The 53,802-nt window shown below is 57.6% G+C and carries 63 protein-coding genes (1 of these 63 only partly in view); 26 read left to right on the top strand and 37 right to left on the bottom strand.

The features are described 5' to 3' along the window. Positions 1–197 (top strand): hypothetical protein (locus AC2FH8_RS16805; protein ID WP_271951280.1); only part of this gene is annotated, 197 nt, incomplete at its 5' end. Here AC2FH8_RS16805 and AC2FH8_RS16810 read toward each other — a convergent pair. Both AC2FH8_RS16810 and AC2FH8_RS16815 read right to left on the bottom strand, forming a co-directional pair. Beyond that, positions 194–784 carry a hypothetical protein gene (locus AC2FH8_RS16810; protein ID WP_496690305.1) on the bottom strand — a complete coding sequence of 197 codons (591 nt, stop codon included), beginning with the start codon at positions 782–784 and terminating at the stop codon, positions 194–196. The genes AC2FH8_RS16805 and AC2FH8_RS16810 overlap by 4 nt on opposite strands. A 95-nt stretch (positions 785–879) precedes the next feature. Continuing rightward, on the bottom strand, positions 880–3,228 hold the full coding sequence (locus AC2FH8_RS16815) for a DNA topoisomerase IV subunit A (RefSeq protein WP_496690306.1): 2,349 nt from the start codon (positions 3,226–3,228) through the stop codon (positions 880–882). 201 nt (positions 3,229–3,429) lie between these two features. Here AC2FH8_RS16815 and AC2FH8_RS16820 point away from each other — a divergent pair, with 201 nt between their 5' ends. From AC2FH8_RS16820 to AC2FH8_RS16845, 6 genes are all read left to right on the top strand, one after another. Beyond that, entirely contained in the window at positions 3,430–4,032 is a 603-nt protein-coding gene (locus tag AC2FH8_RS16820) for an SH3 domain-containing protein (RefSeq protein ID WP_246097307.1), read from the top strand. A gap of 68 nt (positions 4,033–4,100) precedes the next feature. Beyond that, positions 4,101–4,928, top strand: a complete 828-nt coding sequence (locus AC2FH8_RS16825; protein ID WP_271951289.1) for an SDR family NAD(P)-dependent oxidoreductase — start codon at positions 4,101–4,103, stop codon at positions 4,926–4,928. 80 nt (positions 4,929–5,008) lie between these two features. Next, on the top strand, positions 5,009–5,212 hold the full coding sequence (locus AC2FH8_RS16830; protein ID WP_142639289.1) for a twin transmembrane helix small protein: 204 nt from the start codon (positions 5,009–5,011) through the stop codon (positions 5,210–5,212). After that, entirely contained in the window at positions 5,213–5,785 is a 573-nt protein-coding gene (locus tag AC2FH8_RS16835; RefSeq protein ID WP_496690307.1) for a cob(I)yrinic acid a,c-diamide adenosyltransferase, read from the top strand. Positions 5,786–6,049: 264 nt separating this feature from the next. Then, on the top strand, positions 6,050–6,808 hold the full coding sequence (locus tag AC2FH8_RS16840; protein WP_496690308.1) for an electron transfer flavoprotein subunit beta/FixA family protein: 759 nt from the start codon (positions 6,050–6,052) through the stop codon (positions 6,806–6,808). Next, positions 6,808–7,737 carry an electron transfer flavoprotein subunit alpha/FixB family protein gene (locus AC2FH8_RS16845; protein ID WP_142639283.1) on the top strand — a complete coding sequence of 310 codons (930 nt, stop codon included), beginning with the start codon at positions 6,808–6,810 and terminating at the stop codon, positions 7,735–7,737. The genes AC2FH8_RS16840 and AC2FH8_RS16845 overlap by 1 nt, the downstream gene beginning before the upstream one ends. Positions 7,738–7,798: 61 nt before the next feature. Here the strand turns inward: AC2FH8_RS16845 and AC2FH8_RS16850 are convergent, their stop codons facing one another. Continuing rightward, positions 7,799–8,620, bottom strand: a complete 822-nt coding sequence (locus tag AC2FH8_RS16850; protein ID WP_246097305.1) for a DUF6473 family protein — start codon at positions 8,618–8,620, stop codon at positions 7,799–7,801. 162 nt (positions 8,621–8,782) lie between these two features. Between AC2FH8_RS16850 and AC2FH8_RS16855 the strand changes: the two genes are divergently transcribed. Continuing rightward, on the top strand, positions 8,783–9,658 hold the full coding sequence (locus tag AC2FH8_RS16855; RefSeq protein WP_142639281.1) for a 3-hydroxybutyryl-CoA dehydrogenase: 876 nt from the start codon (positions 8,783–8,785) through the stop codon (positions 9,656–9,658). Positions 9,659–9,723: 65 nt separating this feature from the next. Here the strand turns inward: AC2FH8_RS16855 and AC2FH8_RS16860 are convergent, their stop codons facing one another. The 7 genes from AC2FH8_RS16860 to AC2FH8_RS16890 are packed head-to-tail and all read right to left on the bottom strand — an operon-like array spanning position 9,724 to position 15,147. Then, positions 9,724–10,623 (bottom strand): lysophospholipid acyltransferase family protein, encoded by a 900-nt coding sequence (locus tag AC2FH8_RS16860; protein WP_271951305.1) that lies wholly within the window; start codon positions 10,621–10,623, stop codon positions 9,724–9,726. Positions 10,624–10,662: 39 nt separating this feature from the next. Further along, complete coding sequence (locus AC2FH8_RS16865; protein WP_142639277.1) at positions 10,663–10,932, bottom strand: HPr family phosphocarrier protein; 270 nt, start codon at positions 10,930–10,932, stop codon at positions 10,663–10,665. Then, entirely contained in the window at positions 10,929–11,342 is a 414-nt protein-coding gene (locus AC2FH8_RS16870; RefSeq protein ID WP_142639275.1) for a PTS sugar transporter subunit IIA, read from the bottom strand. The genes AC2FH8_RS16865 and AC2FH8_RS16870 overlap by 4 nt, the downstream gene beginning before the upstream one ends. Beyond that, positions 11,339–12,232 carry an RNase adapter RapZ gene (gene rapZ / locus AC2FH8_RS16875; RefSeq protein WP_271951311.1) on the bottom strand — a complete coding sequence of 298 codons (894 nt, stop codon included), beginning with the start codon at positions 12,230–12,232 and terminating at the stop codon, positions 11,339–11,341. The genes AC2FH8_RS16870 and rapZ overlap by 4 nt, the downstream gene beginning before the upstream one ends. Beyond that, positions 12,217–12,687 (bottom strand): HPr kinase/phosphorylase, encoded by a 471-nt coding sequence (locus AC2FH8_RS16880; protein WP_496690309.1) that lies wholly within the window; start codon positions 12,685–12,687, stop codon positions 12,217–12,219. Before AC2FH8_RS16880 ends, rapZ begins: the two co-directional genes overlap by 16 nt. A 4-nt stretch (positions 12,688–12,691) precedes the next feature. Beyond that, positions 12,692–14,410, bottom strand: coding sequence for a sensor histidine kinase (locus AC2FH8_RS16885; RefSeq protein WP_496690310.1), 1,719 nt, complete (start codon positions 14,408–14,410; stop codon positions 12,692–12,694). 32 nt (positions 14,411–14,442) lie between these two features. Further along, on the bottom strand, positions 14,443–15,147 hold the full coding sequence (locus AC2FH8_RS16890; protein ID WP_142639269.1) for a response regulator transcription factor: 705 nt from the start codon (positions 15,145–15,147) through the stop codon (positions 14,443–14,445). Positions 15,148–15,494: 347 nt separating this feature from the next. On the opposite strand from AC2FH8_RS16890, the gene AC2FH8_RS16895 reads away from it, so the two are divergent. The 3 genes from AC2FH8_RS16895 to AC2FH8_RS16905 all read left to right on the top strand — a co-directional run bounded on the left by AC2FH8_RS16895 (position 15,495) and on the right by AC2FH8_RS16905 (position 18,325). Then, entirely contained in the window at positions 15,495–17,093 is a 1,599-nt protein-coding gene (locus AC2FH8_RS16895) for a phosphoenolpyruvate carboxykinase (RefSeq protein WP_496690311.1), read from the top strand. 275 nt (positions 17,094–17,368) lie between these two features. Beyond that, positions 17,369–17,746: a hypothetical protein gene (locus AC2FH8_RS16900; protein WP_246097302.1), complete on the top strand. Its 378-nt coding sequence runs from the start codon at positions 17,369–17,371 to the stop codon at positions 17,744–17,746. A gap of 36 nt (positions 17,747–17,782) precedes the next feature. Beyond that, complete coding sequence (locus tag AC2FH8_RS16905; protein ID WP_496690312.1) at positions 17,783–18,325, top strand: hypothetical protein; 543 nt, start codon at positions 17,783–17,785, stop codon at positions 18,323–18,325. Here AC2FH8_RS16905 and AC2FH8_RS16910 read toward each other — a convergent pair. After that, positions 18,322–19,086: a sulfite exporter TauE/SafE family protein gene (locus AC2FH8_RS16910; RefSeq protein ID WP_281995881.1), complete on the bottom strand. Its 765-nt coding sequence runs from the start codon at positions 19,084–19,086 to the stop codon at positions 18,322–18,324. The two genes, AC2FH8_RS16905 and AC2FH8_RS16910, sit on opposite strands and share 4 nt — an antisense overlap. Positions 19,087–19,230: 144 nt before the next feature. Here AC2FH8_RS16910 and AC2FH8_RS16915 point away from each other — a divergent pair, with 144 nt between their 5' ends. Continuing rightward, positions 19,231–20,922 (top strand): acyl-CoA dehydrogenase family protein, encoded by a 1,692-nt coding sequence (locus tag AC2FH8_RS16915; protein WP_281995880.1) that lies wholly within the window; start codon positions 19,231–19,233, stop codon positions 20,920–20,922. Positions 20,923–21,138: 216 nt separating this feature from the next. Next, positions 21,139–21,696 carry a hypothetical protein gene (locus tag AC2FH8_RS16920; RefSeq protein ID WP_496690313.1) on the top strand — a complete coding sequence of 186 codons (558 nt, stop codon included), beginning with the start codon at positions 21,139–21,141 and terminating at the stop codon, positions 21,694–21,696. A gap of 2 nt (positions 21,697–21,698) precedes the next feature. Here the strand turns inward: AC2FH8_RS16920 and AC2FH8_RS16925 are convergent, their stop codons facing one another. Then, positions 21,699–22,928 (bottom strand): SGNH/GDSL hydrolase family protein, encoded by a 1,230-nt coding sequence (locus AC2FH8_RS16925; RefSeq protein ID WP_496690314.1) that lies wholly within the window; start codon positions 22,926–22,928, stop codon positions 21,699–21,701. A 232-nt stretch (positions 22,929–23,160) separates the two neighbouring features. Here AC2FH8_RS16925 and AC2FH8_RS16930 point away from each other — a divergent pair, with 232 nt between their 5' ends. Next, positions 23,161–23,553, top strand: a complete 393-nt coding sequence (locus tag AC2FH8_RS16930) for an META domain-containing protein (protein ID WP_496690315.1) — start codon at positions 23,161–23,163, stop codon at positions 23,551–23,553. Here AC2FH8_RS16930 and recO read toward each other — a convergent pair. From recO to folK, 13 genes are all read right to left on the bottom strand, one after another. Then, on the bottom strand, positions 23,537–24,262 hold the full coding sequence (recO, locus tag AC2FH8_RS16935) for a DNA repair protein RecO (RefSeq protein WP_496690316.1): 726 nt from the start codon (positions 24,260–24,262) through the stop codon (positions 23,537–23,539). The genes AC2FH8_RS16930 and recO overlap by 17 nt on opposite strands. 96 nt (positions 24,263–24,358) lie before the next feature. Then, positions 24,359–24,682 carry a SemiSWEET transporter gene (locus tag AC2FH8_RS16940; RefSeq protein ID WP_271951337.1) on the bottom strand — a complete coding sequence of 108 codons (324 nt, stop codon included), beginning with the start codon at positions 24,680–24,682 and terminating at the stop codon, positions 24,359–24,361. A gap of 147 nt (positions 24,683–24,829) precedes the next feature. Continuing rightward, positions 24,830–25,159, bottom strand: coding sequence for a DUF1491 family protein (locus AC2FH8_RS16945; RefSeq protein WP_496690317.1), 330 nt, complete (start codon positions 25,157–25,159; stop codon positions 24,830–24,832). Then, entirely contained in the window at positions 25,156–26,064 is a 909-nt protein-coding gene (gene era / locus AC2FH8_RS16950) for a GTPase Era (RefSeq protein ID WP_496690318.1), read from the bottom strand. The genes AC2FH8_RS16945 and era overlap by 4 nt, the downstream gene beginning before the upstream one ends. Positions 26,065–26,266: 202 nt before the next feature. Next, positions 26,267–26,947: a ribonuclease III gene (gene rnc, locus AC2FH8_RS16955; protein WP_271951343.1), complete on the bottom strand. Its 681-nt coding sequence runs from the start codon at positions 26,945–26,947 to the stop codon at positions 26,267–26,269. Then, positions 26,944–27,783 carry a signal peptidase I gene (gene lepB, locus AC2FH8_RS16960; RefSeq protein WP_496690319.1) on the bottom strand — a complete coding sequence of 280 codons (840 nt, stop codon included), beginning with the start codon at positions 27,781–27,783 and terminating at the stop codon, positions 26,944–26,946. Before lepB ends, rnc begins: the two co-directional genes overlap by 4 nt. A 57-nt stretch (positions 27,784–27,840) precedes the next feature. Next, a complete protein-coding gene (gene acpS / locus AC2FH8_RS16965) occupies positions 27,841–28,260 on the bottom strand; it encodes a holo-ACP synthase (protein ID WP_496690320.1) in 420 nt (139 codons plus the stop codon). Then, the gene (locus tag AC2FH8_RS16970; protein WP_282027895.1) at positions 28,257–28,880 is read right to left on the bottom strand and encodes a LysE family translocator; all 624 of its coding nucleotides are present in this window, start codon (positions 28,878–28,880) and stop codon (positions 28,257–28,259) included. The genes acpS and AC2FH8_RS16970 overlap by 4 nt, the downstream gene beginning before the upstream one ends. Next, on the bottom strand, positions 28,877–29,623 hold the full coding sequence (locus AC2FH8_RS16975; RefSeq protein ID WP_496690321.1) for a pyridoxine 5'-phosphate synthase: 747 nt from the start codon (positions 29,621–29,623) through the stop codon (positions 28,877–28,879). The genes AC2FH8_RS16970 and AC2FH8_RS16975 overlap by 4 nt, the downstream gene beginning before the upstream one ends. Beyond that, positions 29,616–30,314, bottom strand: coding sequence for a DUF2062 domain-containing protein (locus AC2FH8_RS16980; RefSeq protein WP_142639238.1), 699 nt, complete (start codon positions 30,312–30,314; stop codon positions 29,616–29,618). The genes AC2FH8_RS16975 and AC2FH8_RS16980 overlap by 8 nt, the downstream gene beginning before the upstream one ends. Positions 30,315–30,330: 16 nt before the next feature. After that, positions 30,331–32,463, bottom strand: a complete 2,133-nt coding sequence (locus AC2FH8_RS16985; protein ID WP_142639236.1) for a RelA/SpoT family protein — start codon at positions 32,461–32,463, stop codon at positions 30,331–30,333. A 26-nt stretch (positions 32,464–32,489) separates the two neighbouring features. Beyond that, entirely contained in the window at positions 32,490–32,843 is a 354-nt protein-coding gene (rpoZ, locus tag AC2FH8_RS16990) for a DNA-directed RNA polymerase subunit omega (protein WP_142639234.1), read from the bottom strand. Positions 32,844–32,937: 94 nt separating this feature from the next. Then, on the bottom strand, positions 32,938–33,507 hold the full coding sequence (folK, locus tag AC2FH8_RS16995) for a 2-amino-4-hydroxy-6-hydroxymethyldihydropteridine diphosphokinase (protein WP_142639232.1): 570 nt from the start codon (positions 33,505–33,507) through the stop codon (positions 32,938–32,940). Positions 33,508–33,647: 140 nt separating this feature from the next. Between folK and AC2FH8_RS17000 the strand changes: the two genes are divergently transcribed. From AC2FH8_RS17000 to AC2FH8_RS17025, 6 genes are all read left to right on the top strand, one after another. Then, positions 33,648–34,217, top strand: coding sequence for a LabA-like NYN domain-containing protein (locus tag AC2FH8_RS17000; RefSeq protein WP_142639223.1), 570 nt, complete (start codon positions 33,648–33,650; stop codon positions 34,215–34,217). 190 nt (positions 34,218–34,407) lie between these two features. After that, complete coding sequence (gene ispH / locus AC2FH8_RS17005; protein ID WP_496690322.1) at positions 34,408–35,358, top strand: 4-hydroxy-3-methylbut-2-enyl diphosphate reductase; 951 nt, start codon at positions 34,408–34,410, stop codon at positions 35,356–35,358. Continuing rightward, complete coding sequence (locus AC2FH8_RS17010; protein ID WP_496678771.1) at positions 35,355–35,807, top strand: DUF3429 domain-containing protein; 453 nt, start codon at positions 35,355–35,357, stop codon at positions 35,805–35,807. Before ispH ends, AC2FH8_RS17010 begins: the two co-directional genes overlap by 4 nt. Next, a complete protein-coding gene (locus AC2FH8_RS17015; RefSeq protein ID WP_496690323.1) occupies positions 35,804–36,388 on the top strand; it encodes a class I SAM-dependent DNA methyltransferase in 585 nt (194 codons plus the stop codon). The genes AC2FH8_RS17010 and AC2FH8_RS17015 overlap by 4 nt, the downstream gene beginning before the upstream one ends. Beyond that, positions 36,381–36,848, top strand: a complete 468-nt coding sequence (gene rnhA, locus AC2FH8_RS17020; protein ID WP_142639217.1) for a ribonuclease HI — start codon at positions 36,381–36,383, stop codon at positions 36,846–36,848. The genes AC2FH8_RS17015 and rnhA overlap by 8 nt, the downstream gene beginning before the upstream one ends. Beyond that, positions 36,845–37,474, top strand: coding sequence for a trimeric intracellular cation channel family protein (locus tag AC2FH8_RS17025; protein WP_496690324.1), 630 nt, complete (start codon positions 36,845–36,847; stop codon positions 37,472–37,474). Before rnhA ends, AC2FH8_RS17025 begins: the two co-directional genes overlap by 4 nt. A gap of 7 nt (positions 37,475–37,481) precedes the next feature. On the opposite strand, the gene AC2FH8_RS17030 is transcribed toward AC2FH8_RS17025, so the two are convergent. The 5 genes from AC2FH8_RS17030 to def (AC2FH8_RS17050) are packed head-to-tail and all read right to left on the bottom strand — an operon-like array spanning position 37,482 to position 39,889. Continuing rightward, a complete protein-coding gene (locus tag AC2FH8_RS17030; RefSeq protein ID WP_271951375.1) occupies positions 37,482–37,718 on the bottom strand; it encodes a GlsB/YeaQ/YmgE family stress response membrane protein in 237 nt (78 codons plus the stop codon). Between the two features lies 1 nt (position 37,719). Then, positions 37,720–37,956 carry a hypothetical protein gene (locus AC2FH8_RS17035; RefSeq protein ID WP_496690325.1) on the bottom strand — a complete coding sequence of 79 codons (237 nt, stop codon included), beginning with the start codon at positions 37,954–37,956 and terminating at the stop codon, positions 37,720–37,722. A 6-nt stretch (positions 37,957–37,962) separates the two neighbouring features. After that, positions 37,963–38,877, bottom strand: coding sequence for a methionyl-tRNA formyltransferase (gene fmt, locus AC2FH8_RS17040; RefSeq protein ID WP_496690326.1), 915 nt, complete (start codon positions 38,875–38,877; stop codon positions 37,963–37,965). 2 nt (positions 38,878–38,879) lie between these two features. Continuing rightward, positions 38,880–39,374 (bottom strand): peptide deformylase, encoded by a 495-nt coding sequence (def, locus tag AC2FH8_RS17045; RefSeq protein ID WP_282027898.1) that lies wholly within the window; start codon positions 39,372–39,374, stop codon positions 38,880–38,882. Further along, positions 39,371–39,889: a peptide deformylase gene (gene def, locus AC2FH8_RS17050; RefSeq protein WP_271951383.1), complete on the bottom strand. Its 519-nt coding sequence runs from the start codon at positions 39,887–39,889 to the stop codon at positions 39,371–39,373. The genes def (AC2FH8_RS17045) and def (AC2FH8_RS17050) overlap by 4 nt, the downstream gene beginning before the upstream one ends. 94 nt (positions 39,890–39,983) lie before the next feature. Here def (AC2FH8_RS17050) and AC2FH8_RS17055 point away from each other — a divergent pair, with 94 nt between their 5' ends. Then, complete coding sequence (locus tag AC2FH8_RS17055) at positions 39,984–41,156, top strand: MalY/PatB family protein (RefSeq protein WP_281995874.1); 1,173 nt, start codon at positions 39,984–39,986, stop codon at positions 41,154–41,156. Positions 41,157–41,191: 35 nt separating this feature from the next. Here the strand turns inward: AC2FH8_RS17055 and AC2FH8_RS17060 are convergent, their stop codons facing one another. After that, positions 41,192–41,545, bottom strand: a complete 354-nt coding sequence (locus AC2FH8_RS17060; protein WP_142639206.1) for a hypothetical protein — start codon at positions 41,543–41,545, stop codon at positions 41,192–41,194. A 212-nt stretch (positions 41,546–41,757) separates the two neighbouring features. Between AC2FH8_RS17060 and AC2FH8_RS17065 the strand changes: the two genes are divergently transcribed. Further along, on the top strand, positions 41,758–42,747 hold the full coding sequence (locus AC2FH8_RS17065) for a glutathione S-transferase family protein (RefSeq protein WP_281995873.1): 990 nt from the start codon (positions 41,758–41,760) through the stop codon (positions 42,745–42,747). Here AC2FH8_RS17065 and AC2FH8_RS17070 read toward each other — a convergent pair. Next, complete coding sequence (locus tag AC2FH8_RS17070; RefSeq protein ID WP_281995887.1) at positions 42,729–43,091, bottom strand: response regulator transcription factor; 363 nt, start codon at positions 43,089–43,091, stop codon at positions 42,729–42,731. The two genes, AC2FH8_RS17065 and AC2FH8_RS17070, sit on opposite strands and share 19 nt — an antisense overlap. Positions 43,092–43,274: 183 nt before the next feature. On the opposite strand from AC2FH8_RS17070, the gene AC2FH8_RS17075 reads away from it, so the two are divergent. From AC2FH8_RS17075 to AC2FH8_RS17085, 3 genes are read left to right on the top strand one after another with little or no spacing between them, the layout of a single operon-like run. Beyond that, complete coding sequence (locus tag AC2FH8_RS17075; RefSeq protein ID WP_496690327.1) at positions 43,275–44,240, top strand: threonine-phosphate decarboxylase; 966 nt, start codon at positions 43,275–43,277, stop codon at positions 44,238–44,240. Next, the gene (gene cbiB, locus AC2FH8_RS17080) at positions 44,237–45,157 is read left to right on the top strand and encodes an adenosylcobinamide-phosphate synthase CbiB (protein WP_496690328.1); all 921 of its coding nucleotides are present in this window, start codon (positions 44,237–44,239) and stop codon (positions 45,155–45,157) included. Before AC2FH8_RS17075 ends, cbiB begins: the two co-directional genes overlap by 4 nt. 11 nt (positions 45,158–45,168) lie before the next feature. After that, on the top strand, positions 45,169–46,332 hold the full coding sequence (locus tag AC2FH8_RS17085) for a lytic murein transglycosylase (protein ID WP_496690329.1): 1,164 nt from the start codon (positions 45,169–45,171) through the stop codon (positions 46,330–46,332). Positions 46,333–46,352: 20 nt separating this feature from the next. Here the strand turns inward: AC2FH8_RS17085 and AC2FH8_RS17090 are convergent, their stop codons facing one another. The 5 genes from AC2FH8_RS17090 to AC2FH8_RS17110 all read right to left on the bottom strand — a co-directional run bounded on the left by AC2FH8_RS17090 (position 46,353) and on the right by AC2FH8_RS17110 (position 52,956). After that, positions 46,353–47,150, bottom strand: a complete 798-nt coding sequence (locus AC2FH8_RS17090) for a class II glutamine amidotransferase (protein ID WP_142639195.1) — start codon at positions 47,148–47,150, stop codon at positions 46,353–46,355. 162 nt (positions 47,151–47,312) lie between these two features. Next, a complete protein-coding gene (locus AC2FH8_RS17095) occupies positions 47,313–47,663 on the bottom strand; it encodes a hypothetical protein (RefSeq protein ID WP_281973514.1) in 351 nt (116 codons plus the stop codon). A 54-nt stretch (positions 47,664–47,717) separates the two neighbouring features. Next, a complete protein-coding gene (locus tag AC2FH8_RS17100) occupies positions 47,718–51,173 on the bottom strand; it encodes a chromosome segregation SMC family protein (protein ID WP_496690330.1) in 3,456 nt (1,151 codons plus the stop codon). A 140-nt stretch (positions 51,174–51,313) separates the two neighbouring features. After that, the gene (locus AC2FH8_RS17105; RefSeq protein ID WP_281995869.1) at positions 51,314–51,721 is read right to left on the bottom strand and encodes a hypothetical protein; all 408 of its coding nucleotides are present in this window, start codon (positions 51,719–51,721) and stop codon (positions 51,314–51,316) included. A 44-nt stretch (positions 51,722–51,765) separates the two neighbouring features. After that, the gene (locus AC2FH8_RS17110; protein ID WP_496690331.1) at positions 51,766–52,956 is read right to left on the bottom strand and encodes an aminotransferase-like domain-containing protein; all 1,191 of its coding nucleotides are present in this window, start codon (positions 52,954–52,956) and stop codon (positions 51,766–51,768) included. 150 nt (positions 52,957–53,106) lie between these two features. Between AC2FH8_RS17110 and AC2FH8_RS17115 the strand changes: the two genes are divergently transcribed. Next, a protein-coding gene (locus AC2FH8_RS17115) for an FCD domain-containing protein (RefSeq protein ID WP_142639185.1) crosses the window boundary here: on the top strand, positions 53,107–53,802 show its 5' portion. 75 nt of this gene lie beyond the right edge of the window; 696 of the gene's 771 nt are visible here — the first part of the coding sequence; it begins with the start codon at positions 53,107–53,109; its stop codon lies off the right edge, out of view.

Raw genomic sequence — 53,802 nt, forward strand, 5'->3', positions numbered from 1 at the left:
GTCTTGCCGTGGTCAACGTGGCCAATCGTGCCGATGTTGACGTGCGGCTTATTACGCTCAAACTTTTCCTTTGCCATTCCTCAGGCGCCCTTTTGTGCTTTGGGGGACCCTTGGTCCCGTGGTTACATCTGCGCGCGCGAGATATTGGGTTCAAAGGAGAAAATCAAGCACATCCTGCGGGAAATGCCGTTCTTTAAGCCGGATTTTGCGTTGCTTCACCTGAATCGAGTGGCTGGATCAGTTCGGGACGCCGGTCGAACCAACCGTTTTCCAAATGTTCCTCGGCCAACCATTCTTCGACTCGGTCCGCAACTTTCAGAGCCAGCCCGCTCATTTGCTCTTGTTTCGTCCGTTCATGGCCCGAACCTTTCAGGGCACTGCCGCCGGTTGTGTCTTCCAGCACCTGGAATTGCTTACCTTTGGCAAGAAACTCTTTCTTGTTCACGTCATAAACGTTGACCAGAACAATCGCAGTGCTCTTAGGGTTGTAGATCACCGGAATTCCGGGAGGGGCCAGCATGTAGCCCTCGAGGCTGATGCCGATGTCGTATTCCTGAGCGCCCGTATAGCGCCCAAGGCGGATGTCCACCGCGTTTTGAATGGCAGCAGTCCATTCGTCGGGCGTCGCATCCCGGCTTACCGGCCCCTGCACCGCCTTATCGGCAAAGGCATAGTTTACCCGCAACTTGAATTCGCCCAGCGTCTCAGGCTCTTCGTAAACCTGCGTTTGGGTGCAGGCGCCCATCAGGGCCAATCCGGTGATCAGTGTCAAAATGCGCAACATATCTCGTCTCGATAGGCCTGTTTTTCTTTGATCTAACGCACCGATACGGCTTGTGCCAAGCCGTATCGGCATAAATCCTCTGTGACCGGGCCTGATCAGGAGAATTTAAAATCACGCGGGAAGCCGTATGGCGGCTTTTTCCCGACGCTGGCACGCTTGGCCAGCCATTGCGAAAGATCTGCCTCGTGCCGGGTCTTGTCGCCACCCATGGACCATTTCAGGCCCTCTTCCCAGTTGAAGGTGGTGATATCTGACAGCCCGCCGTCCAATTCCAGCGTCCCCTGCCGCCCGCGCGCCATATTGTATTTCTGCAGGCGAACGCCCTTGCCGCGGGTCATTTCAGGCAGTTCCTCGGTCGGGAAGACCAGAAACTTGCCGTTCTGAGAAACCACTGCAACGTGGTCACCTTCGATCGGCTTACAGATAATCGCTGTTTCGTCGCCTTTGACGTTCAGCACCTGTTTGCCGTTTCGGGTCTGTGCCAGCACATCATCCTCGGGCACGGTGAAGCCGTTACCCGCATCCGAGGCCACCAGCAGCTTGCGCCCCGGCTTGTGGATCAGGATGTCGATTATCTGCGCCTCATTCGGCAGGTCGACCATCAGGCGCAGCGGCTCGCCCATACCCCGACCGCCGGGCAGATTCGCGGCACTGATCGTATAGAATCGACCGTTCGAGGCAAAGACCAGCAGCCGATCGGTGGTTTCCGCATGGAAGATAAACCGTGGCCCATCGCCATCCTTGAATTTCAACTCGCGGTTCAGGTCGATATGGCCGGTCATGGCGCGAATCCAGCCCATCTGAGAGCAGACAACCGTGATCGGTTCGCGGTCGATCATCGCCTCAAGCGGGACCTCTTCGACCTGACCGGCTTCGGCAAACTGGGTGCGCCGCGCGCCGCCCTCATAGTCCTTGCCGAAGGTTTTCTTGGTCTCTTTCAACTGCTCGGCGATACTGGCCCATTGCAGGCTTTCATCGGCTAGCAGATCTTCGAGATTGGCACGTTCCAACATCAGCTCATCGCGTTCGCGAACCAGCTCCATCTCTTCCAGACGACGCAAGCTGCGCAGACGCATGTTGAGAATTGCGTCGACCTGGACCTCGGACAGCTCGCCCTCGCCCGGTTTGGGCGAGACATAGTCGGCCTCATTGGTGGCGCGGACATGGTCGATGCCCCAGTCTTCGCGCATCAGCGCAGCCTTGGGGTCATCGTCATAGCGGATAATGTCGATCACGCGGTCAAGATTCAGGAAGGCAACGATAAAGCCCTCCAACACCTCCAGCCGATGGTCGATCTTGGCCATCCGGTGGCGCGACCGGCGCAGCAGAACCTCTTGCCGGTGATCCAGGAAAGCGCGAAGCACTTCTTTCATCGAGCAGACTTTGGGTGTCACCCCGTCGATCAGCACGTTCATGTTCAGGCTGAATCGCACCTCAAGGTCTGAGTTACGATAAAGCATTCCCATCAGCACCTCGGGGTCTACGTTCTTGGAACGCGGCTCAAGGATCAGGCGAATGTCATCTGCGGATTCGTCACGAACGTCGCCAAGGATCGGGATTTTCTTGGTCTGAATCAGCTCGGCGATCTTTTCGATCAGCTTCGATTTCTGAACCTGATAGGGAATCTCGGTGACGACGATCTGCCACTGACCGCGGCCCAGATCCTCGACCTCGAACTTACAGCGCAGGCGGAATGACCCGCGCCCGGTGCGATAGGCCTGCGCGATATTCGCAGGCGGTTCAACGATTACGCCGCCGGTTGGGAAATCCGGTCCGGGCACGTAGTTCAGAAGCGTATCGTCGCGCGCATCCGGCGTCTTGATCAGATGCAAACAGGCGTCACACAGTTCCGAGATGTTATGTGGCGGGATATTCGTCGCCATGCCCACCGCAATACCGCTGGAGCCATTGGCCAGCAGATTCGGAAATAGCGCGGGCAGAACCACCGGTTCGGTCAGCGTGCCGTCATAGTTGTCACGGAAATCGACAGCATCCTCGTTCAGACCCTCAAGCAGAGCCTCGGCCACGATGGTCATCCGAGCTTCGGTATAACGAGAGGCCGCCGGGTTATCGCCGTCGATATTGCCGAAATTCCCCTGCCCGTCGACCAGCGGATAGCGCACATTAAAATCCTGCGCCAAACGCGCCATCGCGTCATAAATCGCGGCATCGCCGTGCGGGTGATAGTTACCCATCACATCGCCCGAGATTTTCGCCGACTTACGGAACCCGCCCGTTGCACTGAGTCGCAGTTCGCGCATCGCATAGAGGATTCGCCGATGCACCGGCTTCAGACCATCCCGTGCATCGGGCAAGGCCCGGTGCATGATGGTGGACAGCGCATAGGTCAGATAACGTTCACCAATCGCGCGGCGCAGCGGTTCGGCTACTTCGCCCCCGTTTCCGGGGGCCACCATATTGGGGTCGTCGATCGTATCATTCATAGATGATGTGATACGACGCAAGGGCGCGCGGGTAAAGCAAGCAAGACATATTTTACTGGGGACAAGTGGCGCTTTTTGCAACAGGGGGAGGCAACCCCCCGATTTCCCCCGTTTTTCGACTTGGGTCGCGAATTATGCTAGGATGTCTGACATTAGTCTGCTGCCTTTTTTTGTTTTGATTGATCGACCGGGGGATGCGCCATGACGCGCCTGATTGTAATGAGTTTCGCTGCACTTGGCTGGTGCTTTTACGTCATGAGTGGCGGGCCTAATTTCGAGCCGCGCGGTGTGCGGTCAGAACAGCCTGTGCGAGTCGCCTCGAAAGCGGCCCCCAAAACCGTAGCACCGTCTCCGGCAAAAGAGCTTGTGACAAATGTCGCTATGCGCTCGCCGGTCGTGCGCGAGCGCCCGATTGATCCCCAGCCAGCAGTCGCAGCGATTGTCGCAGAACCCGCCAGTCTGGACACTTTCAACGCGCTTTCGGTGTTTGACGATCAGACTGCCAGCATCACGCTTGCGTCCCTGGAAGACGGTGTAACTGGCCTAAAGCAAATCACCAAGGACGTGCAGCCTGAACCCGCCGCCCAGCCTGAACCCAGGAAAGATATCCGGGAAATCTCCGGGACCCGCGTGAACATGCGTGACGGCCCTGGAACGATCTACCCGATTGTTGGCAAAGCGCGCATCGGCCAGAAGGTCGAGGTGCTAAGTGACTCGGGCACCGGATGGTTGCGACTGCGCGTGTTGCCGCAGCAACAGGTGGGGTGGATTTCGACCTCTTTGGTCAGAAAAACACCAGACTGACGTGGAGCAATGATTGTTCCCATACTCTGTGCACCCTAGCTTGGGGCTGGTTCAGAATCGGGAAAATCATGCAGAAGACCATTCTAATTACTGGCTGCTCATCGGGCATCGGACTGGATGCGGCGCATGGGATGCGCGCGCGGGGTTGGCGCGTGTTTGCCTCGTGCAAACAACAGCGCGATTGCGACCGGTTGCGGGCGCAGGGGTTTGAAAGCCCGCGCATTGATTATACCGATACGGCCAGCATATCGTCGGGTTTGAACGAAGTGTTGGAGGCCACCGGAGGCACCCTGGACGCGCTGTTCAACAATGGCGCACATGGCCTGCCCGGCGCGGTCGAGGACCTGCCGACCGAAGGCCTGCGTCAGATTTTCGAGGCGAACTTCTTTGGCTGGCACGAACTGACCAGGCAGGTCATCCCGATTATGCGCAGTCAAGGACACGGGCGAATCGTTCAGAACTCTTCGGTGCTGGGTCTGGTGGCCTATCCGTGGCGCGGCGCCTATGTTGCCACGAAATATGCAATCGAAGGGCTGACGGATACACTGCGCCTGGAACTGGCTGATACGGGGATCAAGGTCATTTTGATCGAACCTGGCCCGATCACATCTAAAATCCGCGAAAACTCAATCCCATTCTTCGAGCGGTTCATCAACTGGCAAAACTCGGCCCTGCGCGAGCGGTATGAGTCCTCTTTGTTGAAAAGACTGTACGAATCGTCGGGGCCGGATCGGTTTGAACTGCCCGCATCAGCGGTTACGACCAAGCTGGCCCACGCCGTAGAATCCAAGCGCCCGCGCCCCCGATACTATGTGACAACACCTACATTTATCGCCGGTTGTTTGCGCCGCATTCTATCGACACGTGCGATTGACCGCATCCTTGCAGGGGTCTGAGGCGAAATAACCCGTTCGCTTTTGGCACGCACGGGGCTAGATGATAGCCCTAGGCAAACAGAAACACGGACGGTGTACTCATGGACCTAATGATGGTCATTTTGCTTTTGGCCATGGCGGCGGTTGTCGTCGTATTGGCGCTTGGCATCTCGAATTTTGGCAAAAGCGGCAGGGACGCGGCACTGAAAAGCAACAAGTATATGCGCCTGCGTATCCTGTTTCAGTTCATCGCCGTGATTCTGATCGTGCTTTACGTCTGGCTGCGCGGTCAGGGAGGTCAGTAAATGGTCGTATTGAACAAGATTTACACCCGCACCGGTGATGATGGCAAAACCGCACTCGGCAATGGCGAACGCGTCGCCAAATACTCGGGCCGCGTGACCGCTTATGGCACCGTGGACGAGTTGAACGCCTTTGTCGGCGTCGCCCGGACCGAGGCAGATGGGGATGTCGAAGCTGCACTCGCCCGCATTCAGAATGACCTGTTTGATCTGGGCGCAGATTTCTGTCGTTCCGACATGGAAAAGGATGCCGAAGCAGACTATCCGCCTCTGCGCATCGTGCCCTCGCAGATTGACCGGCTCGAGGTTGAAATCGACGCGATGAACGAAGCCTTGGAACCACTGCGCAGTTTCATCCTGCCCGGTGGCTCGCGTCTTGCGGCGCATCTGCATGTATGTCGAACCGTATCTCGCCGGGCCGAACGGCTTGCGGTTGAGTTGACCAACATGGAGCCGGTCAACGAAACCGCAGTCAAGTACCTGAACCGTCTGAGCGACTGGTTCTTCGTCGCAGCCCGTTGTGCCAATGAAAACGGAACTGAAGATGTTCTGTGGGTTCCGGGCGCGAACCGCTGAAAGCGGCGTTGCGTCCAGTGGACGCGGCGGCGACCGGAAGGGCGAAGCCCCGGCCCGACGGGCGGGCGCAAACCGATAGCTTCCTGCCTTTTGGGTGGATGTGTGGTGCTTGGTCACGTCAAAAATAGCAAAACGCGACGTCCGTTGCAGATGACGTGACGATTTTGCCCTGTTGCCGCCTGAATTGAATCGCTATTCAAGCCCTCATGAACATTGGTGGAGTCGCGACGCGGCTTGCCGTTTTTTGTGAGGAGCTAGCGCAAAATGAAGGTACTCGTGCCTGTCAAACGCGTGATTGACTATAACGTTAAAGTTCGCGTCAAAGCGGATGGCAGCGGTGTCGATCTCGCCAATGTCAAAATGTCGATGAACCCGTTCGACGAAATTTCTGTCGAAGAGGCAATCCGCCTGAAAGAAGCAGGCAAGGCAGACGAAGTCGTCGTTGTTTCTATCGGCGTAAAACAAGCCCAGGAAACACTGCGCACTGCGCTGGCCATGGGCGCGGACCGTGCCATCCTGGTCGTTGCTGCAGATGATGTCCATCAGGACATAGAACCTCTGGCCGTTGCCAAGATCCTGGCCAAAGTGGTCGAGGAAGAGCAGCCTGGTATCGTTTTGTGCGGCAAGCAGTCTATCGACAACGACATGAATGCAACTGGTCAGATGTTGTCAGCTCTTTTGGGCTGGTCACAAGGCACCTTTGCGTCCGACATCGACATCGACGGCGACAGCGCAAAGATCACCCGCGAAGTCGATGGCGGCATGCAAACCATCAGCGTCAAAATGCCGACAATCGTGACCGTGGACCTGCGCCTGAACGAGCCCCGTTACGCGTCGCTGCCCAATATCATGAAGGCGAAGAAAAAGCCGCTGGACGAGAAAACCGCCGATGATTACGGCGTCGACGTCTCGCCGCGCCTGGAAGTCGTCAAAACCGAAGAACCACAGGCACGTGCCGCTGGCATCATCGTCGGCTCGGTAGACGAGCTTGTCGCGAAACTCAAAGAAGCGGGGGCTGTGTAATGGCTGTTCTTCTTCTCGCCGAAGTCAACAATGGTGAACTGGCGCTGGACGCAACCGCCAAAGCTGTAAACGCAGCAAAGGCACTGGGTGATGTAACCGTTCTGGCCGCAGGCGGTTCCGCTGCTGCTGCCGGTGAAGCTGCCGCCAAGATCACCGGCGTCTCAAAGGTTCTGGTCGCCGAGGACGAATCGCTGGGCCATCGCCTTGCAGAATCCACTGCTGCGCTGATCGTAGGTCTTGCTGATGGTTATGAGCACATCGTTGCCCCCGCCACCACCGATGCCAAGAACGTTATGCCGCGCGTTGCCGCGCTGCTGGACGTCATGGTCATCTCGGACGCGTCCGGAGTCGTCGACGGCTCGACCTTCGAACGCCCAATCTATGCGGGCAACGCGATCCAGACCGTCAAATCTGTGGACGCCAAAAAAGTCGTCACTTTCCGAACCGCAAGTTTTGATGCTGCGGGCGAAGATGGCTCGGCAGCCGTTGAGACCATCTCGGTCGGCGAGAACCCCGGTCTATCGTCCTGGGTGGAAGACAAGGTAGCCACAAGCGACCGCCCCGAGCTGACTTCGGCTGGCGTTGTTGTGTCGGGTGGCCGTGGTGTCGGTTCTGAAGAGGACTTCAAGCTGATCGAAGGTCTCGCTGACAAGCTGGGGGCCGCAGTTGGCGCATCGCGCGCCGCAGTCGACTCGGGCTATGCTCCGAACGATTGGCAGGTGGGTCAGACCGGCAAGGTTGTTGCCCCGGATCTGTATGTCGCTGTCGGCATCTCGGGTGCGATTCAGCATCTGGCAGGTATGAAAGACTCGAAAATCATCGTGGCGATCAACAAAGACGAAGAAGCGCCGATCTTCCAGGTTGCCGATTACGGTCTGGTCGCCGACCTGTTCCAGGCCGTGCCAGAACTGACTGAGAAACTCGGCTGATCAACGGGCTAGACTTTTCCACGAAGAATCTTGCATTGGGCCCGCCATCGGCGGGCCCTTTTCATTGCAGGTTTCTGATCGGACCGACCAAGGCGTCAGCAATCGACCTGTGTGCTGCAGGACCTATCATATATTCCGCCATGGGCTGTTGCAGTGTTCCAAACAGCATATCTTCAAGCTCATCGGACTGCCCCGACACGCTGACCGTCACCTCAACGATCTCGGCGCTGAGAGGGCGCAAGGCCTCGATCATCTGTGGCGTGATCCGAATATCAGCACCGTGCTTGGGCTGATCACTTTCTGCCTCACGCAGGACCTGCAAATTCAACAAGACAACAGGCGCTTCAAGCGCCTCAACAAGCCCCCCAATTCGGTCGATCCAATTCCGTCGCAGCTCTTCTGCGATTACCTCGAACCGCGCATCATTGCGGCCCTGCAACAAAATCATCAGGTGATGTACGAAATGGACATCGGCAAAGTCGATCTCGGGATAGAGAGATTTCAGATCCTCTGTCGGAGCCAGAAAACGGTCGTTGCGTCGGGGATGAACCCGGTAGAATCGATTGGACTGCCCCAATATGTCGCTAAGCTGCACCACGCAGAGCTCTGCTTGGTTCAGTAAACCCCTCAACTCCGTGTCATCGCACAGCGCATCTACGCCGCAAAAAAGGCTTCCGAAATTCAGGCACCGTCTGTCCAACCTCTCTTCGAGAACTGCCGCGAATGGCTGCTCGACGAATCGCCCGAATGTTTCGGTCCCACCTGCGCAGGCCACAAATGACTTCTCCAGCGAACGCATTGGCCCACGAAACCACAATCGTGACTCACCGTATTGGCACACGTCATGCTCGAGTCGCCCCGAGCCAGCTTGATGATAGCTCATATCACTCACCCAATTTTCACCCGGATGCCATCTTGCAGCCGCAAGTCTTGAGAATCTCCTAATGTGCGCATTTGAAGCAAAGTCGAACGGTCTGATCCCCTTGCCGCCCGCCCCGATCTGCCGATAGTGTCATCCTACCCCGTGGCACAGAGGCATCAAAAAATGGATGTAAAATCAGTCGGAGTGATTGGCGCAGGCCAAATGGGCAATGGTATCGCCCACGTACTGGCTTTGGCGGAATATGACGTTCTGCTGAACGACGTTAGCCAGGACGCGCTGAACAGCGCCATGGCGACGATTGAAGGAAATATGGCGCGCCAGGCATCGCGCGGAAAAATTTCGGATGAGGAGATGCAATCCGCGCTGAAACGCATCACGACCACAATGGAGCTGCCACAGCTGGGCCAGACTGACCTGGTGATCGAGGCCGCAACCGAGCGTGAGACCGTCAAACAAGCCATTTTCGAAAGTTTGCTGCCACATCTGCAACCGCATACAATCCTGACGTCAAATACGTCATCTATTTCGATCACACGTTTGGCGAGCCGAACAGACCGGCCCGAACGCTTTATGGGTTTTCACTTCATGAACCCAGTTCCGGTGATGCAACTGGTTGAACTGATCCGGGGCATTGCTACGGATCAACCAACATTTGCTGCCTGTAAGGCCGTTGTAGACCGCCTGGGCAAAACCGCCGCCAGCGCCGAAGATTTCCCGGCTTTCATTGTCAACCGCATCCTGATGCCGATGATCAACGAGGCCGTATACACCCTGTATGAAGGCGTGGGGAATGTTCAGTCGATTGACCAATCGATGAAATTGGGCGCAAACCACCCGATGGGACCACTAGAACTGGCTGACTTTATCGGTCTGGACACCTGTTTGGCCATTATGAACGTGCTGCATGATGGATTGGCCGATACCAAATATCGCCCTTGTCCGCTGTTGACGAAATATGTCGAAGCGGGCTGGCTGGGACGTAAAACGCAGCGTGGTTTTTATGACTATCGGGGCGAGGCGCCAGTGCCGACCCGGTAAAGGCCACCGCCCGGAATTCATCCGGGCGCAGCCACGAGATTGTCCTGATCAGGTGAAATTGCAGGTCAGAGCTTGGTTGCCTGCCCAAGACCCAGCGTGTGCTTTCTGAGCCAAGCCATAAAGCCGCGCGGATCTCGCTCCAGCAGCTGCATATCCTCATCCGAGATCGGTTCTCCGATCACCGGGGATTGCGGTTTGTTGCAGGATCGAACGATCTCGTGCAGCAACAAACCCTGGCGCAGAATCGCAGAAAGTTTGTTGGCGATCTGGTAGGCACGCGAATTCCTGCCAGGGAAAAAGATCGGCAGGACCTGCGCGCCGGATCGACGGATCATTTTGGCCGTGAACACGTTCCACTCACGCTCGATCACCGGCCCGAACCAGTCATCCGAAGACATCACAACGCCTGAAGGGAACAAGGCCACAACGCCCCCGTTTTTCAGATGCTCCATCGCATTGCCGCGCATCTCAAGCATCTTGGCCTGTGCCTCGGGATCGTGCGGGAAGGGCACCGGAATCATGAACGACGTCGCCGCCTCGTCCAAACCTGTCAGAACCGAACGGGTCAAGATCCGATAGTCGCTGCGGACCCTGCCGATCAGCTCTGCCAGAATCATGCCGTCGACCATGCCATGGGGATGGTTGGCTACGACGACCACGGGCCCCGTTTTTGGAATACGCGCGATCTGTTCCTCTGGTGTGGTCAGGTCGATGCCCATTATATTAAGCGCACCTGCCCAGAACCGTTGGCCGCGGAATTGTTCATTCTGCTTCTCGAACTTGTTAACCATACCCAAAATGGTCAACTTACCCGTACACCATTCAATGGTGCGGATCGCTGTTGCAGTCCAAGGGTCGTCGAACGAGTTTGCGTAGGTCAGGGTCTTACGATCATAGATCTCGCCCTGGTCCTTGGTCCCATCCACCACCGGGCCTGTCTTGGTCTCGTGCGTTGTTTCCGCCAATTCCTGGTTATCCCGTTCTTCGTATCACGGCGGGTGCGGTCAGAAACCTTCTCCGAACTTGTCGTTCACCAGAGTCTCCAACGCATCAGCCAACGCCTCAGCATCCGGTCCGGACGTCTCGACGTCAATAGTCGTTCCACGAGACGCTGCCAACATCAAAAGACCCATAATGCTGTCGCCGGATGCGGAAAGCCCGTCTTTCGACACCTCGGCCTGAGCGTCGAACCCTTCTACCAACTCAACCAGCTTGGCCGAGGCGCGGGCATGCAGGCCCTTTTCATTGATAATTTTCAAGCTTCGGGTGGTCATTCTTTATCTGTCCGGTTCTCGTCAAACGTCACATTTTGCGCATTGATATACTTACGTCCAGCTTCCATTGCCTGCCGCACGGCTTCGCCAATCGGCAGGTGGCGGGATTTGGCCAGTTTTATCAACATGGGAAGATTTGCGCCGTAAAGGATACGGCGATCCTGCGGCGCGCAGGCACGCAGGCTGAGATTCGAGGGGCTTCCGCCAAACAGATCGGTCACGACGACAACACCGTCACCAACATCAACACTGTCGGCGGCCGCACAGATTTCCGATTGCTTCGCTTCGCGATCATGATCGGCCTCGATCGAGATCGCGGCCAGGCCGGGCTGATTGCCGACCACATGCTGCATCGCGGCCAAATATTCTTTGGCCAGCCCACCATGTGCTACGAGTACGATCCCGATCAATCCGGCCTCACATTCAACGATCGTCTTTCCATTTCGCGATGCCTAATTGCCACTTGCTGCCCCCCCTCTGCAAGGGCCTTTGCAACCGCTTCGGCCATTGCAACCGATCTGTGTTGCCCTCCGGTACAGCCAAAGGCCACGGACAGGTAGGCTTTGCCCTCGGCCCGGTAGGCGGGCAACAACAAAGTCAGCAGGTCAACCACCCTTTCGAAGAAAGGCGCATAGTTCGCGTCGGTTTGAATATAGCTCGCCACATCCGAATTGCGACCATCTTCGGCCCGAAGCTCGGGACGCCAGTACGGGTTGGTGAGAAAACGGCAGTCAAAGACCATATCCAATCCGCGAGGCAAACCACGCTTATAGGAAAATGATTCGATGGTTACCGCCAGATGCCGCCCACCCTGAGGCGCAAACCAACGCTCTACCTCTTCGCGCAGTTGGTGAACATTCAGTGGCGTGGTGTCGATCAACGTATCTGCAAGTTCACGAATTGGGGCCAGCGACTCTTTTTCCTGGCGCACGCCGGTTTCAGGGCTGGCATCCGCAGACACCGGGTGACGTCTGCGGGTTTCCGAATACCGGCGCAGCAGGACTTCATCGCTGCAATCGAGATAAAGCGTGGTCAGGTCAACCTGTTCCATCCACCGAAGCTTAGCCAGCAATTCGATGACGCCAATCGTGGAAAAATCGCGGTTGCGCGCATCAATACCAAGCGCCATGGGACGGTCAGTTTTTGGCCCGTCTAATAGACGCAGCAAAAGACCCATGGGAAGGTTGTCGATGGCCTCGAACCCCAGATCCTCTAAGACACGGATTGCGGTGGACCGGCCTGCGCCGGATGGGCCGGTGACAAGTACGATGCGTCTTTGGGTCGTCATTGATTGGGCCATTCCGGGTCTGCGCACCCGTTTTTCATCAGTAGCAAGAGCGCTGCTGGTAAATTGGAGACGCCAGCGCCCCGAAGCAAGGGAACAGTTTGCCTCAGGATAAGAATTGAACGGGGTTCTGGCAGGCGCTCGGGTTCTTCTTGCGCCATGTCCACCACAAAGCCAACCGGCACCGGCCCAACCGAGACTGCCCGCAACAGGCCAAGACCTCTTGCCTCGATCAGTCCACCGATATTTGGAGCCGCCTCTGCCAGGGCGAGATTGCCATCCATATACAACCGAACCCGATCGTCCGCGACCAGATCGGCCCCCAACGCCATCATCTGCAAAGACAGCGCTGACTTCCCGGTGCCCGAAGGCCCCACGATCAAAACAGCACGGTCTGCTACCGCGACGCAAGAGGCGTGAACGATGGCAGTATCTTTGTGTTCAACAGAGGAGAGTGCGGACGTGCTCACCGCGTCAAACCGGCAGGCCCACGACGAATCGCGCGCCCTGAGGGTCTGATGTTATGTCCGCTTCGGTCGGGCGGATATTCTCGGCCCAAATCACCCCGCCATGCGCCTCGACAATCTGTTTCGAGATCGCCAGACCCAACCCCGAGTTATTGCCGAAATGCTCAACGGGACGTTGGGAATAGAACCGTTTGAACACTTTGGTCAGGGCCTGCTCGGGGATGCCTGGGCCAGTGTCTTCAACAACAACCAGAACCCGATCCTCGCGCCGGCGTACCCACACACGTATGGCATCGCTTTCTTCGCAGAAGGAAATCGCATTGGTGATCAGGTTTACGAACACCTGCGCCAATCGCGCCTCAAGCCCGGTCACGGTGATTGGTTCGGGCGGCAGATCAGTGATGTAATCGATTCCCTTGGCGCGCGCATCCTCGCCCAGATACTGACCGAGGTTTCCGATCAGGTTCAACAAATCAAATGGCTGTTCTTCCTCCTTGACCAGTTCGGCGTCCAGGCGCGAGGCGTTCGAAATGTCGCTGACCAGACGATCCAGCCGACGGACATCATGTTCGATCACCCCCATCAGCTTGTCGCGCTGGTCGTCTCTTTTAACCATGCGCAACGTGCCCACAGCAGATTGAAGGCTGGCTAGGGGGTTTTTGATCTCATGCGCCACATCTGCCGCGAATTGTTCGTTTGCATCAATCCGGTTGTACAGCGCTGTAACCATGCCGCGCAAAGCTCGGCTGAGTCGTCCGATTTCGTCCGGTCGCGCGCTCAGATCGGGGATGCGGATGCGGCCCGGGTTGACCCCCGCACCGCGGTCTTTGCCCATCTCGGCGGCGGATGCCAGATCGGCCAGCGGGTTGGCGATGGTCGAGGCGAGAACAAGGCTCAAGCCAACGGAAACCAAAAGCGCCACGACGAACATGCGCAGGATCCGCTCTTGATCACGGCGGGCCAATGCGTCGATTTCTCCGGCGGGACCGGCCATGGCAACTGCGCCAACGGGCTTTCCATCCAGTTGGATTGGGGCCGCAGCAACGATAACCGTTTCGCCTGCGTCATCCTGAACCGCCTGTACCTGAATATGCCCGGTCAGCGCCTGTGGAATGATGGCCTGAACGCGTTGGGCCAAGGTTGGCGCTTCGCTGGTTTCATCTTGCTTGAACACTTTGGACAGCCCGGTCCAGACCGCGTTCAAGGCATCACTGATCAGTGTGCTTCCAGTCTGCGCATCAGCTTCTGAGCGCAGCATGACCGGCATCTCCGAGACCGCAGGCGCGCCGCGCGTCCAACCAATCAGCGTCCCTCGGGCATCGTAAACAAAGACTTCACCGCCGACCGGCAGGCTGAGACCAGCCAACGTATCTTTGACATCCAGGATGGCCGCGTCGCGGGTAATGCCAGTCACATTCTGTCGCAGCTGGGTTTCAAATACGTTGCTGACCAACTGCGCATCACCAACCAAATTCCGGGCGGTCTGCTGCACCTGTTCTTCTCGCGAATTATCCAGATATAGCAATCCGGTGACCAGAATCACCAATGCAATCATGTTGAATGTGATGATCTTGCGCGCCAGAGGCGAGCCCCGCAGGGAAAACAGATTGCGGCGGCCGCGTGTGGCCCTGAGTTCGGCGGAATCGTCGCTCTGGGGGATGACCCAGTCATCTCCAAGAACGACGTCACCGTCGCGTAACTCGTTTTCTTGCTCAGTATCGCGCACGAGACCCAGTAACCCCTTAACTTAGGCCACGCTTATTCTTCGTTGTACCGATACCCAATACCATACAACGTTTCGATGGCCGAAAACTCCGGATCAGCTGCGCGCATCTTTTTGCGCAGACGCTTGATGTGGCTGTCGATCGTGCGGTCATCTACATAGACCTGATCGTCATAGGCAACATCCATCAGCTGATCGCGGCTTTTGACAAATCCCGGACGCTGCGCCAAGGCCTGCAGCAACAAGAACTCGGTCACTGTCAAAGAGACATCCGATCCCTTCCAGCTCACCGCGTGGCGCAAGGGGTCCATCCGCAATTCGCCCCGTTCCATCACCTTGGCGTCGCCTGTGTTGGCAGCCACGGGATCACCCGAGGTCGCTTCCTGACGGCGCAGCAAGGCCCGTATCCGTTCAACCAGCAACCGTTGCGAAAAGGGCTTTTTGACATAATCATCAGCACCCATGCGCAAACCCAGAACTTCGTCGATCTCGTCATCTTTCGAAGTCAGAAAGATCACCGGCATCTGAGTCTTCTGCCGCAGTCGCTGCAGCAAATCCATGCCATCCATACGCGGCATCTTGATATCCAGCACTGCCATATCGGGCAGCTTCTTGTTAAACGCATCCAGAGCAGCCTGCCCGTCGTTATACGTTTCTACCTCGAAACCCTCGGCTTCGAGCGTCATGGATACGGACGTCAGAATGTTCCTGTCGTCATCCACCAGTGCAATCTTTGACATCGGGTTAACCCCTATTCCTGCTCTCATACGAAACAATTCGCTTATTTGTAGGGCATTTTTGTCGTTTTTATGGCCGCGAATCAATCGCCATCTACGAATCGTGCGATTGTTGTCACACACATGCGGCAAAAAAGCCGTTAATGGTCTTCGAAAAGTGTCTGTATTTCCGGCAGAAAAAACATGGTGGCGCTAAACCTGAACTTGGTTGCGCTAACTGCGCCAAACCGTCCTGTTCACGCCCTAAACGACCATGATAAGACCCGCCCAATCGCCGGTTTTCCCGGTACACTGCCCCAAGAGCGCACCTTGGCCAATCTGCCGCCGCGCCGCCACAGGAGAAGACACACATGACATCTGGACGGGTGAACCCGCAATTCCGCCTCGAAGATCAGGGCATCGAGGGTCTGGGCAATGTCTATTACAACTTCATGGAACCGGCACTGATTGAAGAAGCCCTCAAGCGGGGTGAAGGTACACTTGGCAATGGCGGAGCTTTTCTTGTCAGTACCGGCAAGTTCACTGGCCGTTCTCCCAAGGACAAACATGTTGTCCGCACCGACAGTGTCGCCGATTCGATCTGGTGGGAAAACAACGCCGAGATGAGCCCCGAGGGTTTCGAAACGCTTTATGCCGATTTGATCGAGCACATGAAGGGTCGTGACTATTTTGTGCAGGATCTGGTCGGTGGCGCCGACCCCGCTTATTCGATCAACGTGCGCATGGTCACCGAACTGGCATGGCATAATCTGTTCATCCGTCACTTGCTGCGCCGCCCGGATCGTGAAGACCTGGATGAGTTCATCGCAGATTTCACAATCATCAACTGTCCCAGCTTCCGGGCTGATCCGGCCAAGCACAACTGCCGTAGCGAGACAGTGATCGCACTGAACTTCGACCGCAAATTGATTCTGATCGGCGGCACAGAATATGCCGGTGAAAACAAGAAGTCCGTCTTCACCCTGCTGAATTACATGCTGCCCGAAAAAGGCGTGATGCCGATGCATTGCTCGGCGAACCACGCGGTCGGCAATCCCGTTGATACCGCAGTCTTCTTTGGCCTCTCGGGAACTGGCAAGACCACCCTGTCCGCTGATCCGGCCCGCACCTTGATTGGCGATGACGAACATGGATGGTCAGACCGTGGCACTTTCAACTTCGAGGGCGGGTGCTATGCCAAGACGATCAACCTGAACGCCGAGGCCGAACCCGAGATCTATGCAACCACCAGCAAATTCGGCACCGTGATCGAGAATATGGTTTTCGATCCCGAGACCAAGGAGCTGGATTTCGAAGATGACTCGCTGACCGCAAACATGCGTTGCGCCTATCCGCTCGAGTATATCTCCAATGCCTCGAAAAGCGCGTTGGGCGGGCATCCGAAGAACATCATCATGCTGACTTGTGACGCGTTTGGTGTTCTGCCCCCGATTGCGCGGCTGACCCCGGCTCAGGCGATGTACCACTTCCTGTCGGGCTTCACCTCGAAGGTTGCTGGCACAGAGCGCGGCGTGACCGAGCCCCAACCCACATTCTCGACATGCTTTGGCGCGCCGTTCATGCCGCGTCGCCCAGAAGTCTATGGCAACCTGCTGCGCGACAAGATCGCCCAGCACGGCGCGACCTGCTGGCTGGTGAATACCGGCTGGACTGGCGGCGCCTATGGCGTTGGCAGCCGGATGCCGATCCGTGCGACCCGCGGTTTGCTGACTGCCGCTCTGGATGGATCGCTTCGGGATGCGGAATTCCGCAAGGATGCGAATTTTGGCTTTGATGTGCCGGTTTCCGTCCCTGGTGTCGCCGAAGTTCTGCTGGATCCGCGTCGCACCTGGGACGACCAGGCCGCCTTCGATAAACAGGCTGAGAAGCTGGTTCAGATGTTTGCTGAAAACTTTGAGCAGTATCTGCCTTTCATCGACGAAGACATCAAAGCCGTAGCAATCGGTTAATGTTGCAAAAGGGGGGGCAAACCTCTCCCCTTTTTTTCGGACAGCACATCTGTTGGCAATCGTCCTTATACGTCTAACGTAAGGTGTCCTTACAAATTCGTTGCCCGATTTGCCGGTTTAAGCTATCCAATGATGTCATTAAGACAAATTCGCCCGACGCAATCGCGCCGGGCGTTGTTTAAAAATACCTTGGGTAACTCAGCCGCGCACTCACATTCGCGAATTGAGAAACCTAATCAGATAGCAAGTGTATGCCAATGGGGATGAGTGTCAATATGAGACTTTCTGAACATTCAGATTTCAGTTCGTCTCATACCGCTGCTTTGTCGCAGCGCGTGACATGGGAAACGACAGGTAACGAAATGACTGAAATCTTGAAACTGACCGAACTGCGCAAACTGATGCAAAGCATGGAGCGCACGTTGGGGCTGGAACAACTCTCACCGGTAGAGCGCGATATCTATTACGCCGCCGAAGAACTGTCCAAAGCTGACCAGGAAGTTCGGACATTTGGGTTGATTGAACACACGCTTGTGCAAAGCGTCTCGCGCCCGACCTTTTTTCGTGCTCTGAAGTCGCTGGTGCAGAAGGGGTATTTGTCACAAAGCGGTAGCGCGAACCGTGGACGGTATGTTGTGCATGCGCCTAAGTAATAAAGCGTTTGATCTGCGCATTGCTGGCTGACCGCCGTGCGCAGATGGGCCTCTGATACGTTCTTTGCCTCACTGGCCTACGTAATTGCCTCGTTCCTTACGTTCGAGGTTCTGATGCCACTGCAGAACGTATTCTTCCCCGAATATCCCAGCAAGGCCAGCCTGCTGTTTCTCCCGCATGGTGTGCGTGTGCTCTCTGCTTGGTTGTTGGGGTGGCGGGCGATTTTTGCGCTCTTGCCCGGTGTCTTTCTTGTCTTTGCCTTTCTCGGCGGAAGCGACGTCTTCCTGCCCAACCGTCTGGCCGCCATAGCAATCGCCGTCACAACCGTTCCTGCTGTATTTTACCTATGCAAATGGGTCGGCTTCGATCTGTTTCCCCACCCGGACCGCAAACCATGCTGGTCCTGCGTGATGGGGGTCGGGATCGTCACGTCAGTATTGGTGTCCGTACTGACCAACCTGGCTTTTGGCAGCGGTGGGCTGGAATATATCGCCTTCCTGATCGGCGATATCTCGGGCCTGTTCTTTCTGATGCTGGGGCTCTATTTCACGCTGCGCGCGATAGATCGGCGTGCCTAGCCCATCAGCCCGCGTCGCAACAGGTTCAGCCCTGCGATAAGCAGCACGAACAGGGTGATCTTGCGAAACAGCGCCTGATCTATGCGCGCCTGCAGTTGCAACCCCACCCACATGCCCGCCAGCCCCGGCAGCACCAGAGCAGCCGAGAACGGAGCGGTTTCGGCGCGGAAAATCCCGGAGCCCATATGCGCGAACAGCAACGCCAGCGCCCCCAAACCATAGATGACCCCCTGCACACGCATCTGCACCGCTTTCGGGGTGTTTAAGGCGGTCAGATAAGCCACGGTTGGTGGTCCCCAAATTCCAGACATCCCCCCGACAAAGCCTGCAACCGCAGCGATCATGCCCTCTATTCGGGCAGATGGGCTGGCCAATTTCAGACGCAGCCCCAATACCTGGATCAATGCAAAGACTGTCACCGGGATGCCAATCATCAACAAAAAAGTTGATGCTGGCACTGCGCTGACCAACTGAGCACCAATCAGCAGAAACACCAACCCGACAACCAGAAATACACGGAACTGACGGATCGAGGACACGGCGGCCGGAACACCCCCGCGCAATGCCTGCACCCCATTTGTCACCAGGGTTGGCAGGATAAGCCCCGCGATCGCCAGATCCGGCGAAAGGAACATGCTCAGCCCCGAGATCAGAACCATTGGCATGGCGAACCCGACCATGCCTTTGACCCAACCGGCAATGAAGGCAACCCCACAGGCTAGCAGCAGTTCTTGGGCAGAGAGCATAGAAAACAACGTCATGTCCCCCTGATATCACTCCTGACAGGTGCTGCACTGCAAAAATGATCAAGCAACTTTAGAACTTTTTAGTCGCATAATTCGTATTTTTGTTGCGCTGCACGTGCAGCATGATATGACCAGACGACTTTAGGAGAGAGCTGATTCATGGCCCATGACGGACAGGATATGACCCAGATGATTGCATCCGCGATTTTGCCCGAGCTTCTGACGCTGACACGTGCGGCTCTGCCGGCTGTGGACACCGTATTCGAACGCGCCCGCGAGTCGGTCCGCGCGATGGTGACAGAAGATGGTCGCGTGTCCGGCGCTCTGATCGAGGCCAATCAGACCGCCGCTCATGGGTTGGCATGGCTGGCGACATACAACCAGTCGCTGCAGCAAATGCAACGCTGGGCCGATGCTTTGGAGGCAGAAGGCAAATTCGGCGAGATCGAGCAGCTGCTGCACCAAATCGCCTTTGGTGAATACCTGCATCAGGTCGCGGGCGGCATCCCAATGAACCAGGGTGAGATTTTGCGTCTTCAGGACATGGGTCTGGGCTGGGACGCGCTGTCCGGTTTCCAATGCGCTGAAGTTCAGACACTGATGGCACAGGCCAATTCACAGGCTGCACGCAGTCGCTTGGTTGAACTGATGGAAGAACAGGCCGGTGCCGCGATGTTCGGAACGTCGGGCCTGGACGAAGAACTGGAAATGATCCGTGACCAGTTCCGCCGCTATGCCCAGGAAAAAGTCGAACCAAACGCCCATGATTGGCACCTCAAGGATGAGCTGATCCCGATGGAAATCATCGAGGAACTTGCCGAGATGGGTGTATTTGGCCTGACCATCCCCGAAGAGTTCGGAGGGTTTGGCCTTTCCAAGGCCTCGATGTGCGTGGTGTCCGAAGAATTGTCGCGCGGCTATATCGGCGTTGGATCGCTGGGCACCCGGTCCGAGATCGCGGCCGAGCTGATCATTGCCGGTGGAACGGATGAGCAAAAAGCGCAGTGGCTGCCCAAGATCGCCAGCGCCGAGATACTGCCGACAGCAGTTTTCACTGAACCCAACACAGGCTCTGATCTGGGCAGCTTGCGCGCCCGAGCAGTCAAGAATGCCGAAGGTGATTACGAGATCACCGGCAACAAGACCTGGATCACCCATGCGGCCCGGACCCATGTGATGACTTTGCTGGCGCGCACCAACTCTGACACTTCCGATCATCGCGGCCTGTCGATGTTCCTGGCGGAAAAGACGCCCGGCACGGACGACAACCCCTTCCCCACCCCAGGCATGACCGGTGGCGAGATCGAAGTTCTGGGTTATCGCGGGATGAAAGAATACGAGTTGGGCTTCGATGGGTTCAAGGTCAAGGGTGAGAACCTACTGGGCGGCGAAGAAGGCAAAGGCTTTAAGCAGCTCATGGAAACCTTCGAATCCGCCCGCATTCAGACCGCAGCCCGCGCCATCGGTGTGGCCCAAAGCGCGCTGGACATCGCCATGCAATATGCGCAGGACCGCAAACAGTTCGGCAAGTCGCTGATCAACTTCCCCCGCGTGTCCGGCAAGCTGGCGATGATGGCGGTCGAGATCATGATCGCACGACAGCTGACCTATTTCTCGGCTTGGGAAAAAGACAACGGTCATCGCTGCGATCTTGAGGCCGGGATGGCCAAGCTGCTGGGCGCCCGCGTGGCCTGGGCTGCTGCCGATAACGGCCTGCAGATCCACGGCGGCAACGGCTTTGCACTGGAATACAAGATCAGTCGCGTGCTGTGTGACGCACGTATTCTCAATATTTTTGAAGGGGCTGCCGAAATTCAGGCACAGGTGATCGCGCGGCGTTTGCTGAGCTAACCTGTAACGGCAACCCTGTTTCCCCGACTTGACCCGGCGCGCGCGCCGGGTCTTTTTTTGCCCAAACTACTGCAGCCCTCAGTTCCTCGAAATCCTGCCCTTACCTTCCCTGCTGTCTACGTTCAGCCATGACCAGCCACGGCAGAAACTTCCCCCTATCGCAGCGCCGATATTCCCGGTAGATCAGCGTGCGATCACGAACCAGCGGCGAACCACATGACCCGATCCATTCTTGCCCTTCTGGCCACGCTTGCGGCCTTGGCCCTTGCTGGCTGTGCCACCACCTCTCAGCCGACAGCAACGCAGAACGACATAGACGAGCTGGCGCTCGCCATCCGTTCTATGGGCCCTGAGGTTGATCCAGCCGAGGCACAGAAGGCGGCCACCATTGCCTATACCTATTCGCAGCGTCTGGCCCGAGAATGGCAAGTTACCGACCCGGCCATCATCCACAACGCCAAGGTCATTAACGGATTTCGTGAGCGCGGCCTGTGCAACGACTGGGCCGAAGCGATGACCAGCCGTTTAAGGGCAGAAAACTTCCGCACCCTGGAAATGCACTGGGCTACATCACCGCCAACGCCGCTGAGGATCATCCACCATTCCGCAGTGATCAGCGCAAAGGGCGACACGATGTTCGAAGGCATCATCCTTGACCCATGGCGCAACAGTGGCGCGCTGACATGGGCGCCAACGCGCGAAGATACGCGATACAACTGGCGTACCCGCATGGAGGTGCGCACCGCTTTGCTAAACGGAGAGCAACCCTACTGAGGTCAGGACGGGGTCTTACACTGGCTGATCCGTTCCGCCACCACGGGCAGCATCCGCGCAGCCACCAGCTTTGACCCTTCGGGCGTCAGATGCGTGTAATCGACATACAGCACCTTGTCTTTGTGGAGGGGACCGCCGATCTCGGCAATATCGGTGAAAGGCACATTGGCCTCTTCAAACAAAGCAGGGAAATCGACCCGCGCGCGATGCATCAGATCTTCGCGTCCCGGCTTGTACCAATCCCGCGTGAGCTGGGCGATTTCGCGGTCGGTCTCGCTTAGGACATTGGTGTCCTCATAGACGACCTCAGGCTGCAAAAAGACGTGATAGCAAAACCCGTGGTAGTCGCCGAATGTTTCGATCAGCTTGTAATTGCGCAAAAATCCGACCTTTGCAGTCTGCGCAAGCTCTGCTGAAAAGTCTCTTTGCAAGGCGGTAACATCCCCATACGTGATATTTTTGGGGATTTCATAGCGGTCGAACAAGCCTTGCGTAAATTTCGAAGCCAGTTTGAAGGTATAGGAATACTGCGCCGGGTACCGCAGGAACGCATAGGCTGAAAAGAAGGGTTTGCGATCATTCAAGGCGTCAATCATGCGTGCGGACGAGTAAGCATAACTTTGGACCGGATTATCGACCCCAACATTGTAAAAATCATTGTGGCCATCCAGAAACACAATCATGTCCGGGCTGTACTCATATAGTGTCTCGTACAGGTACAACACATGTTGAAAACTGTGATACGCAACAACTCCGGCGTTGATCACCTCAATCGTCACACCGGGCATCTGATCGCCCAACCGCTCACGCAGGTCCTGCTGCAGGAAATACGCAACCGTTTCCTGATTGGTGAGCGTTGGGTGGTCAGGATAAATACTGCCCTGCGATCCGATGGCATAAGCAGTTGAGCCACCCATCAGAAAAATGCGGAGCGTGTCGTCGGGTTTTGGCTGTTCAATCAGCGTATCGTGGCGGAACCCTTGATCGGAATGGATACGCTGTCCGCCAGTATCAAATCCTCGCTGATAGTCTGGGTTCAGTTTGTGACCACGGATCGAAGAATATAGATGTCGCTCTGCCGTATTGCCCAGCGTGTTGTCATACACATAAACCACGGTGAAATACGAAAGCAGTTCAACCAGCAGGAAGAGAAAGAGGGCATAGATCAAAATCATAAAAAACTTGGTTACAGGCCGCATCCGCCCCATGCCAACATCATCATTTCCGCTCACTACGAAGCTCCAATTCTATCAGGTCAAAATCAAATAAACCTGGCGTATATACCGGTGTAAAAATTCCACCTAACTGCCCAAATCTTAGGAAAGGCCCGTTATTCGCTTTCAATATGTCCAAGATGTTTTGCAAGTCAACGGTCACCATTGTATCCGATCCTTTACCTAGTCGGTTCAAAACAATGCGTCCAAGCCCAGGAAACTGTTCTTCGCTGATTTCAGGAATTCTGCCATGTTGCGTTACATAATGCTGCTTTCCCTTTCCGGATTACTCCAATGTCAGAAGGATGAAACCGTTGCGGCCTATGGTGCTGCCGAACGGGAATGGGCCCTGCAAGAGATCAACGGTCAGCCCTACAATGCAAGTGCCTTATTGCGATTTCTGGAAGAAGGCAAAGTAACCGGCAACGCCCCCTGCAACAGCTACACGGGCAGGCTTAACGCGCCCTATCCATGGTTTGAGCTGACCGGCCTGACAGCGACCCGTGCCGCCTGTGCCGGGCTTGAGGCAGAAGGGATCTATTTCGCCGCCCTGCTTGCCATGACCCAATCCGAAGTATCAGGGAACCTGCTGATATTGCGCAATGAGGACGGGCAGGAAATGGTGTTCAAAGCTGCCGATTGATCTGATCAATAAACCGCGCCCGTGCGCCGGGCAGAGGGTTGTTCCCCAACGACGGAGCAACATGGTTCTCTAGAAAATGTCCGGTGGTCAGCAATCCTTGCACCACTTCGGTATCCGGCGCGTCGCCCACGCCACGCAGGCAAGGTGGCAAGGGAAGCAACCTATCCACCCAGTCCCCTGCCCCATCAGCGCTTACCGCACGACCTGTTTTCGGAGAAACATAATCCAAACCTTCTGTTACCCCCGTCACGGCACAGCGTGTCAGGTCAAGGCCAAACCCCAGCTCTTCCAGCAGCGACAATTCCCACCGCAGATAGGCAAGCACCCAAATTTCGTCCTGACCCAGCAGATCCATCAACTGTTCGGTTTGTTTATAGATGCGCGGATGCGCTTCGCGCTCAGGCAAACAGAACGAGAGCAGGGCCACCACCGTATTCAATCCAGCCAGCGCAAGCCTACCCGAAAACGCCGCCGCCGCCCGCGACCGCAGGGGCTCGACCTGAAAAGTGCCGATATGCTCCTCGAGCCGTGCGCGCCAAAGCACATCTAATTGCGCCCCGGGCTGCAGGATCGGCGCAATCTTGCGGCTGGTTCCACCACGTACGACGCCGGCATGACGACCGTGGCCTTCGGTAAAGACCTCGATAATTGCCGCCGTTTCGCCATGGCGGCGTGAGGTCAGAAGTATGCCGTGGTCGCGCCAGTCCAAAGCGTGTCCAATCTTGTGGGGTCAGTCCTGCCCGAGCAAAAGAACGCAAAGCCGGGACCACTGCAAGAGAGACAGGGAAATCGACGACCTATTGAGTCAGAACGTGACCCCCGCGTGGATCAGGATGCCCAGGACCATAAGAAGGTTCAGCACCATAGAAATGCCGTTGCCAACATAGATGGGCAACTTCTTGACGATCAGACCGTAGATGAACCAAAGCAAAGACAACGCCGCATAGAGCGACCATGTTAACAGCGATTGGCCCGACGCATGTTGAGAGTGGGTAAAGAAGAGCTTCACAAGCTGTGGAAGCGTGGCAAATGGGCCTAAAATGCCGACAAATACCATGAAGCCCTCGAAGTGCTTCATCACAAGACCAAGGTTTGACTTTATGAACTTCTGACCAATTGTTTCAGCCAACGTAAGACCTCTATCCTTGTCATAGGCTGCAACGACCCGTTTCCGCACCATCCGTTAAATACGCGTACAAATAGCAAAATGGACCGTCTTACCAAGACCTATGCCATAACTTTGGCAGAGGCCTGCACCGCGTCTGTGCTAGTACCGCTAATCCAGACCGTCCTCACCCAGCAAATGGCGCCCCTGCCGGTCTTCGACCTCTATCACCCAGAGGTCAGGGTCAAAGCTGCGCTGGCGTTGGATCGCCTCGTCCACATCGGCCTCGGGACCAGAGGAGAGTTCAACCCACTTGCGCTCACCGCTCATCAGATCAAAGCTGCGCTGAAAGGCTGTGGCCTGACCGTCCAACGTGTTGAGCTTGATCAAAACCGCGCCGGCTGTGTCGTCACCATGGGCCACAACAAAGGCCGGTATTTCCTGAAATCGCAACCGTGCCAGATAGGCGTGAACCCAGAAGTCTGCCGTCAGTCGCGTCATGCGTTTCCGTCTTTGAATTCCAGACCCATTTCCGAATAGCGCTCAGATTCCTCCAGCCAGTTTGGCCGGACTTTGACCTGCAGGAACAGGTGGATCTTGCGATCTAGGAACTCTTCCAGCTCGGCACGGGCCGCCTGGCTGACGGCCTTGATGGTCTCGCCCTTTTTGCCCAGAACGATACCTTTATGGCCGTCGCGCATGACATAGATGATCTGGTCGATCTTTGCCGACCCGTCCTTGCGCTCTTCCCAATTCTCGGTCTCGACGGTCAGCTGATAGGGCAGTTCCTGATGCAGCCGCAGGGTCAGCTTTTCGCGTGTCATTTCAGCCGCGATCATACGCAACGGCAGATCAGCGATCTGGTCTTCGGGATACAGCCACGGGCTTTCGGGCAATTCGCCCGCCAACCATTTTCGCAGATCGTCAACGCCATGGCCCTTCTCGGCCGAGATCATGAATGTCTCGGCGAAAGAATAGCGGGAGTTGAGATCGCTGGTCAGGGCCAGCAGAACTTCGGACTGCACCCTGTCGATCTTGTTGATGGCCAGCGCGACGGTGCGGCCCTGCCCGATCTCGTTCAGACCTTCAAGGATGCGCTCTACGCCCTCGGTGATGCCACGATGCGCTTCGACCATCAGAACAACCACATCGGCATCCGCGGCCCCGCCCCATGCGGCGGCCACCATTGCCCGATCCAGACGGCGACGCGGTTTGAAAAGGCCCGGCGTGTCCACAAAGACCAGCTGTGCATCACCTTCCATCGCCACGCCCCGGATGCGGGCGCGGGTCGTCTGAACCTTATGTGTCACAATCGAGACCTTGGCCCCGACCATGCGATTCAGAAGGGTGGATTTGCCTGCGTTGGGCTCTCCGATCAGGGCGATAAATCCGGCGCGTGTCGTCATCTGGGGTTTGATCCTGTTTGCAGATGGGCCTCCCTATCGCAGAAAGAGGCAGCGGACCAGAGCGATTTGCAGCTTTGGCACATGCGATCTGGATGGCATTGGGTGGGGTATGGTGGGCGACCCATCACCGGAAAGGACCCGTGTTCGACCGATAGGCATTTCCGGCCAGCCCTCAGGAGACAGACTGTTTTTACCCGGTAGACTAATTCTGCAAACGGTCCAGCAACGACTTGGCGGCCGCCTGTTCGGCCTGACGCTTTGACCCTGCTGTTGCCTGCTCTTCTGCCCCGTCCTGAAGACGCGCAGCGATGGTGAAGACCGGCGCATGGTCCGGGCCAGAGCGTCTGACTTCGACATAGCTGGGCGGTTTCTGGCCCCGTGCCTGCGCCCATTCCTGAAGCGCCGTTTTGGCGTCACGGGCGTCGGCCTCGACATCGTGGATGCGATCACCCCAGAGCTTTAGGATAACGGCGCTGGCGACCTCGAACCCGGCGTCGCGATAAACCGCAGCAATGACTGCCTCCATCGCGTCGCCAAGCAAAGCTTGTTTGCGCCGCCCTCCGGACAGCATTTCAGATCGGCCCAGTTTCAGTACAGCACCCAAATCAATCTGCAGCGCCACATCTGCACAGGCCTCTTTGCGCACAAGCGCATTGAACCGGGGTGCAAGCTGACCTTCGCTCGCTTTTTTGTCCGCCTCCAGCAAGGCCGTCGCCATCACCAGACCCAGCACCCGATCACCCAGAAATTCGAGCCGCTGGTTGTCCGGGCGCGTGGCGGACGAAACCGATCCATGGGTCAGCGAACGCACCAGCAGCTCGGGGTTGGCAAATTCATGCCCCAGACGTTTTTGAAACGCCTTTATTTCGGCGGAAAGCTTCAATTCACTGCCTTAAAGAAGCGGTCTCCGCGCCAGGTCCAGAAGAACAGCATCGACCGGCCAGCGGAGGAGAACATGATGCGATCTGCACGACCAATCAGGTTTTCATAGGGTACATATCCGACACCCCCGGCCGATTGCGGCAGGCGGCTGTCGCTGGAATTGTCGCGGTTATCGCCCATAAAGAAGTATTCGCCTTCGGGCACTGTATAGACGCCGGTATTGTCCGACCCCTGATTACCGATATTTATCACCTCATACGAGACGCCGTTTGGCAGGGATTCGATCATCCGGGATTTCTCGCAGGCGCCGCCCCGCCCGACAGCGCCGTTTTCACAGCGGGGGAACTGGCCTTGTGGTCCCTGGCGTTCATAGGTTTCCGTAAACACTCCATCGGGTTCCTGCGGAACTGGAGTACCGTTCAGGATGATCTGGCCCTCAATGATCTGGATACGATCGCCGGGCAGGCCAATCAGGCGTTTGATGTAATCGCGACCCGTCACCGGATGACGGAAAACGATCACATCGCCGCGCTCGGGATCGCCGGCCCAGATACGGGTGTTGTCATCACTTTGCATCCAGCCACAAACATCCTCGGCGTCGATATTGAGGCCGACGCTTGGAATAATCAGACTGGGGCAAGAGGCATAGGAATATCCATAGGCCATTTTGTTGACGAACAGGAAATCCCCGATCAACAAGGTCTGTTTCATCGACCCTGACGGAATCCAGAACGGCTGAAAGAACAGGGTACGGAAAACGCCCGCGATCAACAGCGCATAGACGATGGTTTTGATCGTCTCCCACACGGGATTTCCGGTTTTGACGTCCTCGGCCATACTGCTCTCCGGTCCTTGGTTTGTTGGGGTGCTACATGCGCGGCGCGGCGGGGTTAGTCAAGACAGAGCGCTGCGTTCGCGAATTGGGCGCGCCTCGATCACCACGAAGGCCTGCGCCCAGGGGTGGTCATCGGTTAGGGTGACGTGGATGATCGCCGCATGACCCTCGGGGGTCATATCGTTGAGCCGTTCCGCCGCCCAACCGGTCACATGCATCACTGGCTGGCCGGTTTTAAGGTTGGTGACAGCCATGTCCTTCCAGGAAATCCCCATACGAAGCCCGGTGCCCAGCGCCTTGGAACATGCCTCTTTCGCGGCCCAGCGCTTGGCGTATGTGCCTGCTGTGTCGGCGCGGCGTTCGGCCTTGCGTTGTTCAGTGTCGGTAAAAACGCGGTTACGGAACCGGTCACCAAACTTGTCGAGCGTGCCCTGAATGCGGTCTATGTTTGCGAGGTCTGTGCCGATGCCTAGGATCATGACAACCGCACCGTCAAAATCTTGTAACTTGCCACCCCAAAGAACCCGGCAAAGGCAAAATCGAACCAGCGGCGGGCGCGGCGGTAGGCGCCGACTGTGCGCTTAGACGAGAACAGGAATGCATAGCTGATGAAAATCAGCAACGAGCCCGCGTAGAGCAGGCCGAAATAGCCAAGCAGCATCGACAAGCTGGCGTCATTCGGGGCAACGATGGCGTAGATCGAGCCCCAGCTGAGGATCGCCTTGGGGTTGGTCAGGTGGATCGCCGCGCCTTTGGCAAAGATGGTGCGTAGCGAGCCGGTGACCGGGTTGCCCAACGCCATCTCCTCCGACGACAGCGCCCGTTTCAGGGCCTTGAGCGCCAGCCAGCCCAGATAGGCTACACCGACATAGCGGATCACTTCGAACACCCAGACATTGGCCAGCATGATCGCCGACAGGCCCAGCGCGGCGGCGATGCCCCAGGCAGCGGACCCAGCACAGATGCCCAGTGCAAAGACCAGGCCGGCGCGGCGGCCTTCGTTCATTGCAGTTCCGGCGATGCCCATGGTTGCCGGACCGGGTGAGCCTCCGGCCATCAGCCAGGCGATCCAGATTGCTATGAAACCCGAGGTTATCATCCCCGCGCCTCATCCATCAGGCGGCGCATTTCCTGAATGGCGGGGGTCATGCCCAAAAAGATCGATTCGCCAATCAGAAAGTGACCAATGTTCAACTCGCGCACCTCGGGGAAAGCGGCGACAGGTTTGACCGTGTCGTATGTCAGACCATGTCCGGCATGCACTTCGAGGCCAAGCGAATGGGCAAAGGTGGACATGTCGCGCAGGCCTTCCAGCTCTTGCGCTGCCTCATCCAGTTTGCCTTCGGCATGGGCGTCACAATAGGCGCCTGTGTGCAGTTCGATCACTTCGGCGCCGATGCGATGCGCGGCCTCGATCTGGCGACGGTCGGCGGCGATAAAGATCGACACGCGACAGCCCGCATCACGCAAAGGTGCAATGAAATGGGCCAGTTTGTTTTCTTCGCGCGCGACTTCCAGCCCGCCTTCGGTGGTCCGTTCCTCGCGCTTTTCGGGGACGATGCAGACCGCGTGCGGCTTATGGCGCAAAGCGATTTGTTGCATCTCGGGCGTGGCTGCCATTTCAAAATTCAGAGGTACCGAAAGAACCTCCATCAACCCGTCAATATCTGCGTCCGAAATATGCCTGCGATCTTCGCGCAGATGGGCAGTAATGCCATCTGCACCGGCCTGCTCGGCCAGCGTGGCCGCGCGCATAGGGTCGGGATAGACCCCACCACGTGCATTCCGCACTGTGGCCACATGGTCGATATTCACACCGAGACGCAAACGGTTCTCAGACATCCTTTGATTCCTTTCCCAAATCCTGGCTCGAGCCTAGTTGGTTTGACTCTGGAACGGCAGCCTCGGATTCAGCCAGACGTTTGATTTCTTCAAACTTCTTTTTGATCCTGTCGCGACGCCGTTGCTGATAGGTGTGGACCAGCGGCAGGCTGAGATAGTAGCAAACCACCCCAGCCAGCAATCCGGGAAGAATGCCGCCAATCAGGTACGGAAAGAAAACCTCGTCGTAGAAAATTCCCAGCCCGTGCCAGTCAGCTACCCGGTCAGTGAATACTGCAATCAGGTTGTCTTTGAGATCACCGATCGCATTGGCAAACTTCCCCATAAGCCCATGGGTGTCGCCCTCTTCAAACTCGGTGCCCAACAGGAAATGCCCGGTCTGAAGGCAAACCACCCCGATGGGCACATAGGTCAAAGGGTTTCCGAAAAACGTACCGCTGAGTGCAGCCAGCATATTGCCGTTGAACAATCGCGCAGCCAGGGCGGCAATGCCAAAATGCAGCCCGTAAAAAGGTGTAAAGGCCGCAAACACTCCAAACCCTACCCCGCGGGCGATGCGTTCAGGTGAATCCGGCAATCGCCGGACGCGGTGTTTCACATAGTGGAAGGCCCGGGTCCAGCCACCACGAGGATAGACGAATTCCGATGCGATCTGGACAGGCGAGCGTCGATCTCGGCGCTTGAATACCACTCCTGATCACCCCTTCTCAGCCAGCCGCAACTGCGGATTTAGCTCTGTCTCTGAAACGTTCAACCGCTGCAACATCGCTTTCGGCCTCAAGCATCAACATCAACGAATGCAACTGCTCAAGGTCGCGCAGTTCTACGTTGACCAGCAGGCGGTAAAAATCCGGTTTGCGATCCACAAATTCTAGGTTCGAGATATTGGCCTTTTTCTCGCCGATCAATGTACAAATGCGACCCAGCACACCTGCGTCATTGCCAATCGTAACATCAATCGTTGCCCCGTAAACAGCCGGGTGAGTTCCCGAGTGCCAGTGCAGATCGACCCAGCGTTTGGGCTCACTCTCGTATTCGCTCAGGCGATCACAGTCGATTGCATGCACGACAACACCTTTGCCGCGATAAGTGATCCCGACGATCCGTTCACCCGGCAATGGCTGGCAGCAAGGGGCGCGGTCAAACTTCTGCCCCGGCTCAAGACCGATCACGGCCCGGCGCATCGGGATGGCATCGCCATCATCCTGCGTCAGTTCTGGGTAGACGGCGCTGACCACATCATGGGCAGTTAGTTCTGCACTGCCCAGGCGCGCCAACAGCTCATGCCGGTCTTTCAGGCGCAGATGCTTGGCAGCAGTGTCCAGCGCCTTGTCGGTCGCTTTGCGCCCGACATGTTCAAATCCCGATCGCGCCAATTCTTTGCCCAGCTTGATGAACCGCTCTCGGTCAACCTCGCGCAGGGCGCGACGAATGGCTGTACGGGCTTTGCCGGTGACGGCAATTTCCAGCCACGTGACTTGGGGAGTCTGACCGTCAGCTGTTATGATATCCACCGACTGCCCGTTCTTGATCCGGGTCCAAAGTGGCACGCGAATACCATCAACCTTGGCCCCTACACAGGCGTGCCCGATGCGCGTGTGGATGGCATAGGCAAAGTCGATCGGCGTCGCACCACGCGGCAGTTTCACCACGTCCCCCTTAGGCGTGAAACAAAAGACCTGATCCGAATACATCTCGAGCTTGACCGCCTCGAGGAAATCCTCGTGATCCTCTTCGCTGTCGAATTGTTCGGTCAGGTTGGCGATCCACTTAGCCGGGTCGACTGCAAAGGGGTTTTCCGAACGCACGCCATCCCGATAGGACCAGTGCGCGGCCACGCCAGTTTCGGCGACATCATGCATCTGACGGGTGCGGATCTGAACCTCGACCCGCTTGCCGTCACGGCCTGAAACGGTGGTGTGGATCGACCGGTAACCGTTCGATTTCGGCTGACTGATATAATCCTTAAACCGCCCCGGCACGGCGCGCCAACGCTGGTGGATCGCGCCAAGGGTTCGATAGCAGTCTTCTTCGCTTTGCGTAATGATGCGGAACCCGTAGATGTCGGACAGACGCGAGAACCCCTGGTCCTTTTCCTGCATCTTACGCCAAATCGAATAGGGTTTCTTGGCACGGCCAAAAACCTCGGCTTCAATCCCGGCCTTTTCAAGTTCGTGCCGCATGTCGCCGGTGATCCGGTGGATCACGTCACCCGTTTCGCGCTGCAGCGTGATGAAGCGGCGGATGATGGACTGGCGGCCTTCAGAGTTGAGAACGCGGAAGGCGAGGTCTTCCAGCTCTTCCCGCATCCATTGCATACCCATACGGCCTGCAAGCGGCGCGTAGATATCCATCGTCTCGCGCGCTTTGACGATCTGCTTTTCGGGCCGCATCGCCTTGATCGTGCGCATATTGTGCAGACGGTCTGCCAGCTTGACCAGAATGACCCGCAAATCCTTGGACATCGCCATGAACAGCTTGCGGAAGTTCTCGGCCTGTTTGGTTTCGCGGCTGGACAGCTGAAGGTTTGTCAGTTTGGTGACCCCATCAACCAGCTTGGCGACTTCTTCGCCAAACAGCTCAGACACTTTGCCGTAATTGGCCTTGGTATCTTCGATCGTATCGTGCAGCAGCGCCGTGATAATAGTCGCATCATCCAGACGCTGTTCGGTCAGGATGGCGGCAACGGCAACAGGGTGGGTGAAATAGGGCTCGCCAGAATGGCGGAATTGCCCATCATGCATCTGCTTGCCGAACTCATAAGCTTTGGCAATGCGGTCTGCATTCGTCTTGGGATTGTAGTTGCGGACCAGCGCAATCAGGTCTTCAGCAGAAATCATCCGGTCCGCACCTTCATTTGTGGGGATTACCCCTGGCCTTGAGCCTCCATCAGAGCGCGCAGCAGCTTTTCTTCGGACATGTCGTCATCCGCAGGCTTGTCTGTTTCCGCACCCATCAGCAGCGCCATCTGGTCTTCTTCAGGCTCGTCGACCTCGATTTGGGTCTGGTTGGCCTCAATCAGCCGCTCGCGCAGCTCATCAGCGCTTTGAGTCTCGTCAGCGATCTCACGCAGAGAAACAACCGGGTTTTTGTCGTTGTCACGGTCAACGGTGATCGGACCACCGGCGGAAATCTCGCGCGCACGATGGGCGGCAAGCATCACCAGTTCAAACCGGTTCGGAACCTTGTCTACGCAATCTTCAACCGTCACGCGGGCCATGGGGCGCTCTCCGTTACTGAATCCATGTCAGGAAGAGGTTTATCTAAGGGCGAATCCCTGCCTTGACAAGCAGGAAATGCTGCAAATGCACCAATCATAACGGGGTAACTGCCGCAATATCGTCCGAAGGAAGCCCCGCAAGCATTTCCATGACGGTCTGGTCCAGTATCGGATGCCGCCAGTTCGGGGCAACATCCGCCATGGGAACAAGCACAAACGCACGATCCTGTACCCTTGGGTGCGGCAGGATCAACTGATCCGGCGCCTGCTGTTTCTGATCTTCGGGTGGCAGAGATAACCAGCTTTGAAAAACCTCGCGGTCGGGCAGAACCAGATCATCGTAACAGACCAGGTCCAGATCCAACGTCCGCATTCCCCAGCGCTGAATCCTCTCACGCCCGTAATCATGTTCAATTCCATGCAATATCTGCAGCAACTCAAAGGGTGACCTTTCAGTCTCGATCAACACGGCCGCATTCACATAGTCCGGGCCCGCGCCCTCAGGAAAACAAGGGGTCGCATAAAAGCGGCTTTCAGCCCGAATCAACAGCCCCTGGCGCAAAATCGCGTCAATGGCATGCCGTAGCGTCAGATGGGGCTCAAAACCTCTCACTTTGAGATTTGCGCCGAGGGCAAGCACTGCTTTTGAGGTGGTTTTGCGCATCCTACTCCCTATATTCGGCGAATTGCATACTTGCGATACACCATAAAACCCCTAATTATGGGGATATCAATGCGCTGTATTTTCCCAAGCCTCACTCACGTAACACGCAGCGCGCTGATTTGTACCGGAAGGATCTATTTATGTTTTATAAAGACGAACGGCTAGCGCTGTTCATCGACGGCTCGAATCTTTATGCAGCCGCAAAAGCACTGGGGTTTGACATTGACTATAAACTGCTGCGCCAGGAATTCATGCGCCGCGGTAAGATGCTCAGAGCTTTCTATTACACAGCGCTACTTGAAAATGACGAGTATTCGCCCATCCGTCCACTGGTTGATTGGCTGCATTACAATGGCTTCACCATGGTTACGAAACCGGCAAAAGAATACACCGACAGCATGGGGCGTCGGAAAGTCAAAGGTAACATGGATATCGAACTGACCGTCGATGCCATGGAGCTTGCACCACGTGTAGACCATATCGTGCTGTTTTCCGGCGACGGAGATTTCCGCCCGCTGATCGCAAGCCTGCAACGTCAGGGGGTACGCGTTTCTGTGGTGTCGACCATCCGCAGCCAGCCCCCCATGATCTCGGACGAATTGCGCCGCCAGGCCGACAACTTCATTGAGCTGGAAGATCTCCGCGACGTGATCGGTCGCCCGCCGCGCGAAATGCCGATGGAACCGCGCACCGTTGCCGCAGGCGGGTAATAACCTGGCCCCAAAGCAAACTCGGTTGAAAATTAGCGCGGTCAGGGGAAACCCTGGCCGCGCTTTTAAACAAAGATCAGGTGCTGAAAACACCTATTGGCTAGCATTGAACCATGTCGGATCAATGACATTGTCCTGACTGGACCATGGCCGTGAAAAGACTTACCTGTGTCGGTAAGGAGAACGCGACATGACCAAGCCCCCCCTGACCCTCTATCTTGCCGCCCCGCGCGGGTTCTGTGCTGGTGTCGACAGGGCCATAAAGATTGTCGAGATGGCGCTGCAGAAATGGGGTGCCCCAGTCTATGTTCGGCACGAGATTGTCCATAACAAATTCGTGGTCGATGGACTGCGCGCCAAAGGTGCGATCTTTGTCGATGAGCTGGAAGACTGCCCCGACGATCGCCCAGTGATATTCTCGGCGCACGGGGTTCCCAAATCGGTACCCGCGACGGCGGCGCAGCGCCAGATGGTCTATGTCGACGCCACCTGCCCGCTGGTCTCCAAAGTCCATGTCGAAGCACAGCGCCACGCCGAAGCCGGGCTGCAGATGATCATGATCGGTCATAAGGGCCATCCCGAAACCATCGGAACCATGGGACAGCTCCCGGACGGAGAGGTTTTGCTGGTCGAAACCGTTGCAGATGTCGCCGACGTCCAGGTCCGCGACCCTGACAGACTGGCCTTTGTCACTCAGACGACCCTGTCGGTTGACGACACAAAGGATGTCATCGAGGCACTTCAGGCCCGGTTCCCGTCCATTGTCGGCCCCCACAAAGAAGACATCTGTTACGCCACAACCAACCGGCAAGAGGCGGTCAAGGTTGTGGCCCGGAAGTCCGATGCCCTGTTGGTTGTGGGGGCGCCGAATTCATCAAACTCGCGCCGTTTGGTCGAGGTCGCGGCACGCGCGGGATGCAGCTATGCCCAACTGGTGCAACGCGCGACCGACATCGACTGGCGCGCACTCGAAGGTATCTCTTCGATCGCTCTGACAGCAGGCGCTTCTGCCCCCGAGGTTCTGATCAACGAAGTTATTGATGCGTTCAGACAGCATTACGATGTGACGGTCGAGATGGTCGAAACAGCGACCGAGAATGTCGAGTTCAAAGTCCCGCGCGTCCTGCGCCAACCCGCATGAGTGGCATACCAAGGGCGCCGCTGTTTCTGGGGTTGGCCGGGCTGATCCCCTTCATCTGGGGCGCGCTGACCTATCTGAACGGCGATCTGAACGACTGGGGCCGACAGGCACTGGGCGCACGTTTTGTCGGTCCGTATATCCAGTTGTATTATGGGGCGATCATCCTCAGCTTTATGTCCGGCGTGCTGTGGGGGTTTTCCAGTAAAACCTCTGGCAGCAAGGCCGCGACCTGTTATGCGCTGTCCACATTACCCGCCCTGTGGGCCTTTCTGAAAACCGGCAGCGGGCCTGTCAGCACTGGCACAAATCTGATGTGGGGGTTTGGCGGGCTACTGGTGTTGGATGCCATCTTTTCGTATTGGCGGCTAACACCAGTCTGGTGGATGCGGTTGCGCATTTTGCTGACCGCAGTCGTATTGGCCTGCCTTGCCGTCGGAGTCTATCTGTGAGCGATCCCAAAACTATCAACGCCTATACCAACAACGTGGCCGAATACCTCAAGGTTCCTCTACCACCGGAGCAGCTGACATCGCGTCAGGAATTTGCCGATGCCGTCGGTAAGGGGCATGTGTTGGATCTGGGCTCGGGCCCCGGGTCAGACAGCGCGTTCTTTCTACGCCAGGGCCTGAGCGTGCATGCGCTGGATGCGACGCCCGCTTTTGTTGACTATGCGCGCGCCAATGGCGTGGACGCGCATCTGGGTACTTTCGACGACGTGACCGAAGTGGCCGCATATGACGGCATCTACGCCAGCTTCTCGCTGCTGCACGCGCCTCGCAAGGATTTCCCACGCCATTTGGCGGCCATCCACCGGGCGCTGAAACCGCAGGGCGTTTTTTTCCTGGGCCTCAAACTGGGCACGGGCGAACATCGCGATCATCTGGATCGCTATTATAGCTACTTCTCGCAGAACGAGATCGAGGAGGCCCTGGCAGATGCCGGCTTTACCATCGACGGGATTAGGACCGGGATCGGCAAAGGTCTGGCGGGTTCTTACGATGGCTTCATTCTGGTGCTGGCCCATGCCTGAACTGTTTGCCTATACTGACGGTGCTTGTTCTGGCAATCCAGGCCCGGGTGGCTGGGGCGTGTTGCTGCGTGCAATGGAAGGCGACACCGTCCTGAAACAGCGTGAACTGAGCGGCGGCGAAGCTGAAACCACCAACAACCGAATGGAACTGCTGGCCGCGATCAGCGCGCTTGAAACGCTTGAACGTGCCTCTAAAATCACCGTAATCACTGACAGCGCCTATGTGAAAAACGGCGTCACCGGTTGGATCTTCGGCTGGAAAAAGAATGGCTGGAAGACCTCGAACAAGAAGCCGGTTAAGAATGTCGATCTGTGGCAACGGCTGGATGAGGCGCAGATGCGCCATGATGTGACTTGGGAATGGGTCAAGGGCCATGCGGGTCACCCGGAAAACGAAAAGGCCGATGAACTTGCCCGCGCAGGCATGGCCCCATTCAAACCAAAGAAGGCACAGACATGAGCGGTTTGGACCTGCTCGATTATGCCTCGGTTCTGGTTTTTGCGCTGACTGGCGCATTGGTCGCCAGTCGCGCGCAGCTTGATCTTGTAGGGTTTGCCTTTATCGCCTGCCTGACCGCCGTTGGCGGCGGCACGGTGCGTGACCTGCTGTTGGATCGGAATCCGGTGTTCTGGGTTGGCCAGCCCAGCTATGTCCTGATGGCCTGCAGTGCGGCGGTGCTTGTGTTCTTTACAGCCCATCTGGTCGAAAGCCGATATAACTGGCTGGTTTGGTTGGACAGTTTCGCCCTGTCCATTGCAGTAGCTGCCGGCACGGGCGTCGCATTATCCTTGGACCAATCCGGCACGATCGTGGTGTTGATGGGTGTCACCACCGGATGCTTTGGCGGCCTGATGCGGGACGTGGTCTGCAACGAGGTTCAGCTGGTGCTGAAACAGGGTGAGCTTTATGTGTCTTGCGCCCTTGCAGGCTCGGTAGCGGCCGTTATTGCCAAACGGATGGGGTTCGAGGAACTGACCGTGCTTGTCGCCTGCGCCCTGATCTGCTGGGCATTGCGGGCAGGATCGCTGCTGTTCGGCTGGAAACTGCCCGTCTACAAAAGCCGCCCGCCACGCAGTCGCCCTTGATCAAGGCTTAGCGGCGCATATAGGTCTGCCAGATCCAGATCACCAGAAGCGCGCCCAGCACAGCGCCGATGAACCCGGACAGCCAGCCCATCATCGTGACCAATGCCCGCAGGAGAAACCCACCAACCAAGGCACCAATGATACCGATCAGCATGGTGGTTGGGATATCTGCCTCAATCCGCATCAGGCGGGTGGCCAGAAAACCCGCAGCGGCGCCGATGACGATCAGGGCGATGAGGGGCATGTCACTTCCTCCAATGGGTCGGAACGATGATCAGCGCCCCGACAGAGGACAGCACTGCATCCAGACCGGGCGGGCCAAAGCTGACCCCGAACATGATGCGCACGAAATAGAACAGGAATGCACCACCTAAGCAGATGATGATCGACTGCAGAATGCCATTATGGGTAAAGCCGGATTTCTCGGACAGATAGCCGACAATCCCAGCAATAACGACAGTCCCCATCAGGATCATGAACATGGCGGCCTACTCCGATGACAGGCGGGTACCAACGGCAATCGGCCACCCCCGCAGAAAAGTTTCCCTATCCTGCGCCCCTTTACCCGCCCGTTGCAAGCGCAGCAGCTCGATCGCGTCATCGTCACAGGCAACCTTCAGTTGGTCGTCAAGAACCTCTCCTGCAACACCCTGCCCCTCAGCTAATTTGGAACCAAGCAGCTTGATCCGCTCGCCATTCATCTCGGTCCAGGCGCCGGGAAAGGGGGACAGGCCACGGATCTGACGGTCAATTTCGACCGCGGGTCTGGCCCAGTCAACACGCGCCTCAGCCTTGTCGATCTTGGCGGCATAGGTCACGCCGTCGTCGGGTTGAGGCTCGGGCGTCAGGTTCGGCAGTTTGGACAGTGCCTCGACGATCAGAGAAGCGCCCATTTCAGACAGCCGGTCATGCAACTGCCCTGTGGTCTCCTGCGCACCAATGTCGGTGGCCCGCCGCAACAGGACTGGCCCGGTATCCAGACCAGCCTCCATCTGCATGATGCAAATACCGGTCTGCGCATCACCCGCCATGATCGCCCGATGGATCGGAGCGGCCCCGCGCCAACGCGGCAACAGGCTTGCATGAATGTTCAGACATCCCTGCGATGGCGCATCCAGAATCGGTTGGGGCAGCAACAGGCCATAGGCCACGACGACAGCCACATCCGCATTCAACGCGGCAAAGGCGTCCTGTTCTTCCGCCGATTTCAATGAGACCGGATGCCGAACGGTCAGTCCCAATGCCTCGGCCCGAGCATGAACGGGGGTTGGACGATCCTTTTTGCCTCTGCCCGCTGGGCGCGGAGGCTGGCAGTAGACGGCGGCAACCTCATGCCCCGCATCAATCAGCGCGTCCAGCACCGGAACCGAGAAATCGGGTGTCCCCATAAAGATCAGCCGCATGCCTACCCCAGCTTTTTAGCTTTGCGCAGCAGAATGTCGCGTTTGACCTTGCTGAGCCTGTCGAAATACATCCGCCCGTTTAGATGGTCGATCTGGTGCTGCACGCTGGTGGCTTCGATCCCGACAAAGTCACGGCGGTCGATGATGCCTTTTTCGTTGAGAAACTTTACCGTCACAGCCCGGGGACGTTTCACCTTAGCCGACACGCCAGGCAAGTTTGGGCTGGCTTCTTCATGCTCGCGCAATTCGACCGATCTGTGCAGGATCTCAGGGTTTGCCAGCCGCACGGCCCGCCCCCTCTCGGTCGAGCCATCGACCACCGCCAGCCGGAGCATCACGCCGATCTGCGGTGCGGCAAGGCCGACGCCGGGCATCGCCTCCATCGTGTCGATCATGTCATCCCAGATGGCACGAACCTCGTCAGTAATTTCGGTGATATCTTCGGCTTTGGTCCGCAGGCGCTTATCAGGCCATGGCAGGCAGGTACGAACGGTCATTCGCGCGCCTGCTCGCGTTTCAGCTTTTGCATTTTTCGGGTGATCATCTGGCGTTTCATAGGCTTGAGATAGTCGATGAACAGCTTCCCGTTCAGGTGGTCAATCTCATGCTGGACACAGGTTGCCCAAAGGCCATCGAATGTTTCCCGCTGCGCGTTACCGTCACGATCGATCCAAGCCACATCCACGACCTTTGGGCGCGTGACTTCGGCGAATTGTTCGGGGATCGAAAGACAACCTTCTTCATAGACATTCGTCTCGTCAGACGACGCGACCACTTCGGGGTTGAACATGATCAGCGGGCGCGGTGCCTCGCCCTCTTCCTTGACACAGTCCATAACAATCAGCCGGTCCAGCATCCCAATCTGAGGCGCTGCCAGCCCGATACCAGGCGCATCATACATCGTCTCAAGCATGTCATCAGCCAGCTGGCGCAATTCGTCCGTCAGATCCACTACGGGAGAGCAGATCTTTTTCAGGCGGGGGTCGGGATGGATCAGTATATTGCGTTTCATGAGGTTGATTTAGGCCATCACGCCCTAAGCCGCAACGCCCCCCTTGCACCTGCCGAATATGCGGCTAGCTTTCATCCGGACAGATGGAGCAGATATGACATTCAACGACCTGATCGACCGCCGCGGCACTAACAGTTCGAAATGGGACAAGCTTGAAAAGCTGTATGGCCTTTCGCCGGATGACAGTCTGGCAATGTGGACGGCCGATTCCGACTATTCTACGGCGCCTTGTGTGATCGGCGCTGTGCGTAACGCGGCGGATCACGGTGTTTTCGGATATTCCTGGATGCACCCGGACTACCTGAATTCCGTCCAATGGTGGATGAAGAACCGCCACGGGTGGGAGATCGATTCTGATTGGATTCTGACGTCGCAGGGTCTGGGAAATGCGATTGCGCTCTGCCTCGATGTCTGGACCAGTCCGGGCGACGGAGTGGTCATCTTTACACCCGTCTACCATGAGTTTGCACATAAGGTGAACAAGTCAGGTCGGCGCGTAGTGGAGTGCCCCCTGATGCGCGACGGCGACGGCTATGGCCTTGATCTGGAAGACGCGCAGTCGCGGCTGGACGGAACCGAGAAGATGCTTTTGTGGTGCTCGCCTCAGAACCCCTCGGGCCGGGTCTGGACGCCAGAGGAATTGCGCGCAGTCGCGGCATTTGCGGAACGGAACAGCCTTATTCTGGTATCGGATGAGATTCACCACGATCTGGTCTATCCCGGCACGACCTTTGTTCCGATGGATGTCGCCGCGCTGGATGCGCGGCCCTGGACCGTGACACTGACTGCAGCGTCCAAGACCTTCAACATCGCAGGTCAACGGACGGGGAATATGATCATTCCCGACCCGGACCTGCGCGCCGCGATGCGCCGCCGAATCCAGACACTGGATTATGATCCCAGCGCATTGGGAGTCGCAATGATCACCGCTGCCTATTCGCCTGAAGGGGCCGCTTGGGTGGATGAACAGATCGCCCATCTTGATAGCAACCGAAAAATCTTTGACGCTGCAATCGCAGAAATCCCTGGCCTGTGGTCAATGCCCCTACAGGCAACCTTTTTGGCTTGGATTGATTTCTCGGGCACCGGAATGGACCACGCAGAATTTACCCGACGTCTGCGCGAGGATGCAAAAATCGCCACCTCGCCCGGCCCCGGCTTTGGTGCGGGCGGAGAGACATTCGAGCGGTTCAATCTTGCGACGCAACGCGGGCGTGTTGAAGAGGCCAGCAAACGGCTGAAACACGCGTTTTCCGATCTGCAATAGCGGGATGCCCATCGGCAGACCCGATGGGCAAATGCCTAGTCCTTGTTTCCAAGCAGCGCGATGGGCGCGTCCGGAGATCGATAGAAATCCAAAGGGGCCTTGTCGGAGGCGGCCGTGCTGCGCTTGAATTCATAGCGCATTTCGCCTGCCTCACATTCATCGGCAATGATCAGGCATTGATATAAGTGACGCGCGCCATCGTAGATATCGACCAAACCGCGCAATCGAGGCGTGGTCGCGGCCTCTACGGTGAAGCCATCCTTCCACAATCGGAGAATTTTGTAGGTATTGTCACCCAGTTCGACACGAAGTCGGCTGGTTTTCTTCAGACTCGCGATTCGCGCAGCATCCAATTCGGCGCTGATTTCTTTGGAAACATAGGTACTCATATCAAAACTCCCCCGCAGCGGACTCTATTTTGGAACGTAGACTGTAAAAATCCAGTGAAGCCGATCACTCAACGCGGTCGAATCCAAACCTGTTGCACGGAAATCCCATTCCAACCTGTGCGAAAACGCAGGCACAATGCGCGGCGGCTCGCATAGGATCGGTTCCCTTCAAAGCGTATGTTCCGGGAAACCGCATTACGGAGGATCCAAGCATGGGCCTATTGGTCGACGGCAAATGGCACGACACATGGTATGATACCAAATCCACAGGCGGCGCCTTCAAGCGTAGCGCGGCGCAATTTCGCAACTGGTTGACCGCTGATGGCAGTGCCGGACCCTCCGGCACGGGCGGCTTCAAAGCCGAACCTGACCGGTACCATCTTTATGTCAGCCATGCCTGCCCCTGGGCCCACAGGACACTGATATTCCGCGAACTGAAAGAGCTGTCCGATCTGATCCCGGTTTCGGTCGTACACCCAGACATGCTGACCAAGGGATGGACATTTGCAACCGACGAACACGGGGCGGCGGGCGACGTACTGTACGGAATGGACTATACCCACCAAATCTATACCAAGGCTGACCCGACCTATTCGGGGCGCGTAACCGTTCCGATCCTGTGGGACAAGGAACAGGAAACCATCGTCTCAAACGAAAGTTCGGAAATCATCCGGATGTTCAACTCGGCCTTTGACGGGATCACCGGGAACACCGATGATTACTGGCCCGAGGCGATGCGTGACGAAATCGAACAGGTCAATGCCCGCGTCTATTCCGACATCAATAACGGGGTCTACAAATCCGGCTTTGCCACCAGCCAGGCGGCATATGACGCAGCCGTTGGCCCGCTCTTTGACACGCTGGACTGGCTCGAAGACCGGCTGTCCACCAGCCGCTATCTGATGGGCGACCGCATCACCGAGGCCGACTGGCGGTTGTTCACCACGCTGATCCGGTTTGATCCGGTCTACCATCTGCATTTCAAATGCAACCGGCGGCGTCTGATCGACTATCCCAACCTGTGGGCCTATACCCGCGAGCTGTACCAGTGGCCGGGTGTCGCGCGGACCGTGAACTTAAACCATATCGTGCGCCACTATCACTACAGCCATGAGAGCATTAACCCGCACCGGATCATCCCGACGAACCCGATCCTGAACTATCTGGAGCCCCATGGGCGCGATCAGCGCCCCGCCGCGTAATGCTCAACCATCGCCGCCAGATCCTCTGGCGGCGTGCAGCTTTGCACATAAGCGCAGGCATTCGGGCTATGGGCAAAGATCGAGCCATCCGAAAAGAAAGTGGTGTTGGTCACGAAGATCACCCGGGCCTCGGGCCTGCGATAGCTGGCAAAGTCAGCCACGGCCAAGGCGCTACCGGTTTCCAGCACCAGATCCATCACGATGATCTCAAATTCGGCACCATAAAGGGCAAGGATCGCATCCTCTTGCCCGGTCACAAGCGTGACCTCGGCACCCTGTCGCTCAAGATGCCTTTTCCAGACCCGACCTAAATCAGGGTTACTCTCAACAATCAGTACATTCATCATCAACAACCTCGGCACTTATATTGGTGAGTGGTGCCGACCCCTAAGGTTTGTGTTCACGCCAATTCATTAACAAAGTGTTAACCGAGACGGAGCACGCCCCTGATCACGCGGATTTGCTTGTAAAACTGGCAGAAATCCGCTTGAAACAGGCAAAATTTGGTGATTCCGGCGAGGGGCCCGATGGCGCGCGAAAATAGAGATTTGAATCCGCGGGCCGCTCGGGACCATGGCGGTGGGCTGGATGGGGCCATGTCAGTTTATGGCGGTAAGCGAACCGATTGGATCGACCTGTCCACCGGAATCAATCCGGTTCCATACGAGGTTGCCGGGCTCACCCCATCGGATTGGATGGAATTGCCCGACCATCGCGCATTTGAACGGCTGGCCGATGCGGCCCGCAGTTTCTGGTCAGTTCCCGAGGGTGCAGAGATCCTGCCTGCGCCCGGCGCATCTGCTCTGATCGCCCGCATTCCTGCGCTGGCTGCAACCGGCCGAGTTCAGATTACCACTCCGACCTATAACGAACATGCCGCCGCCTTTGCCGCGCAGGGCTGGACACTACAGAACTCCGGCCCAGTTGAGGCACGCGTGATCGTGCACCCCAACAACCCAGATGGGCGCATCTGGAGCGTGGGCGATGTGGATGCCCCCCTGACGATTATCGACGAGAGCTTTTGCGACGTCACGCCCGATGCCTCGCTGATCCATCTTGCCGACCGGCCCGGAGTTATCGTGCTGAAAAGCTTTGGCAAGTTTTGGGGGCTGGCGGGGCTACGGCTGGGATTTGCCATCGCACGCTCTGATCTGATCGCACGTTTGAACGATCTGACCGGGCCTTGGGCGGTCTCAGGTCCCGCCTTGCGGATCGGAGAGCAAGCGCTGCGCGACACGGCCTGGGCTGACGAGACCCGCCTGCTTTTGGCGGCCGATGCCGCCCGGATGGATCGGATGGTAACGCAGAAAGGCGCGCAGCTGATCGGCGGCACCAGCCTGTTCCGGCTCTATCAGGTCGACGACGCCAGTGCCTGGCAAGACCGTCTGGCCCGCGCACATATCTGGACTCGTGTATTCCCCTATTCGCAAACCTATCTGCGCCTTGGCCTGCCACCGGCAGATGGCTGGGCGCGGCTTGAGGCGGCCCTGTGAGCACCGCCTTTATCTTGGTCTGCGCCATGTGTCTGGATGCGGCACTGGGCGAGCCGGATTGGCTGTGGTCGCGCATCCGGCACCCCGCCGTTATGATTGGTAAACTCATCGAGTGGCTTGACGACCGCCTGAACCATGACTCGTACCGTCGCCTTAAGGGCATAGCTGTTGCCGCGCTGCTGGTCGCAGGTGCCGCTGGGCTTGGGGGGCTTCTGTCTTTGCTTGGCCCGATCATCGGCACCATCATCTGCGCTGTGCTGTTGGCACAAAAATCGCTGGTGGAACATGTTCGCGCTGTTGGCGAGGGTTTGCAGACCTCGCTGGTCGATGGGCGCGCGAAGGTCGCCATGATCGTGTCACGCGACACCAAGGACATGACCGAAGCACAGGTCGCCCGATCCGCGATCGAGAGCGCGGCTGAAAACCTCAGCGACGGAGTCATCGCGCCGGCCTTCTGGTTTCTGGTGGGTGGCCTGCCAGGGCTTCTGGTTTACAAGGCGATCAATACTGCCGACAGCATGGTCGGCTATCGCACGGATAAATACCGCGATTTCGGATGGGCAGCTGCGCGGTTGGACGATGTCCTGAACCTGGTCCCGGCACGACTGACCTTTCTATTGATCGTCATCTTGTCAAACCAATGGGCGAAATGGGAGCAGATGGTGGGCGATGCGCGCCGCCATATCTCTCCCAACGCTGGCTGGCCCGAGGCGGCAATGGCACGCGCGCTGAGCGTGGCCCTTGCCGGGCCGCGCAGCTATGACGGGCAGCTCAGGGATCTGGCTTGGGTCAACGGCGAGGCCCCGCGCGACATCGGCGCGCCAGAGGTTTTCCGCGCATGCGACATGCTTTGGAGGATATGGGGGCTTGCGCTTGGCCTCGTGTCAGGGTGGGTTGGGGTCAGCTTCATAATCTGACGGACCTGTCCATGCGTTTTCTTTCCGGCCTTGTTGCCGCCGCCTTGTTTGCTTCACCTGCGTTTGCCCAATGTGGCGGGGGTTTCAATTCCTTCGTGAAGGGGTTGAAGGCCGAGGCCGTTCAGCAAGGCTTTGACAAATCCACCGTCAATGCCTTCTTCAAAGGTGTGCAACAAGACAACGCGGTATTGAAAGCCGACCGGGCACAGGGCGTGTTCCAGAAACCGTTCATTGATTTTTCGCGACACCTGATTTCACAAAACCGGATCGACCGGGGTCAGGCCATGTCGCGCAAATACGACGCGGTGTTTGACCGGATCGAGCAACAATATGGTGTCTCGCGCGGGGTGCTGTTGGCATTTTGGGCGTTCGAAACGGATTACGGGGCGTTTCAGGGGGATTTCAACACCCGCAACGCGCTGGTGACGCTGGCGCATGATTGCCGTCGTCCAGAATTGTTCCGGCCTCAGGTGTTCGCCGCGATTGAGCTGTACAGCCGGGGAAATTTCGACCCGGCCCGCACGTCAGGTGCCTGGGCTGGCGAGATTGGAATGGTGCAGATGCTGCCCCGAGACATTCTGGAAAACGGGGTCGATGGCGATGGTGACGGCAAGGTTTCGCTAAAAACCTCTGCGCCCGATGCGCTTATGTCGGGCGCCAAGATGCTGTCGCATCTGGGCTGGCAACCGGGGCAGCCTTGGCTGCAAGAGGTCACCGTACCCGCACGGATGGATTGGTCGCTATCGGGCCCGGGCAAACCGCGTTCGGTTTCTGACTGGCAGGCGATGGGCGTTCAGGCACGCAACGGGTCCCTCACCAACCTGCCCGCCTCGCTGATCCTACCGCAAGGGCATAACGGGCCTGCCTTTCTGGCCTATCCAAATTTTGATGTGTATTTCGAATGGAATCAGAGCTTTGTCTATGTGCTGACCGCCGCCTATTTCGGCACCCGGCTTGAAGGGGCACAGGTCTATGACGCGGGCAACGCGGCCCAAGGCTTATCTGGTGCACAGATGAAGCAGCTGCAAAGCAAGCTGCAGGCGCGCGGCCATAATGTGGGCAAGATCGACGGGATTCTGGGCGCAGGGACCCGCGCGGCTGTCCAGTCAGAGCAAGCACGACTAGGCCTGCCTGCGGATGCCTGGCCAACGGCTGAGTTGTTGAACCGGCTCTAGTCGCTCTTCGATACGGCGATCTAGGCGACTTCGGCGTCCAAAGATCGCCCGTTCGGCTCAAACACATGCATCTGCAGCCTATCGCCGCGTGTCTCGATGGCGGTATTTGCCGGGATCTCGGCCCAATCGCCATTCTTCGCATCCAGCGGCTCCGACGCGATAATGATCCCATCATCGCAGGGCCTGTAATGCAGGCTGGGTGCGAAACGGTCCGAGGCATAGCGCGCAGCAAACAGGCGATCTCCATCGGACCAGCAGGCGGCAAAGCGCATATGGGGTAGGCTTCCTTTGGCGCGGGCAAGCACTTCGACACGGTGCACCGCACGCTCCATCGCGGCGATGGGTTCGGCGTCCAACCCTTCGCCATGGGCGATCAGAAAAATCGCCTCGCTTTCAGTTGCGCCAAGGCGATGATCGTACAGGTGGCCCGGTATCATCCCGTCAAGCTGTTGGCGGATACGGTCATGGCCACCTGCCTGCCCGTTATGCATAAAGCTCCACTTACCACAGCCAAAAGGATGGCAGTTGTTCCGCGACGTGGCGGTCCCAGTTGAGGCACGTACATGCGCCAGGAACAGGTGCGATTTCGTGTGATGGGTCAACTGTTTCAGGTTGGCATCCGACCAAGCCGGGTTGGTGTCTTTGTAAAAACACGGCGTTTCGCGCCCGGAATACCAGGCCAACCCAAAACCATCCGCGTTGATCGGCGTTTTGCCAATCAGGGCGTTTCTGCTTTGATGCACCAGCGACTGTTCCTGGTCCATGACAAGTTCGTCCAGAAACCGTTTCGCACCCGCCCAAGCCAGAAATCTGCACATCGACCCGCCTCTTTTGATCCGTTGTTGATACGGGAACTTACAACAACGCGGGGTGAGAATTCGCCCCTGATCCCCATCTAATTTTGAAATATTACGATTAAATGACCACCAAAGATCCAAATTTTCAGATCATTTTCAACAGATGCCCCGGTTTCTTGAATGTCACTCGGGCCGTACTGGGAAACGCTCTCCCTTTTCCGTGATCAGGATCAGGCGTCCAGCACTCAGGACATAAAGATCACATCGACCGAACCCGTTTCTGTATTGGACGCAGATACTGCCATCCTCCGCGATGGAATAGGTTCCGAACGCAGATTCTCCGCTGGCATAGGTATAGGAATAGGCCCCGCCAGCCGAGTATCGCGACTGCCCGTCATCATAAAAGGTCAGCGTCCGACCCGCCAGCGCCGTCAACTCTTGTTGGGTCAGAGGGACGTCATCGGGCTTGGTCGTCCATTCCGCGGCCCCTAAAGGGGTAGCAGTCAGTAGGGCGATGATCAGGAAACGGGTCATGGCAGTAGCCTAACCCAATTCTTACGAAACCGCTCATAACGTTGCAGTGAGAGGTCAGGCGACCATCTGTTCGGCTTTCTTCAGATCAACCGAGACCAGCTGGCTGACACCCTGTTCTTGCATGGTGACGCCGAACAGACGATCCATCCGCGCCATGGTCACCGCGTGGTGGGTGATGATCAGGAACCGTGTGTCGGTCTGGCGGCACATCTCGTCCAGAAGGTCGCAGAACCGGGTCACGTTGGCATCATCCAGCGGCGCATCGACCTCGTCCAGAACACAGATCGGAGCCGGGTTCGCCAGAAAGACGCCAAAGATCAGGGCCGTCGCGGTCAGGGTCTGTTCACCGCCCGAAAGCAGGCTGAGCGTCGACAATTTCTTGCCCGGCGGCTGGCACATGATTTCAAGGCCGGCATCCAGCGGGTCGTCGCTTTCGACCATGACCAGATTGGCCTCGCCACCACCAAAGAGATGCTTGAACAACATGGCGAAGTTCGAATTCACCTGTTCAAACGCGGTCAGTAGCCGTTCGCGTCCTTCGCGGTTGAGGCTGGAGATGCCGCTGCGCAGCGCTTTGATCGCCTCTTCGAGATCGGCCTTTTCGCCGTTCAGCGTGTCGAATTCTTCCTGAACATCTTTGCTGTCCTCTTCGGCACGCAGGTTCACCGCGCCCATCGCATCGCGCTGGCGTTTGTGGCGGTTGACCTCGGCCTCAAGAGCATCGGCAGCCGGCATCTGGTCGGGATTCACATCCAGCTGGTTCAGCAACTGGTTCGGGGTTAGCTGTTGATCCTCAGCGATACGCTCGGCCGCTGCCGATACGGCCTCTTTGGCTGCATCACAGCGCGCCTCAGCGGCGGCGCGGCTTTCGCGCGCCTCCGAAGCCAGACGTTCCGCTTCGCGCTCAGCCAGCACAATCTCTCGCTGGCGGGCCTCGGCGGCAGCCAACTTGTCGGCGGCCTCGGCCCGGCGGGCTTCGGCAGTTTCGATTAATTCGTTCAACTCTTCACGCGCCTCGGCGATTTCGCCCGGAGCAGCCATCGCTTCGGATAGCTCTTCCTCGGAACTTTCCTTGCGCTCGGCCAGTTCCGAGATCCGCTTTTCGGCGCTGTCCAGACGGTGCCGCCAACCGCTGAGGTCTTTGGTGACCTCTTGTGTACGGCGGGTACGGGCCTCGCCCTCGCGGCGCAGCTCGTCATGGGACGAGCGGTGAGTCAGCATCGTGATCCGCGCCGCCTCGACCGTCTGTTTGATGTCTTCGACCTGCGCGCGGGCATTGTCGAGATTGCCCAGACCGGTTAAGGCGCCCTCGGCCTCGCGCAGCTGGGCGCGGGCGGACATCGCATCCTCTTTGTGGCGATCAACGGCAAGCGCCAGCGTTTCCAGCCTGCCCTGCGCCAGATTGCGATCGGCCTCGGCCCTGCTGAGCAGACGCGCGGTTTCAGCCATGCGCTGATCGGCGGCGCGGCGTGCCTCGCGGGCGCGGCGGTCAGCCTCGGTCACGTCGGCCAGTTGTTGCGACAGCGTCTCGTGCGCGGCGCGGGCCCCGTCGGCCTGCGCCTCGGTCCGGGCCAGTTCCTGTTTCAGTGCCTCAAGTTTGTTGAGCTGTTCAAGCCGCAGGGCAGCCGCACTTGGCGCATCCTCGGCCCAGGCACGGAATCCGTCCCACCGCCACAGATCGCCCGAACGCGAAACCAACCGTTGACCGGGTTTAAGCAAGGCTTGCAAGCGTGCGCCCTGATCCGCGTCAACCAAACCGATCTGCGCGATCCTGCGGCTGAGGCGATCCGGTCCAGATACATGCAAGGCCAGCGGTTCAGCACCGTTTGGCAAAGGCTGATCGCTGTCATAGCCCGCTACCTGCACCCAACCTGACGGCCCGTCACCCTCGACCAGCGGCGTACGTAGGTCATCGGCCAGCGCAGCGCCCAATGCCTTTTCGTAGCCCGGGGCGACGCGTAGCAGATCGAGGACCTGTCCACCCTCAGCCGTGTCGCGCTCAACCAGTTTGGCAAGTGCGGTGGTCTCGGCACGAATCGCGCCCAGTTCGCCTTCAGCCTCAGAGCGCTTTGCGCGCGCATCGGCTTCGCGGCCCTGGGTTTCATTGCGTAACTCGTCAGCGGCGGCCAGTGCCTCTTCGGCGGCTTCAGAGGCCTCGCGAGCCTCTTCTTCACCCTCTTGCGCGGCCTCAAATGCCTCAGCGGCGCAGTTCAGGGCTGTTTTCGCCTCATCCACCGCAGCGCGGGCCTTTTCCTCTTCGCCTTCCGACCTGGCCAGCGTTTTGCGGCTGTCGTCGACCAACCGCTGGCCGGACTGGTGGCGCGCAACCAGACGCGCCATATCCTCAGTCTCTTGTGACAAGTGGTCTTCGCGGTCTTGCAGGACAGAGGCCGCTTCGCGCGCGACCTCGGCGGCCTCGGCGACTTTTTCGTCGTGGCCATCGGCAGCTTTGGCCAATTCACGAGCTTCCCATTCCAGCCGTTCGATCATCTGCCCCGCATCGCGGTTCAGCCCGGCCTCGCGCTCGATATCGTTACCAAGCTGCTGAATGCGATTGGTCAATGTCTCAATCGTCTGACGGGCGCGGGTTTCCTGATCCGACAGCTGATCCCGCTGCACCTGTTGGCGCTGCAGGACGGCGGCGGCAATGGCCTCTTCCTCGCGCAGGGGCGGCAGGGTTTCTTCGATTTCGGCCCGATTGGCGACGGCAGAGCGTGCTTCGGCTTCGGCGCGCGACGCCTCGGTCAGGCGTTCGCGCAGCTTTTCCTCGGCCTGCTGACGGGCCATGTCGGCCTCTTTCCAGCGACGATAGAGCAACATGCCTTCGGCTTGGCGCAGCTGCTCTCCGATTTCGCGATAGCGGGCGGCCTGACGCGCCTGACGGGCCAGCTGCGCCAGCTGTCCGCCCAGTTGTTCCAGCACGTCATCCACACGGGTCAGGTTGGCCTCGGTACCCTTCAGCTTCAACTCGGCCTCGTGTCGGCGCTGATAGAGGCCCGAAATTCCGGCCGCCTCTTCCAGAATGCGGCGGCGAGAGCGGGGTTTGGCGTTAATCAGTTCGGCAATGCGGTTCTGTCCGACCAGCGCCGGAGAATGCGCACCCGTTGAGGCGTCGGCGAACAACATCTGCACATCACGCGCCCGCACATCCTTGCCATTGGTCTTATAGGCGCTGCCGACATCTCGGGTGATGCGGCGGACAATCTCAAGCTGGTCGCTGTCATTGAAACCCGAGGGCGCGAGCCGCTCGGAGTTGTCCATGGTCAGCACAACTTCGGCAAAATTGCGGGCCGGCCGCGTGGCGGCCCCGGCGAAAATCACATCTTCCATCGCGCCACCGCGCATGGATTTGGGTCGGTTTTCCCCCATCACCCAACGCAGAGCTTCCAGCAGATTGGATTTGCCACAACCATTAGGGCCCACAACACCGGTCAACCCATCCGCGATAATCAGATCGGTCGGATCAACAAAGCTTTTGAAGCCGGTGAGTTTGAGTTTGCTAAAGCGCAAAGGCAATGGGTCCCGTGATTCCTATACCTTCGAAGTCTGCGCAACGGATTGGGGGTGAGTCAACGGAGTCGCGCAGGATATGGGATATATGGCCCACTTATCCACAACATCTTGCCTAAATCCGCAAGAAAAAGCGCGATTCAGTAGGCTGTACACTCAAAGACCTGATAGCCGTCGCCGTTACCAAGGTCTTGAAACAGCCCGGTATCAATGCATTCGTAATTCGGGACTGAAACCGCCGTCAGCAGCAACCGCTTGCCCATGGCGCGGTCACAACCCAAAACGCCAACGGTCACGGCCGCGTCGCCCAGGACATCCAGTATCGGGCATCCCGAGACCTGAGCCATCGCCATGGCCGCTCGTTCGCGGATCGGGCCAAGACGCGGAGCGTATTGCGAATTAACCCGAACGGCTTCGGCCAGATCTCCGCGCACGCGAACATCAAATACGCTGCCATTCACAGCGATACGCGTCACCTGAACATCGCGAAAGTGAGGGGTCCCGGCCGAACATGCTGCCAGCATCAGAAAAGACAAAATCCGGATCATATCCGCATCATTGCCAAAACTGGTTAACAGAACCTTTCCTTCGCTCAGGCCCTAAGTACTGTTCCCAAGCGGCGAATACCTTCGCGGATCGTATCCTCATCCGAGTTCGAGAAACTCAACCGGATCGTATTGGCGCCCGAACCATCTGCGAAAAAGGCCCGACCCGGCACAAAGGCCAGTTTCACTGTGTCGAGCGCACGGGCCAGCAGGTCTGCCCCGTTCATACCAGTAGGCAGAGTCACCCAGATGAACATGCCGCCCTGCGGATGCGTCCACTGAACACCATCGGGCATGTTCTGTTGCAGCGCCTCCAGCATAGCATCGCGCCTGGCACCATAGGTCTGGCGCAAAAGCGGGATGTGCGTGTCAAAATGCGCACGAGCTACCTGCTCAACCGCCATCTGGTTCAACGTGGGCGAATGCAAATCCGCCGCCTGCTTGACCAATACCAGTTGCGAGATAATGGGCTTGGCGGCCACCACCCAGCCAACGCGCAAACCGGGAGACAGCGTTTTCGAGAAGCTACCGCAATAGATCGTACGGCAGACCTCGATCGACCCTTTTCGCGCCTGTTCTAACGCCAAAACCGGAGGGATGGCATCTCCTTCATAGCGCAGAGCCCGATAGGCGCCGTCCTCGATCACCGCGATATTCAGATCATCGGCAAGATCCAGCAGGTATTCTCGACCACGCAGGTCAACGGTCTCACCGGTTGGATTTGCGAAATCAGGCGACAGATAAGCGAATTTGACCGCGCCCTCGCCAGCAGCTTCGGAATATTCGGCGGCACCTCTATTGCCATTAAGCATAAGACGGTCGAACCGGGGCTCGTAGGCATCAAAGGCGTTGATCGCCCCCAGATAGGTCGGCCAGCCGATCAACGCAGTATCCCCTGGCGACAAATAGAGCTTGCCCAGATAATCCAAGGCCTGTTGCGATCCCGAGGTGATCAGGATGTTATCGACACTACAATCGACGCCGATCTCGCGCATATGCTGCACAAGCCATTCGCGCAATGGACCATAGCCCTCGCTGACTGAATATTGCAGCGCCTGCGGCCCAGCATTCAAAGCGGCCTGACAAGCTTGGGCAAAGGCCTCGGTGGGAAACAGGTTTGGGTCTGGGATGCCGCCGGCGAACGAGATGATTCCCGGCTGATCAAGAAGTTTCAACAACTCGCGAATTTCCGATGCTTTCATCCGGGACGCGCGCGTTGCAAACAGATTCTGGGTCATCCTTGGCCTCCTCCTGCCCTGTTGCGACCCAACCTAGGTGCAAATTTTATAATGTCAATATTGCTGACCTAAATTCAACTCCACCCCCCTGCTTGAACCAGACCCGGATATGTGGTCATATGAATTGACCAATTTCGAAAACGCGCCGCCATGCCCTTCCAAAAGATCCAAACTGAAAAGCTGTCCATTGCGGTGGTCAAACAAATCGAGTTGCTGATTCTGCGCGGGATCCTGCGCCCCGGAGAACGTTTGCCTGCAGAACGGGAACTGGCCGACCGTCTGGGCGTTTCACGCCCCTCACTGCGCGAAGCGATTTCTGATCTTCAGCATCAGGGTTTGCTGACAGCCAAGGCGGGGTCAGGAATCTATGTTGCCGAAGTCTTAGGCTCCGCTTTTTCACCGGCTCTGATCCGGTTGTTCAGCAGCCATGACGAGGCGGTTTTCGACTATCTGTCCTTCCGCCGGGACATGGAAGGGCTTGCAGCAGAACGCGCGGCAAGACTGGGGTCGGAAAGCGACCTGAAGGTCGTACAGGCGATCTTTGACAAGATGGAAGCCGCCCATGCCCGCAATGCGGCCGAGGAAGAGGCCCATCTGGATGCGCAGTTCCACATGGCCATCATTGAGGCCAGTCACAACGTGGTCATGCTGCATATGATGCGGTCGATGTTTGACCTGCTACGACAGGGTGTCTTCTACAATCGGCAGATGATGTTCCGGCAGCGTACGACGCGAGACGCCATTCTGGATCAGCACCGGGAAATCAATTCAGCGCTGCAGGCTCGCGACCCTGAGGCGGCGCGCGTTGCAGTCCAGGAGCATCTGGGCTTTGTTCGCATCTGCATG

This window comes from Ruegeria sp. CDSC025 (genome assembly GCF_059610805.1).

What these genes read in the sequence shown, in the direction of transcription:
- AC2FH8_RS16945 (WP_496690317.1), bottom strand. Translation starts at nt 25,159, where the DNA reads ATGACGCGACTGACGGCAGACTTCTGGGTTCACGCCTATCTGGCACGG.
- AC2FH8_RS16855 (WP_142639281.1), top strand. Translation starts at nt 8,783, where the DNA reads ATGGATGTAAAATCAGTCGGAGTGATTGGCGCAGGCCAAATGGGCAAT.
- AC2FH8_RS16920 (WP_496690313.1), top strand. Translation starts at nt 21,139, where the DNA reads ATGACCCGATCCATTCTTGCCCTTCTGGCCACGCTTGCGGCCTTGGCC.
- AC2FH8_RS16840 (WP_496690308.1), top strand. Translation starts at nt 6,050, where the DNA reads ATGAAGGTACTCGTGCCTGTCAAACGCGTGATTGACTATAACGTTAAA.
- AC2FH8_RS16835 (WP_496690307.1), top strand. Translation starts at nt 5,213, where the DNA reads ATGGTCGTATTGAACAAGATTTACACCCGCACCGGTGATGATGGCAAA.
- AC2FH8_RS16915 (WP_281995880.1), top strand. Translation starts at nt 19,231, where the DNA reads ATGGCCCATGACGGACAGGATATGACCCAGATGATTGCATCCGCGATT.
- AC2FH8_RS16910 (WP_281995881.1), bottom strand. Translation starts at nt 19,086, where the DNA reads ATGACGTTGTTTTCTATGCTCTCTGCCCAAGAACTGCTGCTAGCCTGT.
- AC2FH8_RS17090 (WP_142639195.1), bottom strand. Translation starts at nt 47,150, where the DNA reads ATGTGCAGATTTCTGGCTTGGGCGGGTGCGAAACGGTTTCTGGACGAA.
- AC2FH8_RS16845 (WP_142639283.1), top strand. Translation starts at nt 6,808, where the DNA reads ATGGCTGTTCTTCTTCTCGCCGAAGTCAACAATGGTGAACTGGCGCTG.
- rapZ (WP_271951311.1), bottom strand. Translation starts at nt 12,232, where the DNA reads ATGGCCCAATCAATGACGACCCAAAGACGCATCGTACTTGTCACCGGC.
- AC2FH8_RS16975 (WP_496690321.1), bottom strand. Translation starts at nt 29,623, where the DNA reads ATGTCTGAGAACCGTTTGCGTCTCGGTGTGAATATCGACCATGTGGCC.
- AC2FH8_RS16895 (WP_496690311.1), top strand. Translation starts at nt 15,495, where the DNA reads ATGACATCTGGACGGGTGAACCCGCAATTCCGCCTCGAAGATCAGGGC.
- AC2FH8_RS17035 (WP_496690325.1), bottom strand. Translation starts at nt 37,956, where the DNA reads ATGTTCATGATCCTGATGGGGACTGTCGTTATTGCTGGGATTGTCGGC.
- AC2FH8_RS17060 (WP_142639206.1), bottom strand. Translation starts at nt 41,545, where the DNA reads ATGAGTACCTATGTTTCCAAAGAAATCAGCGCCGAATTGGATGCTGCG.
- AC2FH8_RS17085 (WP_496690329.1), top strand. Translation starts at nt 45,169, where the DNA reads ATGCGTTTTCTTTCCGGCCTTGTTGCCGCCGCCTTGTTTGCTTCACCT.
- AC2FH8_RS16830 (WP_142639289.1), top strand. Translation starts at nt 5,009, where the DNA reads ATGGACCTAATGATGGTCATTTTGCTTTTGGCCATGGCGGCGGTTGTC.
- AC2FH8_RS16810 (WP_496690305.1), bottom strand. Translation starts at nt 784, where the DNA reads ATGTTGCGCATTTTGACACTGATCACCGGATTGGCCCTGATGGGCGCC.
- rpoZ (WP_142639234.1), bottom strand. Translation starts at nt 32,843, where the DNA reads ATGGCCCGCGTGACGGTTGAAGATTGCGTAGACAAGGTTCCGAACCGG.
- AC2FH8_RS16865 (WP_142639277.1), bottom strand. Translation starts at nt 10,932, where the DNA reads ATGACCACCCGAAGCTTGAAAATTATCAATGAAAAGGGCCTGCATGCC.
- lepB (WP_496690319.1), bottom strand. Translation starts at nt 27,783, where the DNA reads ATGGCCGAGGACGTCAAAACCGGAAATCCCGTGTGGGAGACGATCAAA.
- fmt (WP_496690326.1), bottom strand. Translation starts at nt 38,877, where the DNA reads ATGCGGCTGATCTTTATGGGGACACCCGATTTCTCGGTTCCGGTGCTG.
- AC2FH8_RS17070 (WP_281995887.1), bottom strand. Translation starts at nt 43,091, where the DNA reads ATGAATGTACTGATTGTTGAGAGTAACCCTGATTTAGGTCGGGTCTGG.
- rnhA (WP_142639217.1), top strand. Translation starts at nt 36,381, where the DNA reads ATGCCTGAACTGTTTGCCTATACTGACGGTGCTTGTTCTGGCAATCCA.
- AC2FH8_RS16930 (WP_496690315.1), top strand. Translation starts at nt 23,161, where the DNA reads ATGTTGCGTTACATAATGCTGCTTTCCCTTTCCGGATTACTCCAATGT.
- def (WP_282027898.1), bottom strand. Translation starts at nt 39,374, where the DNA reads ATGACCGTTCGTACCTGCCTGCCATGGCCTGATAAGCGCCTGCGGACC.
- AC2FH8_RS17110 (WP_496690331.1), bottom strand. Translation starts at nt 52,956, where the DNA reads ATGACCCAGAATCTGTTTGCAACGCGCGCGTCCCGGATGAAAGCATCG.
- AC2FH8_RS16985 (WP_142639236.1), bottom strand. Translation starts at nt 32,463, where the DNA reads ATGATTTCTGCTGAAGACCTGATTGCGCTGGTCCGCAACTACAATCCC.
- AC2FH8_RS17025 (WP_496690324.1), top strand. Translation starts at nt 36,845, where the DNA reads ATGAGCGGTTTGGACCTGCTCGATTATGCCTCGGTTCTGGTTTTTGCG.
- AC2FH8_RS16815 (WP_496690306.1), bottom strand. Translation starts at nt 3,228, where the DNA reads ATGAATGATACGATCGACGACCCCAATATGGTGGCCCCCGGAAACGGG.
- AC2FH8_RS16970 (WP_282027895.1), bottom strand. Translation starts at nt 28,880, where the DNA reads ATGATAACCTCGGGTTTCATAGCAATCTGGATCGCCTGGCTGATGGCC.
- def (WP_271951383.1), bottom strand. Translation starts at nt 39,889, where the DNA reads ATGAAACGCAATATACTGATCCATCCCGACCCCCGCCTGAAAAAGATC.
- AC2FH8_RS17065 (WP_281995873.1), top strand. Translation starts at nt 41,758, where the DNA reads ATGGGCCTATTGGTCGACGGCAAATGGCACGACACATGGTATGATACC.
- AC2FH8_RS17000 (WP_142639223.1), top strand. Translation starts at nt 33,648, where the DNA reads ATGTTTTATAAAGACGAACGGCTAGCGCTGTTCATCGACGGCTCGAAT.
- AC2FH8_RS16825 (WP_271951289.1), top strand. Translation starts at nt 4,101, where the DNA reads ATGCAGAAGACCATTCTAATTACTGGCTGCTCATCGGGCATCGGACTG.
- ispH (WP_496690322.1), top strand. Translation starts at nt 34,408, where the DNA reads ATGACCAAGCCCCCCCTGACCCTCTATCTTGCCGCCCCGCGCGGGTTC.
- AC2FH8_RS17055 (WP_281995874.1), top strand. Translation starts at nt 39,984, where the DNA reads ATGACATTCAACGACCTGATCGACCGCCGCGGCACTAACAGTTCGAAA.
- AC2FH8_RS17105 (WP_281995869.1), bottom strand. Translation starts at nt 51,721, where the DNA reads ATGATCCGGATTTTGTCTTTTCTGATGCTGGCAGCATGTTCGGCCGGG.
- era (WP_496690318.1), bottom strand. Translation starts at nt 26,064, where the DNA reads ATGACGACACGCGCCGGATTTATCGCCCTGATCGGAGAGCCCAACGCA.
- AC2FH8_RS17010 (WP_496678771.1), top strand. Translation starts at nt 35,355, where the DNA reads ATGAGTGGCATACCAAGGGCGCCGCTGTTTCTGGGGTTGGCCGGGCTG.
- acpS (WP_496690320.1), bottom strand. Translation starts at nt 28,260, where the DNA reads ATGATCCTAGGCATCGGCACAGACCTCGCAAACATAGACCGCATTCAG.
- AC2FH8_RS16820 (WP_246097307.1), top strand. Translation starts at nt 3,430, where the DNA reads ATGACGCGCCTGATTGTAATGAGTTTCGCTGCACTTGGCTGGTGCTTT.
- AC2FH8_RS17095 (WP_281973514.1), bottom strand. Translation starts at nt 47,663, where the DNA reads ATGACCCGTTTCCTGATCATCGCCCTACTGACTGCTACCCCTTTAGGG.
- AC2FH8_RS16900 (WP_246097302.1), top strand. Translation starts at nt 17,369, where the DNA reads ATGAGACTTTCTGAACATTCAGATTTCAGTTCGTCTCATACCGCTGCT.
- AC2FH8_RS16850 (WP_246097305.1), bottom strand. Translation starts at nt 8,620, where the DNA reads ATGAGCTATCATCAAGCTGGCTCGGGGCGACTCGAGCATGACGTGTGC.
- AC2FH8_RS17075 (WP_496690327.1), top strand. Translation starts at nt 43,275, where the DNA reads ATGGCGCGCGAAAATAGAGATTTGAATCCGCGGGCCGCTCGGGACCAT.
- AC2FH8_RS16890 (WP_142639269.1), bottom strand. Translation starts at nt 15,147, where the DNA reads ATGTCAAAGATTGCACTGGTGGATGACGACAGGAACATTCTGACGTCC.
- folK (WP_142639232.1), bottom strand. Translation starts at nt 33,507, where the DNA reads ATGCGCAAAACCACCTCAAAAGCAGTGCTTGCCCTCGGCGCAAATCTC.
- AC2FH8_RS17030 (WP_271951375.1), bottom strand. Translation starts at nt 37,718, where the DNA reads ATGCCCCTCATCGCCCTGATCGTCATCGGCGCCGCTGCGGGTTTTCTG.